Raw genomic sequence first — 43,980 nt, 5'->3', positions numbered from 1 at the left:
TCCCCCTGCCGACGCGCGGCGAAAGCGCGCGGCGCCCCATTTGCCAAAGCGCCGACGAAAAGTTAAAGACATGGATAAGGACGTAAATTAGATTATATCACAGGATTATAAAGTGAAATCTGCCCTGTCGCCCCATCTGCGCCGCCTCGAGGCCGAGGCGATCTTCATCATGCGCGAGGTGGCGGCGTCGTTCGAACGCCCGGTGATGCTCTACTCCGTCGGCAAGGACTCGGGCGTGATGCTGCATGTCGCCCAGAAGGCGTTCTTTCCGTCAAAGCCGCCCTTCCCGCTGCTCCATGTCGACACGACGTGGAAATTCCGCGAGATGATCGCCTTTCGCGACTGGATGGCGGCGCGCGTCGGCATGGAGCTGCTCGTTCATGTGAACGAGGACGGGGCGCGGCGCGGGATTTCTCCGATCGCCTCGGGCTCCGCCGTCCACACCCAGGTCATGAAGACCGAGGGGCTGCGCCAGGCGCTCGACAAATGGAAGTTCGACGCGGCCTTCGGCGGCGCGCGGCGCGACGAGGAGAAGAGCCGCGCCAAGGAGCGGATTTTCTCGCACCGCTCCGCCGCCCACGCCTGGGACCCGCGCAACCAGCGCCCGGAGCTGTGGAGCCTTTACAACACCCGCCTGAAGCCCGGCGAGTCGATGCGCGTCTTTCCGCTCTCGAACTGGACCGAGGCCGACGTGTGGGACTATGTCGCCGCCGAGGAGATCCCGGTCGTTCCGCTCTATTTCGCCAGGGAGCGGCCGGTGGTCGAGCGCGGCGGCTCGCTCATCATGGTCGACGACGAGCGCCTGCCGCTGCGGCCGGGCGAGACGCCGCGCATGGAGAAGGTCCGCTTCCGCACGCTCGGCTGCTACCCGCTGACCGGCGCGATGCGCTCGAACGCCGAGACCCTGCCCGAGATCATCGCCGAAATGCGCGCCTCGACCATGTCCGAGCGCGAGGGCCGGCTGATCGACCACGATGAATCAGGATCCATGGAGAAAAAGAAGCGCGAGGGCTATTTCTGATGCCGCAGTCCGTTTTTGCGCGCGCCGACGCCGCGCCCGCCCCCGGGACCGCCCCGGACACCGTCTCGCGTCCCACGCTGCGGCTCATCACCTGCGGCTCGGTCGACGACGGCAAATCGACCCTGATCGGCCGGCTTCTCTACGAGCAGAACGCCATTTTCGACGACCAGCTCGTCGCGCTCGAGCGCGATTCGAAGCGCCACGGCACCACGGGCGAGGACATCGACTTCGCCCTGCTCGTCGACGGGCTCGAGGCCGAGCGCGAGCAGGGCATCACCATCGACGTCGCCTATCGCTATTTCTCGACGCCGCGGCGCGCTTTCATCATCGCCGACACGCCGGGGCATGAGCAATATACGCGCAACATGGCGACCGCCGCCTCGGGCGCGAGCCTCGCCATTCTGCTCGTCGACGCGCGCAAGGGGCTGCTCGCGCAGACGCGCCGCCACGCCGCCATCGTCTCCCTGCTCGGCGTGCGCCATGTGGCCCTGGCGATCAACAAGATCGACCTCATGGGCCATGACGAAACGGTGTTCCGCCGCATCGTCGCCGATTTTGCCGCCTTCGCCGCGCCGCTCGGCTTTTTGAGCGTGACGCCGATCCCGCTCTCGGCGCGCTTTGGCGACAACGTCAGCGAGAAAAGCGCGGCGACGCCCTGGCACGAGGGGCCGGCGCTGCTGCCCTTCCTCGAAACCGTCGACGTCGAGGAAAGCCATGAAGGAAAGCCGTTCCGCTTTCCGGTCCAGTGGGTCAACCGCCCGCATCTCGACTTTCGCGGCTTTTGCGGCTCGATCGCCTCGGGGCGGATCGCGCAGGGCGACGAGATCGTGGTCTCGGCCTCCGGCCGCAGGTCGAAGGTCGCGCGCATCGTCACGGCCGACGGCGACCTTGCGAGCGCCGGCGCGGGCGAGGCCGTGACCCTGACGCTCGAGGACGAAGTCGACGTCGCGCGCGGCGACGTGCTCGCCGACCCCGCGAGCCGGCCCGACGTCGCGGACCAGTTCGCCGCGCATCTCATCTGGATGAGCGAGGACCGGCTCGCGCCGGGGCGCTCCTATCTCCTGAAATGCGGCGCGAAGACCGTTCCGGCCACGGTGACCGAGATCAAGCACCGGCTCGACGTCGACACGCTCGGCGAGCTCGCGGCGAAAACGCTCGGCCTCAACGAGGTCGGCTTCGTCAATCTGTCGACGACCACGCCGCTCGCCTTCGACCCCTATGCGCAAAACCGCGTGACCGGCGCCTTCATCCTGATCGACCGTGCGACCAACGCCACGGCGGCGGCGGGCGTCATCGCCTTCGGGCTGCGGCGCGCGACCAACATCCACCGCCAGGGGCTCAGCGTCGGCAAGGCCGACCGCGCCCGGCTCAACAACCAGCGCCCCGCCGTGCTGTGGTTCACCGGCCTTTCGGGCTCGGGCAAGTCGACCATCGCCAATCTCGTCGAATCGCGCCTCTATGCGCATGGCGCGCGCACCATCCTGCTCGACGGCGACAATGTCCGCCACGGGCTCAACAGGGACCTCGGCTTCACCGAAGCCGACCGCGTCGAGAACGTCCGCCGCGTCGGCGAGGTGGCGAAGCTGATGACCGAGGCCGGGCTGATCGCGCTCTGCTCGTTCATCTCGCCCTTCGCCGCCGAGCGCCAGCTCGTGCGCGAGCTGCTCGAAGACGGCGAATTCATCGAGATCTTCGTCGACGCGAAGCTTGAAGACTGCGTCGCGCGCGACCCCAAGGGCCTCTACAAGAAAGCCCTCGCCGGCGAGATCAGGAACTTCACCGGCGTCGACCAGCGCTATGAGGCGCCCGACGCGCCGGAGCTGATCGTGGGGCGCGAGGGGCAGAGCGCGGAGGCGGCGGCCGCGCTGATCGTCAGGGAGCTTGCGCGGCGCGGCGTCATCGACCATCCCGCCGACGCGAGCGGCGACTTCTCGATCTGACGCCTGTCATGAAAAAGGGCCGGAGCGCGAGGCTCCGGCCCTTGAGCGGCCGCGTCCTGACGTTGGCTCCGTCTGCCTGGGGGCCGAAGGCGGCGGCTCGCGTCAGGAAGCGGGGCGCGCCGCTCAATCCGAGAAATTGCCAGACCCTTCGGGGTGGATCGGATCGGCGCCAAGGCCGGTGCGGCCGCGAACGCCCGACAGGTCATAGTCGATGCGGTCGGCGCGCGAGGCGGCGACATGTTCGCCGGCGCCCTGATAGAGGCCGTAATAGTCGCGCGGGGTCGGCAGGTTGTGATTGTCCTGCGCGAAGGCCGCGCCGGCCGAAAGGGCCATCATCGCGGCGAGGGCCGCGGATGTCTTGCTGAAGTTGCGCATTGGAAGTCTCCTTGAAATTTCGGGGCGGTCTCAACCGCCGGCGACGCTGATATGCGCCCAGCCAGGCCGAAACTTTAGCCGCCATTTTCGAGAGAGATTGATGGCATCGGCGGAATAATCGGCGCGCGGCTCAGCCGCCGAAGCGCGCGCCGGCAAGCGTCGCGGCCAGAAGGGCGAGGCCGAAGCCCAGCACGCACAGGCTCGCCATGAGCTCGAACGCGCGGCCGGCGAGCGCCCCGCGAAAGCTCTCGCGCCCCAGAAGCTTCTGCGCGAAGCCCTTGGCGAAGACGGCGAGACAGGCGAGCGCGCCCGTGGTCAGGAAGACCCCCGCCGCCATGGCGGCGACGGCCGCGACGCCAGCCGCAAACACATCCTGCGCGGCGGCGAAGACGAGCACGAGGATCGCGCCCGAACAGGGCCGCGCCCCCGCCGCGAGCGTGGTCAAAAGCGCCTTCTTCCACGAAAATCCGCGCGCCGTCTCGCCGGCCTCAGCGGTGAGAAGATGCCCGCAGGCCGCGTCATGGACATGCGCGCCACGGATCAGGGCGTCGCGCAGAGGCGCGCCGGCCGCAGCCGAAAACCGCGAGGCGGAAAAATCCGCCCCGGCGCCCGCCGGCCGCAGCGGCCCGAAGGCCGCGAGCGCGTCGGGCTGCGGCGCCGCGCGCCAGAGCGAAAGAAACGCGCGCAGCTTTGCGGCCGTCAGCGCGGCGCCAAGCGCGGCGACCCCGGCGTAGCTGACAATCTCGACGACCCGCGCCGCCGACGCGACCTGCCGCGTGCCCGCGCCGAGCGCGAACAGCGCGCCGCCGACGAGCGCGACGGCGACCGCGCCCTGCAGCAGCGAGGCGGCGAGCGAAATGGCGAGCCCGCGCGCAAGGCGGCGCTCGTCGGCGAGCATATAGGCGGCGATCACGCCCTTGCCGTGGCCGGGCCCCGCCGCGTGAAACACGCCATAGGCGAAGCTGAGCCAGACCAGCGGAAGGCCGGCCGCCGCCCCCTCCCTGGCGGCGCGCACCGCGCCCGAGAGCAGGCGGTAGAAGCCGCTCTCCTGCGCCAGAACCCAGCCCGCGAGGCCGGTCGCGCTCGCCGCGCCCTCGTTCACGCCGACCGCGAACGGGTGGCGGCCCCCCTGCGCCTGCGCCGCGACCGCGGCGAGGCAGACGGCGGCGCAGAGCCCGGCCAGAAAAAGCCTGCGCGGCGGAATGGTCACGGGCAGGCCACCACGACGGCGGCCGCGAGCTTGACGCCGAAATCGGCGCCGGGCGACAGGCCCGAGAAGAAGGATTCGGTCAGCTTCTTCGACTCGGCCGCGGCGAGCGGCTTCGCGCCGCTGACGTTGCTCGAACAGCCATGCGGCGCGTTGACGAGCTCGACGGACGCGCCCGGCGCAAGCTCGAAGGCCACGAAATAGGTCGGGTCATAGACCTGAAACGAAAAGATCTTTGGCGAAACCGGCGTGTCCAGCGGCATGGTGAAGGAAAGCTCCACGCGCTTGTTCTCGACTTCCTCCAGCGCATAATCCTGCGGCGCGCCGAAGGCGAGCTTCCGGCCGCTGACCTTGGCGTGGGTGAAATAGTCGAATTCGGCCAGATCCTCGACATTGCTTTTGGCGAGCGGGGCGAGCTCCTCTTTGGTCAGCCGCCCCTTCTTCTTGGCCGCGCCCTCGATGACGAAGGCCGAATACATGTCGTCGAACAGCCAGCGGTGGCGCAGCGCGACGATCTCGCCCCTGTCATTGAAGACCACGGCCTCGCGGCCCGAAATCCAGACATGGGGATGGGCGCGCGCCGGCGCGGCGGCGAAAGCGCCAAGCGCGCCGCAGATCAACATGGCCAACCCGTTCAGCCTCATGCGGCGCTCCGCGAAGGGGCCCACGCCCGCAGGCCGCGTTTTTTCCGCCGCAGTTGGGCGCAAGCAAGGCGGGCGCGCGCCGAAACCTTCACGACGCGGAGAGGCGGCGCGCGCGCACGGATTTTTAAGGCCCTTGGCGAGAGCCGCCGGCTGCGGCATGATGGGCGGGATTATTTTATGAAATTTTAAGCCCATGGCGGAAATGCCCCCCGAGGCCGCGAAGAAGGAGCCCGCCGCGCCCGACGACGGCGCGCTCGACGACGCGCGCAAAAGCGTCGAGGACGCGGCGTCCGTCGGCGGCGCGCTCTGGCTCAGCTATCTGTTTTCCCTGTTTTACATCGGCCTCGCCGCGGGCGGGGTGACGCATCGCGACCTGCTGCTCGAAAATCCGGTCAGGCTGCCTTTTCTCAACGTCGACCTGCCGCTGGTCTCGTTCTTTTTTCTGGCGCCGATCATTTTCGTGCTCGCGCACGCCTATGCGCTGACCCATTTCGTGATGCTCGCCGGCAAGATCGGCGCGTTCGACAGGGCGCTGGAAAAGAGCGACGGCGCGGCGGAAGGCCAGCGCCGGCGCCTGCCGAGCAACATCTTCGCGCAATTTCTGGCGGGGCCGGAGGACATCCGCAACGGCGGGCTCGGCCACATCCTGAGAGCCGTCGCCTGGATCAGCCTCGTTTTCGCGCCGGTGGGGCTGCTTTTGTTCCTGCAGGCGCAGTTCCTGCCCTATCACCTTGAATGGGTCACATGGGTTCAGCGCGTCGCCGTGCTGGCGGATGTGATTCTTTTGTGGGCGCTGTGGCCCGCGGTGCTGGCGAAGCGCAGCGCGCTGCGCTGGCCGCCTTTCGGGGCGCATCGGCTTATATGTCTTGTCGCCGGCGTCTTGAGCCTGGGCGCGCTCGCGATCTCCGGGCTGGTCGCGACGTTTCCCGGCGAGCGGATCGACGAGGCCATTCGCGAAAACGCATGGCTTCGCGCGCCCCTTGCGAAGGCGGCGCTGCGCGACGCCGATGAGATAGGGCAAGAAAAAAAAGGAACGATCCGACGTAAGCTTTTCGCCGGCGAGGTCGACCCCATTTCGCGCCGCCCGCAAAGCCTTTTCTATCATTCGCTCGTGCTAATCGGCTTTGACGCGCTCGAGGCGTTCAAGATCGACAGCGACGCGAAGCTTGGGTTCGTCAAGCAGACGGCGAGCTTGCGCGGACGCGACCTGCGCGGCGCGCGTTTCGATTTTGCCGATCTGCGCAAGTCGGATTTGGTCGGCGCAAAACTCTCAGAGGCATCGTTTTCCAGCGCCAGACTTGATCTTACAAAGCTCGATCTGGCTCAGATGCAGGGCGCGTCGCTCAACCAAGCCCATTTAGAGGGCGCGTCTCTAATTCAGGCGCGGTTGCAGGACGCAGCGCTGATCGGCGCTTATTTACAGGGCGCAAAGCTTTATATGGCCCAACTGCAAGGCGCGACGCTCAACTTCGCTCGGTTCCAAGGCGCATCCTTCGATTCGGCGCAGATGCAGGGCGCGTCGCTTTTTGGAGCGGAGCTTCAAGGGGCTTCCCTTAAACAAGCACAGCTTCAAGGCGCATCGCTTGATTCAGCTCACTTACAATGCACATCGCTTGACTTTGACGCGATGGACGCGGCGTCTCTTCAAGCTACGAAAGTCTGGCGTACAATATTTACTGAAAAGACAAAGCAACGGATTCGAATCATTTCACCGGATGCAATCACATCTTTTGGGTGTGAAAAGTGGGATATTCTGTCGGGCCCTGCGCCAAAATGCGCCACCTATGGAAAAAGCTTGTCAACGGCGCTGAAACTTTTAGATTCGATTCCGGAGGGGGATCTTAAGTCGCAGGTGGCTGAACGGCTTACTCAACTAAAAATATTGGTTGACACTCCACTGAGGTTGGGTGTGGAAACGACCCTCGAGGAAACGACCGTGGCCGCCTGGGCGGATCGCTCTGAGTCGCCGTTGCCCGCCTCCACGCTTCTCGACCAATGGCCGGCGATCGCATGCCGCGATAATGAACCGCGCGCGTCGCCCCCCTATTTCGGCGCCCCCTACGCCGCCCGCGCGCTGCTGGGCCGGCTTGACGACGACGCCTTCAAAGCCGAAACCGCCGCCAAGGGCGAATTCGCCGAAGCGCTGCTTGCCGAGGAGACCTGCCCCGGGGCCAAAGATCTGACCGCCACAGAAAAAACCAAGCTCAAGACCCTCGCCGACGCCGCGAAGGCCGCGGGCGGCGCGCCCACGGCCGCGACGCCCACCGGGGCGAGCCCCAGCCCCGCGCCCGCCTCACAAAACCCCTCGCCTCAATAAACATCCGCCTGATAGCGGCCGGCTTTCTTCATCTCCGCCACGATCGCCTGCGCCTCTTTCCGCTCGATTTTTTTGCCCTCTTCAAAAATATCGACGATCGCGCGCTCCACATCCGCCGCCATGCGCTTGGCGTCGCCGCAGATGTAAAAATGCGCGCCGCGCTCGAACCAGGCCAGCAGTTCGTCGGCCTCCTCGCGCATCTTGTCCTGCACATAGGTTTTTTTGTCGCCGTCGCGCGACCAGGCGAGCGAGAGTTTTTTCAGGGCGCCTTTTTTCTGAAACTCCTCGATCTCCTCTTCATAGAAGAAATCGGCCGCGCGGCGCTGGTGGCCGAAGAACAGCCACATGTCGCCCGCAGCCCCGGCCGCGACGCGCTCATGCATGAAGGCGCGGAAGGGCGCGACGCCCGTGCCCGGCCCGCACATGATGATGGGAACGCCCCCATCCGCCGGCAGGGCGAAGTTATGCGCCTTCTGGACATAGGCCCGGAAGCTTGCGCCGGGCGTGATCCGCTCGGCGAGCCACGACGAGGCGACGCCTTTTCGCACGCGATCCTTGATCAGATAGCGCACATGATCGACCGTCAGCGTGAGCCGGCCCGGCGCGGTCTTGGGCGAGGACGAGATGGAGTAGAGCCGCGGCTGCAGCGGCTCCAGCGCCTCGACGAAGGCTTCGGGGTCGGGCCGGACGCCGGGGAATTTTTCGAGCGCGGCGAGCACGTCGAGCGTCGAGGCGTCGCCCTCCGGGTCGTCGCCCTTGGCGAGGCTTTTGGCCAGCTTCTTGCGCTCGCCGCCGACCATATAGGACATGAGCTCGAACAGCGCGTCAGGCGCCGCGCCGAGCGCGATCTCATGCGTCAGGACTTCGCGCAAGGTCTTGCCGCCGATCGGGAAATCGCCCGGCGCATGGACCGCCGCGATCACCGCGTCGACAAGCTCGGGGTCGTTTGCGGGGAAGACGCCAAAGCTGTCGCCGACGACATAGTCGAGGCCCGAGCCCGCAAGGTCGAACTCGATATGGTAGGTGGATTTTTCGGAGTCCGTCTTGTTGAGCCGGCGGCGCGACAAAAATTTCGCCTCGGCCGGGTTTTCGCGGGCGTAGCCCTTGGGCTTGTCGGCCTTTTTCGGCGCGTCGGCGGCGGCCGGCGCGGCGGCGGCGGCCGGAGCGGCGCCACCGGCGCTCTCGACCAGCGTCTTCACCATGCGCGCCGTGGGCTTTTCGCCGGGCGCGCAGAGGTTCAGGCGCTTTTCCTCGCCAGACGCGATGGCGGCGGCGTATTTTTCGCAGTCATAGCCGCATTGCCCGCAATCCTGCTGCGCCATGGCGGCCATCAGCTTCATGGGCAGGGAGCGGCCTTCGGCGAGCTTCATGCGCTCGTCGAGCGGGATCGAGGGATCGTGCCAGGTGACCTCCTCCTCGGCGGCGGGCGCGGCGACGGGGGCCGCGCCGGCGGCGGCGGCGACGTCGGGCGCGATGAGGCCGGCGACGAAGCCGTTCAGCCAGGCGCGCTGCTCGGGCGAAAAGGGCGCGCTCTCGGGGATCAGCGGCGGCGGCGCCGGCGGCGGGGCGTGCAGGGTCATAAGCAGGCCTTTGCGAGGGTTTGCAGCTCTTCGACAGGGCGGCTCAGGGTGAATTGCTGGAAGGTTTCGTCGGGCGAGGCGCGCTGCGCGAGATAGGCTTTCAGGAGCCCCTCGACGAGGCGCGGCGCGTCGCTCGCCTTCACGTCCTTCAGCAATTCGCGGCCGATGGCGCCGTCGGCGCCGAAGCCGCCGCCGACATAGACGTTGAAGCCGTCGACCTTGTCGGAGTCTTCGTTCTGCGGGTCTTCGGCGACGCGCGCGCCGATGAGGCCGATGTCGCCGATATAATGCTGCGCGCAGGAATTGTGGCAGCCGGTGACATGGATGTTGACCGGCTGGTCGAGCGCGACGCGCGGCTCGCACCAGGCCGCGATCTCCTGCGCCGCGCCCTTGGTGTCGGCGGCGGCGAAGCGGCAGCCCTTCGAGCCCGTGCAGGCGACGAGGCCGGCGCGGATCGAGGAGGCGCGCCAGTCGAGCCCGCAGGCTTCGATGCGCGCCTTCGCCTCGGCGAGCTTCTCTTCGGGGACGCCGGGCAGCAGAAGGTTCTGCCACACGGTGAGTCGGATCTCGCCGTCGCCGCAGTCGCGCGCGATTTTGGCGATCTCGCGCATCTGGTCCGAGGTCAGCCGGCCGACCGGCAGCACGAGGCCGATGTAGAACAGCCCCGGCTGGCGCTGCGGGCGCACGTCGACATGGCCGTGGCGGTCATAGGCCGGGCGCGGCGCGACATGCGCCTCGTCGACGCGCTTCAGCGGCGCGCCGAGCTTGTCCTCGACAAGCTTCAGGAAGGCGTCGAAGCCGATCTTGTCGAGCACATATTTGAGGCGCGCCTTGGCCCGGTCGGTGCGGTCGCCGGTGTCGATGAAGACGCGCACGATGGCGTCGGCGATTTTCGTCGCCTCGCCGGGCTCGAGCGCCACGCCCGTCGGGCGGGCGAGGTCGCGATGGCCGGTGATGCCGCCGAGCACGAGCCGGAAATAGACGCCGGGCGGCACGCTCGCGCCGGGCAGAACCTCGATCGCCTGAAAACCGATGTCGTTCGTGTCTTCAAGCGTGGGGATCGGCCCGCCGCCGTCGAAGGCGACGTTGAACTTGCGCGGCAAACCGCTCATCAGGCGTTCGTTCTGCACATGGAAGTGCCATTCGCGCGCATGGGGCCGCGTGTCGAGAATCTCGTTCGGGGCGAAGCCCGCCGTGGCGTCGCCGGTGACGTTGCGGATGTTGTCCGCCCCCGAATGGCGCGCGGAGAGGCCGCAGTCCTGGATCGCCTCGAGCACGTCGGTCGCGTGGCGGGCGGGGATCTCGCGGATCTGCAGATTGGCGCGGGTCGTCACATGGGAATAGCCGCCGGCGAAGCGGTCGGCGATCGAGGCCAGCGCCTCGAACTGCCAGTGCGTCACGACCCCGTTCGGGATGCGCAGGCGGCACATATAGGCGTTCTGGTTCGGCGCGACGTAGAACAGGCCATAGTAGCGCCAGCGGAAATTGTCGGGCGGCTTGGGGAATTCGTCCTTTTTCGCCTGGTCCTTGAGCCGGTCATAGGCGTCGAAGGGATGTTCGTCGCGCTTCCATTTCTCCTGGTCGGCGAGCTTCTTGCCGGCGGCCTCCTGGCGCGCCTGGGCCTCAAGATGCGGCGCGTCCGGCCCGCTCGGGGCGGCGGGCCCGGGGGTTTGCGCGCGCCCCGAGCGGGCGACCGTCAGACCGGAGGCGAAGCCTTCGAGATATCGTTTCTGCTCCGGACTGAAATCGCCGCCCATGCCATGCTCCCTGTTCGCCCGCTCTTTCGGGCGCAGACGGTTGCAAGCTTGGCGCCAGCGGCGGCGCCTGAAGCCTGACCGGACAGGAGAAACAGCCGCGCGGCGAAACATTCCAGATTTGCGCGCGGGCGGGCCGGCGGGCGCGCGGGGCGGGCGCGGGGTTGACCTTGAGCGCGGGATCAGGCAGGAAAGCGCCAATTCACGCCGCCGGCCCTCGGGCCGGTCGTTTTCGTTTGGATCAGGTCGATGAAAGTCCGCAACTCCCTCAAGTCGCTGCTCGCGCGCCACCGCGACAACCAGCTCGTGCGCCGCAAGGGCCGCGTCTACATCATCAACAAGACGCAGAAGCGCTACAAGGCGCGTCAGGGCTGAGCCTTGCGCGGCTTTGGCCGCGCTTTGCGTTTCGGGCGCCGCGGCTTCGGCCGCGCTTTGCGTTTCGGGCGCCGCGCCTTAAGCTCGCGGCATGGCCCGATCGCGTCTTTCTAGCTTCGCCCTCGTCCTGTCCTGCGCCAGCGCGCTGTCCTGCCACGCGTCGCCTGACGCCCTCGCGCAGCCGGCGGGGCCCCCGCCGCGGCAGGACCTGCCCTTTTCGGGCGGGCTGCCGCAGGGCTGGCGCATGCTCGGCGACGACGAGCCGGCGCCGGGCGAGCCTTTCGACTTCGACCGGGACGGCTCGACCGTTCCCGCGCGGCCGCCGGACTCCTTCTTCCGGCCGACGTCGCCCGTCGCCCCGAATTATGATCCCGCCCGCTCAGGCCTTCCCAAGGCCGCCCCGCCCGTCAAGGACGAGGCGGCGCTGAAGGCCGAGCGCGACAGGGCGCGCGCCGAAGCGCTGAAAAAGGCCATGGCGCCCCGCCCCGATCCCGCCGCGCTGCGCCGGCAGGCGCTCGACGCCCTGTTTACGAGGCTCGCCGCCGCGCAAACCCCGCAGGAGGCGCAGCCCGTCGCCGTGGCGATCCAGCGCATCCTGGGCGATCCCCGCTCCGACACCGCGAGCCTTGTCATGCAGCGCGCCCGCGCCGCGGCCGAAGCGGGCGACGCCGCGACTGCGCTCGCGCTGCTCGACCGGCTCGTCGCCATCGAACCGAACTGGGCGCAGGCCTGGACCGAGCGCGCCGCCGCGCGGCTCGCGGCGCAGGACGTCGACGGGGCGATGGCCGACGTCGACAAGGCGCTGCGGCTCGAGCCGCGCGATTTCGGCGCGCTTCTCGCCATGGGCGAGATCCTGCGCCGCGTCGGCCTCGACCGGCGCGCGCTCGAAGCCTATGAGAAGGCGCTGGCGATCTATCCGGCCCAGCCCGAGCTCAGGGCCATGGCCGAAAAACTGTCGCTCTCCGTGCGCGGCCGCGACATCTGAAGGCCGCCCGCCCGCCTCACCAGCCGTCCCATTCGCGGCCCTCGCCGACGCTCCAGTCCCGCTCTCGCCCGTCCCGTTCGCGCCCGTCCGGCCGGCGCGACGCGGCCCGGCCGCCGTCGACGAAGGTCCGGGCGAGCTTTCGCGCGCGCTCCTCGGTCGCGGGCGGCGAGCCGGAAATGACGATGGTCGCGCCCGCCCCCTTGACGAGCGCGTAAAGCTCGGCGGCGTGGCGCGGCGCGAGCCTGACGCAGCCATGCGACGCCGGACGCCCGAGCGCCCCGGTCTCATAGGAGCCGTGGATGGCGTAGCCGCCCGTGAAAAAGATGGCGTGCGGCATGGGGGCGCCGTGATATTTGCGCGAATGATAGGTTTTTCTGAGCCGTTGCGCATGAAACGACCCGCGCGGCGTCGCAAAGCCGCTTCGCCCGGTCGAGACCGGCCAGACCCGCTCCGCGCCCGCGCCGCTGACGCGCAGCGTCTGGGTCGAAAGGTCGACGTCGATGCGGACCTTCGCCGCGGCGGGCGCGACGGCGAGGAGGGCGGCCAGAAAGGCCCCCGCAAGACTCGCGTATTCAGGGCTCGCGCGCCAGAACGCCACGCCGCGCGAAGCAAAAGGGCTCCCCAACCGAATCGGCCGCATCGCCGTCCTCCGCCGCCAGAGTTCGGGGGGCAGCATCGCGGGTCGAAGCCGGCGCCGGCAAGGCCCGTTCGAGATTATGGCCAAAACATGTCGTGAGCTTCGGCCACGCAAACTCATCTGCGCTGCAAAGCAGGCCGATCCTGCCGCGCCATTTCAGCATTCAGGGACATATGATTTTCGCGCCTTTTTGAACGCCCGCCGCAAACGACGGAGTCTGGCCCCGGCTAGCCCCAGAAAAAGATCAGCGTCAGCGCGGCGAACAGCGGCAGAAGGATCGCGCAGGACCAGAGCATGTAGGGAAAGAAGCCCGGCGCCTTGACGCCGGCGTGACGGGCGATGGCGTAGACCATGAAGTTCGGCGCGTTGCCGATATAGGTGAGCGCGCCCATGAACACGGCGCCGAGCGAGATCGCCGCAAGGACATGCGCCTTGGCGCCCATCAGCGTCGCCGCGTCGCCGCCCGCAAGCTCGAAGAAGACGAGATAGGTCGGCGCGTTGTCGAGCATCGAGGACAGCACGCCCGTCGCCCAGAAGAAGGCGGCGGGGTCTGGGGCGCCGCCGGGCTTGTCGAGCAGGGCGACGACGGGCGCGAAAAGCCCGCTCTCGCCCGCCTGCAGCATGGCCATGACCGGAATGATGCAGGAGAAGATCGCCGCGAACAGGATCGCCACCTCGCGGATCGGCTCCCAGTCGAAGGCGTTCGCCCGCCGCGCCGCCTTCGGCGTGAGCAGGATCGAGAGGACCGCGACGGCGATCATGACGCCTTCGCGCATCAGGTTGCGCCACGGGATCGGCGTGCCCATGACCTCGAAGGCCGTCACCGGGGGCAGGAAGCCGCTCGCCGCGACGGTGGCGGCGACGCAGAGGATCAGCGGCAGATTGACGAGGCCAAGGAGGCGGAGGCGCTTCGGCCGCTCCGTGTCGTCGCCGCCGCCGATCTTGACGCCGCGCCGGCGCTCGCGTGCGAAAAAGAAGGCGTCGAGGCAGAAAAACAGCATGAGCAGCGCGACGCAGGCGAGCAGCGTCTGAGGCCAGAGATGGCGCGCCGTCCAGAAGAAATCGACCCCGTGCAGGAAGCCGAGGAACAGCGGCGGATCGCCGAGCGGCGTCAGCGCGCCGCCGATGTTCGACACGAGAAAGATGAAGAACACGAAGACGTGGGCGACGAAGGGCCGTCCGGCGTTGGCGCGCAGCACGGGCCGGATCAGGATCATCGAGGCGCCTGTCGTGCCGATCACGCTGGCGAGCAGGGCGCCAAGGCCGAGAAAGCCGCAGTTGACGAGCGGCGTCGCGCGCGGCTCGCCCTCGACGGCGAGGCCGCCCGCCGCCGTGAACAAAGCAAGGAGCATGAAGATGAAGGGCGCATATTCGAGCGCCGCGGTGTGGACGAAGGCCGCGGCCGCCGCCTCGACCCCCACGGCGGCGGCGAGCCCGCCAAGCCCCAGCGCCGCCCAGAACGCCGCCGCGAGCGTGTAGCGGGCGTGCCACCAGCGCCGCACGAGAAGCGGCGCGAAGGCGATCGACAGCAGGATTCCGGCGAAAGGCAGCGTGAGGCTCCAGTGCAGGCTCGCGCCGTCTAGGCCCTCCGCCGCCGTGGCGGGGCCCGCGACGAAGAACGCCGCCGCAAAACTTTTCGCCGCATGTCCTGAAATCCGCATGTCGTTCTCGCCCTCCGCTTGCGTTCAGGCGGGCCTCGCCCAGGGCCAGGCCGGCGCAAGGCCCGCCTGACTCTTGTCGCCTGGCGGCGCCCATGGCAAGAGGTCAAGCCTGAGGCGGCCGCCGGACGCGCCGCCGGAAAGAGACCGATCATGTCGCAGCCCTGGGCTCTCTTCGTCGGCACCTTCACGACGCTGCTCGCCATCATCAACCCGCTGCAGGCCCTGCCCGTGTTCCTGATGCTGATGGAGGGCCGCGGCGACGCGGAGCGGCGCGCCGTCGCCCTGCGCTCCTGCCTCTACGCCACGCTGCTGCTGTTTTTCTTCCTGGTCTTTGGCGCCATCATCCTGAGCGTGTTCGGCGTGCCGCTCTCCATGGTGCGCATCGTCGGCGGCATCATCCTGACGAAGATCGGCTTCGAGCTGTTCGCGCCGTCGAAGGACAGCTCGATCATCCCGCAGGCGGGCGCGCCCCGGGGAGACGTCGCCTTCGTGCCGCTCGCCCTGCCGATCATGTGCGGCCCGGGCGCGATCGCCACGGTGCTCGGCATGCAGTCGCAGATCCGGCAGTCGCCGACGGAGAGTCTGGCGTTCGCCTCCATCGCCGGGGCGATTCTCGCCGCGATGCTCGTCACGCTCGTCTGCCTCGTCTACGCCGGCAAGCTCGTCGACAGGATCGGCCCGCATGGCATCGACGCCGTGACGCGGATCGTCGGCTTCTTCGTTTCGGCGATCGGCGTCGGCCTCGTCTTCAACGGCGTCGTCGGCGGCCTGCACGACTATGGCGTGCTGCCGCACGCCTGACGGCCCGGCCGGTCGAACGCGCCGGCGCGGCGGGGGGCGGGTCGACGCGCCAGCGGCGCGGGGGATTGACGCGCGCCGGCGCGTCGCGATGCTGGGCGAGGCCTCAGCGAAAGGAGCCCGATGCGCCCCGAGCCGATTCTCGACGTCGCGGAAGACGCGGCCGACCTCGCGGCGCGCGCCGCCGCCTTCATCGCCGCCGCGGCGGCGGCCTCGAAACGCCCCTTCGCGCTGTGCCTGTCGGGCGGCTCGACGCCGCGCGACGTCTATGCGCGCCTCGCCGCGCCGCCGCTCGCCGAAGCGCTCGACTGGGGCAAGGTCCATCTGTTCTGGGGCGACGAGCGCTTCGTGCCGGCGGACGACCCGAAAAGCAATTTTCGCATGGCGCGCGAAGCCCTGATCGACCATGTCCCGATTCCGGCCGGAAACGTCCACCCGGTCGACGTCTGCGCGCCCGACCCCGAGACGGCGGCGCGACGCTATGAACGCGACCTGTTCGGCTTCCATGGCGCGCAGGGGCGCGACGATCCGGACCGGCCGCTGTTCGGCGTGACCCTGCTCGGGCTCGGGACGGACGGCCATACGGCCTCGCTGTTTCCGGGCTCGCCGGCGCTCGACGTCAAGGACCGGCTCGCGGCGGCGGTCGTCGGGGCCATGCCCGAGCCGCGCGTCACGCTCACCTTCAGGGCGCTCGCCGCCTCGGCCGAAACCGCCTTTCTCGTCTCGGGCGCCTCGAAGCAGGAGATGCTGCGCCGCCTGCTCGAAGGCGACGACCGCCTTCCCGCCGCCCGGATCGCGCCCCAGGGAACGTTGCGCATTTTCGCCGACCGCGCCGCCTTTCCGCTCTAACATCTTGTTTTTCCGCATTTTCTTGACGTAAAAGCGTGCAACTTCTACTGAAAATGCTCCAGAACGCGCCGCGGCGCGGCGGCCGCGCCATGTGCGCCAGCGCACGGACCGGCGCCGGCCGGGGCGCGACAGTGACGGTTCGTCCGCGCCGCTCAAGCCGTCGCCTGCAAGGCGTCGCCTCGCACGCCGGCGTCTGCGCCCCGAAGGACCGAAGGAGCAGAATTTGACAGCGGCCCGGACAATCGGACGGCGCCTTGGCGGGCTTGCGGCCTTCTGCGCCGCGACGCTTGCGCTCGCCGGCGCGCCGGCGCGCGCGCTCGATTTTGGCGAGGGCTTTCCGGCGCTGGTGTTTGACGGCGACGCCGAAGTCAGGCTCGCGCGCAAGCCGGCCCCGCCCCGCCGGCGGGCTCCGGCGCCGCGCCGGCTGCGTCAGGCCGACGCCCGCCCGCCCGAGGCGCCCGAGGCGCGCGCGCCCTGCGTCACGTCGCTCGCCTGCCCCGGCGCGATCATTCTCGGCGTCGGATTCTAGAGCGCGCTCGGACGTCATTGGGTCGCGAGCGCGCTCCAACATTTTGGTCTTGCGCGTTTTCTTAACGTAAAAGTCTGCAATTTTTACTGAAAATGCTCTCGCGGCTTCGTCGGCGGCGGCGTGGACAGAACCTTTTGTCGCCTCGCGCGTTCGCCCGAAACAGGACGCGCTTGAACAGAACAAGCCGCCGCGCGGCTATGGCATAGCTCAAGTATTTCCGCCGGCCCAAGTCTTCGCCGGCGCCGCACGGCCTCTTTTCAGTGCTCGCGCCCTGTTTGGGCCGGGATGTTTTGGCGCCGCAACAGACGCGGCGCAATATCGTTATTCTTTTTTTATGACGTGTCTTTGATCGGAAACCGGCAACCTTTACCGGCGCCAGACATTACATCTCCAGTCAGTTCGAATCTGGAAGAGAGACGCCATGAGCGCAGTCGAAACTCCCAAGAAGACCTCCACGCGCGGTTTCGCCTCGATGGACCCCGAAAAGCAGCGCGCCATCGCCCGCAAGGGCGGCGAAAGCGTCCCGCATGAGAAGCGCAGCTTTTCGCAGAACCCCGGGCTTGCGGCCGAAGCCGGACGCAAGGGCGGGCAGAGCGTGAACCCCAACAAGCGCAGCTTCTCGCGCAACCATCCGCTCGCCTCGGAAGCCGGCCGCAAGGGCGGCCACGCCTCCCATGGCGGCGCCAAGAAGCCTGCTGAATAGGCGCGGAGCGGGCTTGCCCCGGACGCGTCCCGGGCGGATCAAAGCGGCGACGGGATCGCCGCTTTCATCTTCGTTCAGCCCGGAGGATCATGACCGCGACTGACGACCCGGCGCTCACGGCCCTGTTCGACGCGGCGTCGGCGGCGCGCGCCCGGGCCTATGCGCCCTATTCCGGCTTCCATGTCGCCGCGGCGCTCAGCACGCCGGACGGCGCGATTTTTTGCGGCGTCAACGTCGAGAACGCGTCCTATCCGGTCGGCACCTGCGCCGAGGCCGGCGCCATCGCGGCGATGGCGCTGTCGGGCGCGCGGCGGATCGCGGCCATTCTCATTCTGGGCGACGGCGAGGGCCTGACCACGCCCTGCGGCGCCTGCCGTCAGCGCATCCTCGAATTTTCGGACGGCGGCGACGTCGAGGTTTTTGTCGCGGGCCCCATGGGCGTGCGGGCGCGCTTTTCGGCGCGGGCGCTGCTGCCCGCGGCCTTCGGGCCGGATTTTGCGGCCCGCAAGACGCCAGCGCAAGACAAGACGTAAGCGCAAGACATGAGCGCGAAACAGAAAGGCCGCCGGAGGGCGGCCTTTTTCATGTGCGGCCGCCCGCCGTCAGGCGAAACGCTCAGGCGGCGGCGTGGCGCAGCGCGGCGCGGTCGAGCACGCGCACGCGCCGCGCGCTCGGCAGGGCGATCGCCTCCTCGCGCTCGAACTGCGACAGGGTGCGCGACACCGTTTCGATGGTCAGGCCGAGATAGTCGGCGATGTCCTGACGCGACATGGCGAGCTCGACCGAATCCTCATAGGGCGACCGCTCGATCATGTCGATCAGGAAGGCCGCGACCTTCTGGAAGGCGCTGCGGCGGCCGAGCAGGAGCGAATGATCCTGGGCGCGGCGCAGTTCATGCAGGGCCGCGGCGAAGAGCTGCTGCGCGGCGCGGTCGTCGACGGGCAGGCTGTCGGCGCCGCGCCAGCGATAGGCGATCACCGAAGCCTCGCTCACCGCCTCGGCGCAGAGCGCATGGCGCGCGCCGGCCTCGAAGCCGAACACGTCGCCCGGAAGATAGAAGGCGTCGATCTGGCGGCGTCCGTCGCTGCGGAACTTGCAGGTGCGCACGACGCCGCTGACGACCCGGTAGAACGAGACGCATTCGTCGCCGTCGGCGAAGATCTCGCTGTCGGCCAGAAAATGCAGCGCCTGGCCGCCGGGCCCCGGCGCGACTTCGGCCGGGCCGCGCGCGGTCTCGGCCCAGGCCTGCCGCGCGCCGCGGCGCGTGTCGAAGGATTGGTCGAGGGCGAGGGAAAAAGAGGCCGACATCGCAGGACTCCAGAGCTTCGATAAGCGCAGCTCCGGTTTACGCCCCCTTGAGATTTCAGCCTATTCGCAATGCCTCTACGGGATTTTACGTATATGAAACGTCAGGCGCCGGCCGCGGCCCCGGCGCGCACGAGGCTCAGGATGTTGTCGACGAGGGCCGTGTCGAGCAGCGGCTTTTCGAGCAGGAGATGCACGCCGGCGGCGCCGGCCCGCGCGCGCACCCCGTCGGTCGCATGGTTCGTCAGCATGATCGCGGGCAGGCGCCGGTTGGCGGCGCGCAGGCGCCGCAGCAGCTCGAAGCCGTCCATCTTCGGCATGCCGTCGTCAAGGATCACACAGGCCGCGCGGCAGAGGTCGGCGTCGGCGAGCAGCTCCTCGCCGGCGCCATGGACATGAACGTCGAGCCCTTCGAGCCCGAGCGCGAATTTGAGGGCGTCGCGCACGCCGAGGTCGTCGTCGGCGATCAGAACAAGGCGCTCCGCTTCGGGCATGGAAGGGCTCCGTTGCGCGGCCCGCGAGCCGCTCCGCACCATGGCGCGACCCTAGTCCCGCGGCGGCGCGGGCGCCTTGATTTCGCGCAACAGCCGCTATTCGCCCGCCGCCTGGCGCGCCGCGAGCGCCATGCGCAGGAGATCGGAGAGGTTCGCCGCGCCCATCTTGGCCATGACGTTGGCGCGATGCGCCTCAACCGTGCGCGGACTGATGTTGAGGTCGTAGGCGATGGTCTTGTTGGGCTGGCCGGCGACGAGGCCGTCGAGCACCTCGCGCTCGCGCGCCGAAAGCGCGTCGAGCCGCAGCTGGATCGCCGCCGCCTCCTCGTCGCGCCGCGCGTCATGCGCCTGGCGGTCGAGCGCGAGCCGCACCGCCGCCAGAAAGCGCTGGTCGTCGAAAGGCTTCTCCAGAAAATCGACCGCGCCGGCCTTCATCGCCTCGACGGCGAGGGCCACGTCGCCATGGCCCGTCATCACCACCACCGGCAGGCGGGCGCGGCGCGCCTTCAGGATGCGCAGCAGCTCGAGCCCGTCGACGCCCGGCATGCGCACGTCGGTGACGACGCAGCCCGCCTGCGCCGAGCCGAGGCGCTCGACGAAGCCCGCCGCGCTCTCATAGGCGCGCACGGCGAAGCCCGAGGCCATCAGCAGAAAGCCCAGCGCCTGGCGCACGGCGTCGTCGTCGTCGATGAGATGCACCACCGCGTCAGACATGGCGCCCTCCCGCGTCTCGCGCCAAATCACGCGTCGGGCCGCGCCCCGCGTCGCGCGGCCCGGCGCCGTCCTGCGCCGCCTCCGGGCCGAGCGCCTTGAGGCTCAGGCGGAACACGGCGCCGCCGTCCGGGTTCGACTCGGCCCAGAGCCGTCCGCCATGCGCCTCGACGATGGTGCGCGAGATGGAGAGGCCGATGCCGAGGCCGTCGGGCTTCGAGGTCACGAAGGGCTGGAACAGCTGCGGCAGGATTTCCGGGGCGACGCCCGGCCCCGTGTCGGCGACGGCGATCTCGATCATGTCGTCGTCGCGCGCGGCCGTCGAGAGCTTCAGCTCGCGGCGCGGACAGCCGATCATGGCGTCGACGGCGTTGCGCATGAGATTGAGGATCACCTGCTCGATCTGGATCTTGTCGGCGTGGACGAAGGCCGCCGCGGGGTCGAAGGCGAAGGAGACGCGCACCCCCGTCTCCTTGACGCCGACGAGGGCCAGCGCCGCCGCCTCCTCGACGAGCTTCGGCAGGCTTTCGGCCTGGCGCTCGCATTCGCCGCGCGCCACGAACTGGCGCAGCCGCTTGATGATCTGGCCGGCGCGCAGCGCCTGGTCGGCGGCGCGCTCGACGCCGTCGCGGACCATCGCCTGGCGCGAGCAGTCGGCCCCGGCGCCGCCTTTCGGGCGCTCCTGGTCAAGGATGCGGCGGCAGCCGTTGAGATAGCTGGCGATGGCGGTCAGCGGCTGGTTCAGCTCATGGGCGAGCGTCGAGGCCATCTCGCCCATGGCGGTGAAACGCGAGATGTGCACGAGCGCGGCCTGCAGGTCCTGGAGGCGCTGCTGCGTCTCCTGGCGCTCGGTGAGGTCGCGCACGAAGCCCGTGAAGAAGCGCTTCTCGCCGAGCCGCATCTCGCCGACGGACAGCTCCATGGGAAGGTCGAGCCGTCCTGCGCAGCCCGACCACCACCCGGCCGAGGCCGATGATGCGCCGCTCGCCGGTGCGCATGTAGCGGCCGAGATAAGAATCGTGCTGGTCGCGGTAGGGCTCCGGCATCAGCAGGCTGACGTTGCGCCCGACGGCCTCCTGCGCGTCATAGCCGAACAGCCGTTCGGCGGCCGCGCTGAAGGACTGCATGACGCCGGCGCTGTCGATCACGATCATGGCGTCGGGCACGGTGTCGAGCACGGAGCGCAGATGCGCCTCGCGCTCGCGCAGGCCGGCCTCGGCGCGCTTGGCCGCGCTGACGTCGCGCGCGACCCGCGCGACGCCGGCGAGCGCGCCGGCCGCGTCCCACACCGGCGAGACCGAGACGGAGAGGTCGATCACCCCGCCGTCGCGGCGCTTGCCGCGGGTTTCGAAATGGTCGATCCGCTCGCCGCGCCGGATGCGCTCGCGGATGGCGAGCGCCTCGTCGCCCGCGCCTTCGGGCTCGAGCGTCGAGACGTCGCGGCCGATGATCTCGCCGGCCGGATAGCCGAACACCGTCTCGGCCCCCGGTTCCAGTCGGTGACGATCCCGTCGAGCGTCTCGCCGATGATGGCGTCGTCGGAAAAGGCGAGGATCGCGGCGAGCCGGCTCGCCGCAGCCTCGAAGGCGCGCCCGTCGCGGGCCGCGAGCAGCAGCCCGGCCGCGCCGCCGCCGGCGGCCGGGCCCGCGCACAGCCGCAGCCGGCGGCCGCGCGCCTCGCCCAGGCCGCGCTTCAGCGCGAATTCGACCTCGGCCGGCCGGCGCCGTCGAGGCCAGCGCCGCGGCGACGCGGGGACGCTCGGCGTCCTCGATCAGGCTCAAGAAGGCGGCGTGGCCGAGCGGCCCGGCGGCGCGCCCCAAAAGGCGCGCGGCGGCGGCGTCGAGCGTGAAGGCGCCCGCGCGCGCGTCAAGGCTCCAGCATCCGGCGCCGACCGCCTCGAGCGCGGCGGGCGCGCCGCAAAATTCCGTCTCCGGCGAAGCGCCGCCCCGACCCTGCATTCCGACCTGATCCTGTCGCCGCTTCCTCGCCGTTCCCCTCGGCGCCGCACGCGAGTGACTGAGGCGCGCTTGCGTCAGATCAAACGCTTCCGCCTTCCCGGTCAAGCCGTCTGCGACAAATCGCCGACGCCGTCAAAACGGCCGGGCGACATGAGCGATGCAATGTGCTATACGGCAAGGCGGCGGCCGCCGCCGCGAGGGCGGCCCTGAAACGCCGCCCATGAAGGACGTCTCATGCGTTTCGGCCTGTTCTGCAGCTTCGACAATCCGCACCGGGATTTTTCCCGCGCCTACGCCGAGCAGACGGCGCTGGTCGAACTCGCCGAGCGGATCGGCTTCGACGAGGCCTGGGTCGTCGAGCATCATTTCAACGCCGACTCGCCCGCCCCCTCGATCCATGCGCTGCTGGCCTTTCTCGCCGCCCGCACGACGCGCCTCGCCATCGGCTCGGCGGCGACGCTGCTGCCGTTCCACAATCCGCTGCGCGTCGCCGAAGACGTCGCCACGCTCGACGTGCTGAGCGGCGGGCGCCTCCTGTTCGGCGTGGCCAAGGGCGGCCCGTTTCCGCTTCAGCGCCGGCTGTTCGGCCTCGAGGCCGACGACACGCGCGCGCATATGCTCGAAAGCCTCGACCTCGTCGAGCGCCTGCTTTACGAGGAGAACGTCAGCTTTTCGGGCGCGCGCTACAGGATCGAGGGCGCGACGATCGCGCCGCGGCCGCTGCAGAAGCCCGTGCCGGTCTATCTCGCGACCTCGACGCCGGAGGTCGTGCGCTTCGCCGGCGCGCGCGGCTACGGCTTCATGTGCGGCCCGCCCTTTCCGCTGAACGTCGTGGCGCGCAATGCGGCGGTCTGGCGCGAGGCGGCGGGCCAAAGCGCGCCAAAGCTCGCGCTGATGCGCTTTTTCCACCCCGGCGCCACCGAGGCCGGCGCGCGCGCCGAAGCGGCCGAGCTGCTCGGCCCGGTCATGGCGAAGATGAAGGCCGGAACGGCGGCGCTGCAGCCCGAATGGAGCGAATGGTTCGACGTCGAACGCGTGCTCGACGATTCGCTCATTGGCCCGCCCGGGCTCCTGCGCGAAAAACTTGCGGCGATCGAGGCCGGGATCGCGCCTCAAAGCGTCGTGCTGAAGCCGGTCACGCCGTCTTTCGAGCGTCGCCGCGCCGGTCTCGAACTGTTCGCCTCGGCCTGCGCCGACGTGGCCCTCCCCGCGGGCTGAGGCCCGGCGCGGCCGTCGTCGAGGGCGCGGCGCGCGACGGCGCGGCGCGGCGCGAGACGCCTGGCGGCGGGCGCGGCCCCGACGGCGCCTTCGGCCTGCTCGACCCGCGCGAGACAGTGGCGATGCGCCGCCTGCACCATGAAATTGACCAGCGTCGGCGAGACGCCGAGGTCGGCGGCGACGGTCTTCTGCGCGACGCCCTCGATGCGCACGCGGCGGAACACGAGCTGGGTGCGCTCCGGCAATTCGTCGAGGGCGCTGAACACGGCGCGCAGCGCCTGGCGCGCCGCGAGGCTCTCGCCGGGGCCGGCGCCCTCGCGCTCGACGGCGTCGAGATTCTCGACCGGCGCCGAAAGCGCGACCTCGCGGCGGCGCTTGCGGGCGCGGTCGATCGAGAGATTGCGCACCATGCAGCGCGCGAACTGGGCCGGACAGTCGACGCCGCCGCCGGCCATGCAGCTCGCCTTGACCGCCACGTCCTGCACCACGTCCTCGGCGAGGCTCGGGCAGCGCAGGATGCGCGTCGCCATGGAGAGGAGCTGGCGCCTTTCGGTCATCACGGCGGCGAGCAGCGCGGCGCCGCTCCCGGCCGCGTCCACAGTGTTCATCATCGCAAGCAACCCTGGACGTCGCCGCAGGCGCGGCGCGTTTCTCACCGGGTTAGACGTGCGATCGGCGGCGCCCCGCACATGGGCGGGTGCGGCATTTGCGCAGGATCAAGATCTGTTGCAGAATTGCCACAGACCGGGCCGCCGCCCCTCAGACGCCTTCGCTCTGGGCGAGCGTCTGGACGATGCGCGTCAGATTTGCGTCGAAGCGGCGCGCGGCCGCCTCAAAAGCGGGGAAATGAGGCGTGATCGTCTCGCCGAGCCGTTCGGCCTTCTCGCGGCCGAGCGCCCGTTCGAGGCTCGCGCAATATTCCGGCACCTCGCCCCATTCGGCGATCGCCGACGGCTCGATCTCGGTGTGGAACTGGAGCCCGTAGGCGTGGCGCCCGACGCGGATCGCCTGCGCCGGGCAGGCCGAATTGCCGGCGAGGATCGCCCCGTCGCGCGGCAGGCCGCAGACTTCCGCGCCGTGCCACTGGAAGGTCGGGAAGCTCGGCGAAAAGCCCGCAAACAGCGGATCCTCCTGGCCCGCCGGAGTGAGGTCGACGTCGGCGAGGCCGACCTCGGGCCGCGCCATCAGCGCCACCTTGCCGCCGAGCGAGGCGGCGAGCAGCTGGTGGCCGAGGCAGACGCCAAGGTAAGGCCGCCCGAGCCCCTCGACCCAATGGCGGATCGCCGCCTTCTCGCGCGCCAGCCAGGGGTGCTGCTTCTCCTGCCAGACGTCCATCGGCCCGCCCATGACCACGAGCAGGTCGTAAGGGTCGAGCGTCGGAATCGGCTCGCCCTCGTCGAGTTCGACGGCGCGCCAGTCATGGCCGCCCTCGGCCCAGAGGCGGCGGAAGAGGCCCGGATGTTCGACGCCGAGATGCTGAAAAACCACAATGCGCATCGTGTCTCCAGAATTTTCTTCCCGGGAAAGATCGCTGTTTTTCAACACAAAGCAAGATGCGAGCCCACATCGCAAGGGCCGCGCGCCGGGAGCCTCCCGCCGGCGCGCCGGCGGGAGGCGCGCGTTTCAGGCGCGGCCTTCGCCGCATTTTTCGGCGCCCCGGCGCGGCGCGGGCGCGCCGACATGACGGCGCGCGCCTATATGTAAAGAGGCGCGCAGGGCCCGCGCCCGCCTTTTGCTTGTCGACGCCGCAGCCGCCGCGCTTTCTGGAGGATTCTTGACCGACCGCCCCGCGTTTTTCTCCAGCGACCGTCCGGCGCGCGGTGCGCCCGCATGATCGGCGTGTTCGACATCTTCAAGCTCGGCGTCGGCCCATCCTCGTCCCACACCGTGGGGCCGATGAAGGCGGCGCACGCCTTCGCGACCGGGCTCGCCGAAGCGGGCCTCGCCGCGCGGACCCGCCGCGTCCGGGTCGATCTTTACGGCTCGCTCGCCTGGACCGGGCGCGGCCACGCCACCGACAAGGCGACGATCCTCGGCCTTGCCGGCTGCGCGCCCGAGACCATCGACCCCGACGCCGCCGAGGCGCTTTACGCGAAAATCTTACGCGAACGGCGGCTGCCGCTCGTCGGCGCGCCCGAGCCCGCGCCCTTCACGCCCGAGACCGACATGGTGTTCGACCGGATGAGCGCGACGCCGCGCCACCCGAACACGCTGCGGCTCGCCGCCTTCGACGCCGAAGGCGCGCTGCTCGCCGAGGAACGCTGGCTCTCGATCGGCGGCGGCTTCGTGCTGCGCGAGGACGAGGCCGGCCGCCCCGCCGCCTGCGACGCGAAGACCACGCCCTATCCATTCGCGAGCGGCGACGACCTGCTTGCGATCGGCGCGCGCACGGGCCTGTCGATTCCCCTGATCGTCGAGGCCAATGAGACGGCGATGCGCCCGCGCGAGGAGGTCGAGCGGCATGTGGCGCTCGTCGTCTCGACCAGGAGGGCGGCGATCGACCGCGGGCTGCGCTTCGCCGGCGAACTGCCGGGCGGCCTCGGCGTGCAGCGGCGCGCGCGCCGCCTCGCCGAGCGGCTCGAGGCCGGCGCCTTCAATAATCTGCGCCCGCCGCATGAGATCATGGACCGGATCGGCCTCTACGCCATCGCCGTCAACGAGGAGAACGCCGCCGGCGGGCGGGTGGTGACGGCGCCGACCAACGGCGCGGCCGGCGTCGTCCCCGCGACGCTGCGCTACTACCGCGAGGCCTGCCCGGGCGCGACGGCCGAAGGCGAGCGCGCCTTCATCTTCACGGCGGCGGCGATCGGCGCGCTGTTCAAGATGAACGCCTCGATCTCGGGCGCCGAGGTCGGCTGCCAGGGCGAGGTCGGCGTCGCCTGCTCGATGGCCGCGGCGGGGCTCGCCGCCGCGCTCGGCGGCTCGAACGCCGAGATCGAGAACGCCGCCGAGATCGGCATGGAGCATCACCTTGGCCTCACCTGCGACCCTGTCGGCGGGCTGGTGCAGATCCCCTGCATCGAGCGCAACGCCTTCGGCGCGGTGAAGGCGGTCGCCGCCGCCTCGCTGGCGCTCGCCGGCGAAGGGGTTCACCGCGTCTCGCTCGACCAGGTGATCGCCACCATGCGCCAGACCGGGGCCGACATGCAGAGCAAATACAAGGAGACCTCGCAGGGCGGGCTCGCGGTCAATTTCACGGAATGCTGAGCGCGCCTGCGTCGAAGACCTCGCCCGGGCGCAGCGCGCGAAACCGCTCCGGCGCGAGGTTTCGCGCCGCCAGCGCCTCGGCGAGCCGCCGCGGCGGCTCGTCATGCGCTTCGTCCGACAGGTTGAACGTGCCCCAGTGGACGCCGAGCGCATGGCCCGCGCCGCACGCCTCGAAGATCGCCACCGCCTCGGCCGGATCGACGTGCTGGGCCTGCATGAACCAGCGCGGCGCATAGGCGCCGATGGGCAGGACCGCGACGTCCGGCGCCCCATGCTCCCGCCTGAGGGCGCGGAAGATCGCGCCGTCGCCATAGCCGGTGTCGCCCGAGGCGTAGATCGCGCCGGCGTCGGCGCGGATGAAGAAGCCGCACCAGAGCGCGCGGTTGCGGTCGAAGGGGGTTCGCGCCGACCAGTGCCGCGCCGGCGTCAGCGCGACCTCTACGCGCGGCGACAGCGCGACGCGGGCGCCCCAGTCTCCGGCCTCGACGCGCAGGCCCGCGCCCGCGCGGCGCAGGATCGCGTCATTGCCGAGCGCGGTCACGAAAGCCGGGTCGAAGCGCCGCAGCCGCCGGATCGTCGGCAGGTCGAGATGGTCGTAATGGGCGTGGGAGACCAGCACCGCGTCGATCGGCGGCAGATCGTCGAAGGCGACGCCCGGCGGATTGAAGCGCCTTGGACCCGCGAAAGCGACCGGGCTGGCGCGCTGCGAAAACACCGGATCGACCAGAATGTTGAGGCCGGCGAGCTGGATCAGCAGCGACGCATGGCCGATGAACGAGACGCGCAGGCTCTCGCTTCGTTCCGGCGGACGGTCGGCGAAGGGCGAGGGCAGCGCCGCCGGCCAGGGCGCCGGGCGGCGCTCGCGGCGCCAGCGCAGAAGGGCGGAAAGCCCGCCCCCGGCGCCGTCGCCGCCCGGATTGAAGAAGCGCGTTCCGTCGCAATGGTCGGACGGCGGGCCGGCGCGGCCTGGCCGGCGCACGGGGGCGCCCGCCTCAGGTCTCGATGATCCCCTCGAGCGCGTAATGCTGCACGCTCCTGCGGTTGGCGATGAGCTGGTCCGCCGTCGGCTCGCCGCGCAGGGCGCGGGTGATCGCCAGCCTGGTCGCCTCGTAATTGGTGCGGTAGAGGTCCTTCTGGTCGAGGTTCGGGTCGGAGGCGCAGCGCCGGTCGAGCCAGATCATGATGATCATGCACAGATCGTCGGCCTGGTCCTTCGGCAGGATCCCCTCGGCCAGAAGGTCGACGATCGCGTCGCCGGTCGCCGCCTGCACCACGCCGCCGAGCAGCTCGACATAGGCCGAGGAATTGACCGTGACCTTGGTGGTCATCATGGTCGCCGGGCGGACCATCTGGTTGAGGTCGCGGATGACCAGCATGCGCGGATGGCCGGCGGCCTGCCCGGCCATGGCGGCGAAGGCCTGGCCGACCGGGCCGCGGACATGGCCGATCATGACCTCGGGCATGGCGTCGGTGAATTGCCCTTCGGCGGCGAGGACCGTCGCCTCGCCGACGCGCAGCCAGATCTCGCTCATGTCGCGTCCTTGTCTTTGGAGAAAATCGCGCCCCGCATAGCATCGCGCGGGGCCGCGGGGAAGGCGCCGGGCGGAAGCAGGGCGCGCGCAGGGGCAGGGCTCAGGCAGGCCGGCGAAGGCGGCTTGAGCGGCGCCTTGCCCAGGCGCCGCGGCGCAGGGCGCTGTTGAAGCATCACGAAGAAAAGGGAGGGCAAAAATTTATAGCGCCGTCTCAAGTTTTTGTCAGCTCGCCAAATTGACGCAGTGGCCTTGCGCTGCGCGCGCGTCGGCTTTATACTGACGGGTGTCGTATGTTCTACCGACGACTTGGCTGGCGACTGGGCTTTCGTAGTTTGCGTCCGCTGACGACTTATTGACGGACGATGCGACACGGGCGTCATCATGCGACGCTCGCCTGTTACGATCTAAGGATGCAGTACATGACTACGGGAACTGTGAAGTGGTTCAATCCGGACAAGGGATACGGCTTCATTCAGCCTGACGACGGCGGCAAGGACGTGTTCGTCCATATCAGCGCCGTGGAGCAATCGGGCCTCCGCCACCTCCAGGAAGGCCAGAAGATCAACTTCGACGTCGTCGCCGACAAGCGGACCGGAAAATCCTCGGCCGGAAATCTCCGCGCCGCCTGATCGCCCCTTCGCGAAGCCCTGGCCTCCCCGCCGGGGCTTTTTTTTTCGCCCGCCCCGCGCTTTTCGCCGGCCCCACCGCGCCGCGCCCACAGGCGGCCCCTTCCGAGACGGGCGGACTGCGCGAAACGTCAATTTCGCGAAGCCTCAATTCCGAAAAACGCCAGCGCCGCCAAACGTCAGATCCGCAAAGCCGCGGCCGGACCTTGCGGCGCCGACGCGCTCAAGCCTTCGCCTTTCGCCTTCTTTCTGCGGCCGGGCGCCCGCCGAAATCATTTGGCCAAATCCCTGGGCCTGCGCCTTGCGCCCCGCCTGTTCGCCGAACCGCATTTCCTGACGCAAAAGCCTGCGGCCTTCGCCGAAAACGCTCTCCGCCCAACTCTCTCCCCCCCAAGCGGCCGGCGGAAGCCCCAGGGCGTCCGCGCCGGCGCCGGCGGGCGCGCCTTATTTCAGGATTTCAGGTGCTGGGCGAGATATTTGTTCATCTCGAACATCGTCACCTTGTCATGGCCGAAGACGGCCTTGAGCTTTTCGTCGGCGACGATCTCGCGCTTGTTCGCCTCGTTCTGAAGCTTGTGCTTCTTGATGTACTCCCACACCTTGCTGACGACCTCGGTGCGCGGCAGCGGCGCGGCGCCGACGATCTCGGCGAGCTGCGGCGAAGGCGTCAGCGGCTTGGCGAACGCGCTCTGCCCGGCCTCCTTGCCGGCGCCCTTGGCGCTCGCGCTCTTGGCTCCGGCCTTGGGGGCGCTCTTCTCCGCCGCTGCGCTCTTGGCCGGAGCGGCTTTCTTGGTTGTGCTCGTCATTGCGTGACCTTCCATCATATTGCGGCGGAGAATGCTCGGCGCGAAGCGTTGCATAAGGCTTAAACAGGGAGCCCGGCCGATCTGCCCTTGACGAGAAACCCAACAGCGCAGCCGCGTCAAGCGAGGAACGCGGCCCGCAGGCTTCTCTTTTTGAGCGCGAAAGCGCGTCCCGCGCCCGCCGGGGCGGCTCGGGCGCGGCTACGCCATTAACGCCGCAGGCGCTTTCGCGCTTTCCTGAAGCGTCTCAAAACTGTGGACATGGGCGCCGGCGGCGACGGACGCAGCCCGCGCGCCGCCAGCGACGCGAAACGCCGCCGCCACACGACGACGCCGCGGCGATTCGCGCAAGGCCCGCGCCCGCTCAATAGGCGCAGGCCACGAAGGCCGGATCGACCGACCCCGCCCAGCGCGTGCGGAACGCCTCGATCAGCCGCTCGGCCTCCGTGCCCTCGTCGAGCACGCGGTCGAGCGGGTCGAGGAAATGCGTCTCGTCGCGGCCCTGCGCGTCGAGGCGCGCCCTGCGCGCAAGGCCGGCGCGGGCGAGCGCGAGCATGTCCCTTGCGACCTCGCGCGCCGTGCGGCCGTGGATCCTGGCGTCGAGCGCGAGACGCGGCGCGTCGCGCCGCAGCGCCTCGCGCTCGGCCGCGCTCCACGGCCTGACCATCTCGCAGGCCTGGTCGAGCGCGGCGCCGTCATAAAGCAGCCCCACGCACAGCGCCGGCAGGGCGAGCAGCATCGGCTTTGGCCCCGCGTCCGCGCCGCGCATCTCGAGATAGCGCTTGAGCCGCACTTCGGGGAAGATGGTCGAAAGATGGTTCGCCCAGTCGGACAGGGTGGCGCGCTCGCCGGGCATCCCCGGCAGGCGGCCGGCGAGCAGGTCGCGGAAGCTCTGGCCCGCGACGTCGACATAGGTCTCGCCGCGCTTGACGAAATACATCGGCGCGTCGAGCGCATAGTCGACATAGCGCTCGAAGCCCATGCCGTCTTCAAAGGCGAAGGGCAGCATGCCGGTGCGGGCCGGGTCGGTGTCGAGCCAGATCTGCGAGCGCGCCGACAGAAGCCCGTTGAGGCGCCCGTCGGTGAAGGGCGAATTGGCGAACAGCGCGGTGACGACCGGCTGCAGCGCGAGCGAGACGCGCAGCTTTTTCACCATGTCGGCCTCGCTCGAAAAATCGAGGTTCGCCTGCACGGTCGAGGTGCGGAACATCATGTCGAGGCCGCGCGTCCCGACCTTCGGCATATAGCGGCGCATGATCGCGTAGCGCTGCTTGGGCATGACGGGGATCTCGTCGAGACGCCATTTGGGGTTCATGCCGAGCGCCAGAAACTTGACGCCGGACGGCTCGGCCACCTTGCGCAGCGCCGCAAAATGCCGGTCGAGCTCGGCGCCCGTCTCGTGAACGGTCTTGAGCGGGGCGCCCGAAAGCTCGAACTGGCCGCCGGGTTCGAGCGAGATCGCCCCGCCGCCGTCGTCGTAAAGGCCGATGATGTTCAAGCCGTCGCAGATCTCGCTCCAGCCGAGCCTGTCGCGCATGCCTTCGAGCAGCGCGCGCACGCCGCCAAGCCCCGACTCGGGCTTGCCCTCATAGGGCACGGCCGAATGGCAGAGCTCATAGAAGGGGATCTTCTCATGCTCGGTGCCGACGGCGAAGGCGTCCTGCGGCTTCGAGCCGGCCTCGAACCAGGCGACAAGCTCGTCGCGCGACGCGACGGGCGTGGAATCGGAGACGTCGCGCGCCATGTGAAGTCAGCTTCCGGATCGGACGATGAGCGCCGGAGGCTCCGGCGCGACGTCGCAGGGCGCGCCGGCCCGGCGCGCCCTTTCATGCGGCGAGGTTCATAGAGGCGCGCGTCGCCAAGCGCAACGCGCGCCGTTCAGGGACGTTTCCTGAAAATGGCGTCGATGTCGTCCCTGAGGGCGCCCGGGGCCGGCGGCAGGTCGGGGTCGCGCGAGACGTCCGCCGCCCGCGGCGCGCTCTGGGCGCCGGGCTGCATCATCTTGATCAGCGCCTCGAGCCCGGCCTGCATCGTGGCCGGATCGAAGCCGCCCGAAGGCTTCGCGCCGGGCTCCGGCGCGCCCGGCGGCGCGGAGGGGTTCGGCTGGGGGGCGGCGGCGTTCTGCGAGGCCGCCGCCGCGCGCTCCCCGCCAAACAGCGAGGCGACGAAATCCGAGCCCTTTTGCATGGCGTCGCGCGAATTGGCGGCGGCGGCGTCGGCGAAGGCGGCGGCGTGCTGCGGGTCGCCCATCGCGCCGAGCACCGAGGCGAAGCCGGCCGGCTGGCCGGCCTGGCTCATGAAGGCCGCCGAGAAATCGGGCGCGACCGCTTTCAGCACGGCGTCGGCCTGCTCGGGGGTGACGTTGAACTGCCGGGCCAGATTGTCGACGGCCCGTCCGTCCTGGGCGTTCTGGAGAATCTCATAGAGATTGAACATCGGCGTCCTTTCCGGCCCGCGCGGCTCCTCGCGCCGTCGCCGCGGCCTGACGTTGCGTTGCATGAACGCGGCGCGCCCGCAAGCGGCTTGCGCTTCGCGCCGCGGCTCAGCTCCGGGAGCGGCTTTCGGCGAGCCGCGCCACGGTCCAGTAGGCCGTCGCCGTCGCGCCGACGCCAAACAGCGCGGCCCCGAGGATGAGCCCGACATAGCCGCCCTTCGGCCCGAACCAGGCCGAGCCCAGCGTCACGAAAGGAATCGTGCCGAGCGTCGCCCGGCCCCAGTTGAACAGGGTCGAGAGCAGCGGAAAGCCGAGATTGTTGAACGAGGCGTTGGCGACGAACACGCCGCCGAGAAAGAACCACAGCGGCCCGCACACGAGACAGAAGAAGCGCACCAGATCGGCCGTCTCGCCATGGGCCGAAAACAGCGCGATGATCAGCGGCGGCGCCTGCGTCAGGAGCAGGCCGACGCAGAGCACGTAGAGCGCGCAGAAGCCGAAGCTGTCGGTCAGCACGCGGCGCAGCCGCCCATAGAGCCGCGCGCCGAGATTCTGGCCGAGAATCGGCCCGACCGCGCTCGACAGGGCGAACAGCGCGCCGAAGGCGACGGGGGCCACCCGGTCCATGATGGCGAGCGCCGCGACCGGCGCCGCCCCAAACCCCGAGAACACGCTCATGGCGTAGGCGCTCGCCACCGGCGCCGCGACATTGGTCGCGATCGCCGGCAGGGCGATGGCGTGGAGCGCGCGCGCGTCGGCGAACGCGGCCGAAAGCCTTGGCCGCGCGACGAGGTCATGGCGCAGCGCCGCGCCGTAGAGCCCGACGATCAGGAACACGCCGCGCGAGATCACGGTGACGATCGCCGCGCCCTCGACGCCAAGGCCGAGCGTGAAGATGAACAGCGGGTCGAGCGCGGCCGTCGTCAGCGCGCCGGCGAGCGTCACATACATGGCGCGCCGCGCGTCGCCGACCGCGCGCAGGATGGCGGCGAGCGCCATGCCGAGCCCGAGGCCGACGGTCGCCGGCAGGGTGAAGGCGAGATAGCGCGCCGCCGTCTCGAGCGTCGCCCCCTTCGCGCCAAGAAGGCCGAGAAGCTCGCGCCGCGCCAGAAAGCCCGCGAGCCCGACGAGCGCGCAGACGACGACGACATGAACGAGCCCCGACGCCGCGAGCCGGCGGGCGCGCGCGACGTCTCCCGCGCCCAGCGCGCGCGACACGAGGGCGCCGATGGCGATGGCGAGGCCGATCGAGACCGACACCGAGAAGAACAGGATCTGGGTCGCGAAGCCGACCGCCGCGGTCAGCGCCGGGTCGCCGAGGCGCGAGACATAGAGCAGCGACAGGAAGTCGACGACGAAGATCGCCATCAGCCCGACCGAGGCCGCGCCGGTCATGACCAGCACATGGCGCAGCGTCGACCCCTGGGTGAAGACGGCGACGGAAGGTTCGCGTTTCGCGTCCAACAAAAATCCTCGCTGCGCCGGCCATTCCGCGCGTCTTTTGATCCCGCCGCCGCCGCGAGGCAAGCGCCACGGCGGCGGCGGGGCTCTGGCGGGCCGGCGCGCGCCGTGCGAAACAGGAACCTTGCGGACAGGAGAGCGGCGCATGGCGGCGGACGACCACGACGCGCATGGTCACGATCACGATCACGATCACGATCACGTTCACGCGCCCGGCCACGCGCCCGGCCACGCGCACGCACACGGCCATGCGCATGTCCCGACCGACTTCGGCCCCCGCTTCATCCTCGGCATCGCGCTCAACGCCGGCTTCGTCGGCGTCGAGGTCGTCGCCGGCCTCCTGTCCGACTCGGTCGCCCTGCTCGCCGACGCCGGGCACAATCTTTCGGACGTGCTCGGCCTCGTCGTCGCCTATGGCGCGACGCGGCTCGCGGCGCGTCCGCCCTCGGGGCGCTTCACCTACGGGCTCAAGGGCTCGTCGATTCTCGCCGCGCTGTTCAACGCCATGTTCCTGCTCGTGGCGGTCGGCGCGCTGAGCTATGAGGCCGTGCGCCGCTTCTTCGATCCGGCGCCGGTCGAGGCCGGCGTGGTCGCGGCGGTGGCGGCGGTCGGCGTCGCGATCAATCTGGCGACCGCCATGCTGTTCTATTCCGGCCGCTCGGACCTCAACATCCGCGGCGCCTTCCTGCACATGGCGGCGGACGCCGCGGTCTCGGTCGGCGTCGGCGTCGCGGGCCTCGCCATCCTGCTGACGGGCCGCATGTGGCTCGACCCGCTGACGAGCCTGCTCGTCAACGCCGTGATCGTCGCCGGAACCTGGAGCCTGCTGCGCGAAAGCGTGTGCATGTCGCTTTCGGCCGCGCCCGAGGGCGTCGACCTCAAGGCGCTGCGCGCCTGGCTCGCGGCGCGCCCGGGCGTCGCCTCGCTGCACGACCTGCATGTCTGGCCGGTGAGCACCAGCGAGACGGCGATGACCGCGCATCTGCTGATGCCCGCGGGCCATCCGGGCGACGCCTTCCTGACGGCGACGGCGGCCGAGCTCGAGCGGCGCTTCGGCGTCGGCCACGCCACCCTGCAGATCGAGACCGACCCCGCGACCGTCTGCGCGCTCGCCCCTGACGAGGTGGTGTGACCGGCCGGGGCGGCGGCGCCGTCGCCTCACCTCCTGAAGGTCAGCACCAGCACGTCGCGGCTCGCGGGCTTTTCGGGGTCGATCGGCGTCACCGGCGTGACGCCGTGGAAGACGCGGGAATCGTCGACGAAGGCGGCGTCGCAGGGCTGCGTCAGGGTGAAGGCGCCGAGCTTCTCGCCGGTCAGGCCATGCGTCGTCGTCTCGCCGCGCGCCACATTGTCGCGGCCGACGAGCAGCACGAACACCCAGTCGACGCCGTCGCGGTGCAGCCCTTCGGGCGTCGGGCGCCCGGCCTCGCGCGCGTTCGCCTCGATGCGGAACTGATGCGCCTCGACATGCCAGACCTCGGGCCGCGCGGCGCGCGGCGTCAGCGGGTCGAACAGGGCGAAGCCGGTCCGGATCGCCGCCAGCATCGCCGGATGCGCGCCGATCTCCTCGGCGACGGGCGAGAACCAGCGCTCGATCCCCCCGTTCAGGGCGTTGTAGTCCATGCTCTGGTAATGCGGCTGGTGCGGCTTGCGCAGCACGCCGCCGCGCGACACGGCGTAGGCGGCGAAGCGGCGCCGGCGGTAGCGCCCGCCGTCGGCCATATAGGCGTCGACGCCGAGATCGTTCCAGCTGTTTGCGAACCCCGCCCAGTCGGCGAGGCCGAAGCCGTCGAGCGCGGCCCGCGTCGCGTCGCCATGGACGAAGGCGAAGCCCTGGCGCGAGAGCGCCTCGGCGATCGGCGAGAGGAGCATGGGCATGGTGGTTTCGTCCCGCGTTCGTCGGGCGCGACGATCCCCGCCGCCTGCGCCCTGCCGCGCCCGCTATACGACCTTCGTCGCATAAAGACGAGCCGAAACGCCCAAAAATGCATCCGCCCGCCGCCGCGCCGCGTTAGGGTGGAGGCGCAGGCCGATTTTTCCAACGGGAGACCCGCATGACCGTCCTGACCTACAAGATCGTCGAGCACGACGGCGGCTTCGCCTACAAGGTCGGCGACGTCTATTCGGAGACTTTTCGCACCCACGACGAAGCCCTCGCCGCGGCGCGGCTCGCCGCCGCCGAGCAGCGCGCCCCGGGCGACCCGGAAGAGATCGAATATGAGACCGAGGCCGGCCAGTGGCGCGTCGAGCACGCGGCCGGCGACGACCGCCCCGACACCGAGGTTCTGGACGGCGACGCCCAAGCCGGAGGCGCTCAAGCCGGCGACGTCCAAGCCGGCGACGCCTGAGCCGGCCGGCGCGGCCCGGCCGGACTGAACCGATCCGGCCGGAGACCGCTCTGGCGCACGCGCGCCGACGTCTTGTTCTTTACGCATTTTCTCAACGTAAAAGTCTGCGCCTTTTACTGAAAATGCTGTCGCGCGCGTTCGGACGTCATCGCGTCGCGCACGCGCGCCGACGTCTTGTTCTTTACGCATTTTCTCAACGTAAAAGTCTGCGCCTTTTACTGAAAATGCTCTAGCGCCGCGCCTCGGACAGATGGTCGAAGCGCCGGCTGTAGCCGCCAAGCCCCATGGTGTCGGAGCGCAGCTGCATGATGAGGTCATGCAGTTCGGCCTCGGGCGCGAGCGCCTCGACGTCGTCCCAGCCGGGCCAGCCGGGCTTTTCATGATAGCCCATGATCTGGCCGCGCCGCCCGCTGAGCAGCCTCTGCGCCGCCGCGGTGAAGGCGTTGGGCACGCTCACCACCACATGGTCGACGGGTTCGAGCAGGGTCGGCTCGGCCTTTTCGAGCGCCTCGGCCATGGCCGCGCGCGCCGCCGAGCGGAACGCCATCTCGGAGCTGTCGACGCTGTGGAAGCCGCCGTCGACGAGGGTCGCGCGCAGGTCCACCACCGGATGGCCGAGCGGGCCCTTGCGCAGCGCCTCCTCGACGCCCTCGCGCACCGCGGGGATGAAATTGCGCGGGATCGCGCCGCCGACGATTTTGTCCACGAATTCGAAGCCCGCGCCGCGCGGCAGCGGCTCGACTTCGATCTTCACGTCGGCGAACTGGCCATGGCCGCCGGTCTGTCGCTTGAGCCGCCCGTGATGCGAAACGGCGCGGCGGATCGTCTCCTTGTAGGCGACGCGCGGCGTGGTCGCCTCGACCTCGACGTTATAGAGCCCGGCGAGCCGCTCGATGGCGGCGGAGAGATGAATCTCGCCCTGCCCCCTGAGCACGGTCTCGGCGGTCTCCGGGCGGCGCTCGACGACGAGGGCGCGGTCCTCCTGCGCGAGCCGGGCGAGGGCCGCCGAGAGCTTCACGTCGTCCTTGCGGTCCTTCGGCGCGACGGCGAGCTCATAGACCGGCGCGGGCGGCTGCGGAAAGGGGCCGGCGGCGGAGGCGCCCTCCTCCGCGCCGAGAAGGTCGCCGGCGCCGACGCCTTCGAGCCGGGCGAGCGCGACGAGCTCGCCCGCCTGCGCCTCGGGCGCCCGGATCTGCTCGGCCCCGGGAAAGCGGAACAGGCCGCCGACGCGCAGGCCATTGAGCGTCGCGCCGTCGCGCAGGACGCCGCGCCAGACGCGCCCGTAACAGAGCTTGCCGGCCTGAACCGTCTTGAAGATCTGCACGGCCGGCGCGTCGGAGGCGTCGTCGAGGCCGCGGCGGCGCGCGGTCTGGCAGGCCGGCGGCGCGTCGTGCCGCAGCGCCTTCCACAGCCGGAACACGCCATGGCCGCGGATCGCCGAGCCGATCAGCGTCTCGACGATCTGGCCCTCGGCCTGCTCTCTGGCGAGGTCGGCGTAAAGCTCGCCCGGGCTCGGCTCGACGTCCTCGAGCAGCTTTTCGAGCAGGGCGTCGTCGTGATCGGCGAGGGCTTCGGCGAGCCCGCCATGGGCCGCCCGCTCGGCCGCGCGCAGGGAGTCGGGGACTTCGATCGGCTGGGCCTCGGCGGCGCCCTCATAGCGCCAGGCGCGCTCGGTGACGAGATCGACATAGCCGATCACGGCGTCGCCCGCGCGCACCGGCAATTGCCGCGGCGCGAGCCTGTGCGGCGAATGCGCCTGCAGCGCCGCGATCAGCTCCTCGAACGAGCCCGAAAGCTGGTCGATCTTGTTGACGAACAGAAGATGCGGCACGCCGCGCGCCTCGAGCGACCTGAACAGCAGCGGCAGGGTCTGCGCGCGCTCGGGCGCCGGCTCGACGACGACCACGGCGAGGTCGACGGCGGCGAGCGCGGCTTCGGTCTCGAAGGCGAATTCGACCGAGCCCGAACAGTCGAGCAGCGACCAGCGCTCGCCCATGAACACGCAATGGCCGAGCCGCGTCTCATGGCGGCCGCCCGCCGCCGCGCGCCGCTTCTGCGGCTCGCCCGCCGCGGCCATCAGCGCGTCGAACAGGGCGGATTTGCCGGCCCCCTGCGGGCCGACGAGGGCTACGGAACGGGGTCCGGCCGGATGCTCCGGAATCATGACGCCTCCTCCCGACGCCCCGTTTTGACGCTCGGCCGCGAGAGGCGTCCGTCGCGGCGGCCTTCTGCTTGGTGTTCGCGCCATATTGTTCGGACGGCGCGGCGGCCGTGTCAATCGCGCCGGTCCTGGGCGCGTCCGTGGCGCCCCGATTGCTTCGCCGCCCGCGAACAGCCAGAATGGCGGGAGCGCCCGGCGCGTCGACGCGCCGCCGGCGCTCGCGCCGCGCCCGCGTTCAGACGGAGGCCGTCCCCCCGCCCGCGCGTCTTTCGTCGACCCTCAAGGCCCCCGGATTCACGCCCCACGGCTCCAAACCCCACAGCTCCAAATCCCACAGCTCCTGGCCCGCAAAGCCCCAAAGCCCCAGGCCCCCAAGCTCCAAGCCCCATGAAAAGGCAGCAATGACGAAAGCTCTCGACTCCACGCCGGCGGCCGCCTCGACCATCGAGCGCCCGCTCATCGAGGACATCCGCTTCCTTGGCCAGATCCTCGGCGAAACCATCCGGGAGCAGGAGGGCGAGGAGACTTTCGAACTCGTCGAGCGCACCCGCCGCCTGTCCGTCGACTTCGCGCGCAGCGCCGATCCCGGCGTCGAGGCCGAGCTCGACCGCACCCTGCACGGCCTGACCCCCGTGCAGGCCATGGCGCTGATCCGGGCCTTCAGCTATTTCGCCCATCTCGCCAACATCGCCGAGGACCGCCACAACATCCGCCGCCGCGCCGAGCGCGCCGCCGAGCGCCCCGACGACTTCGAGGACGCCACGCTCGAAAAGACCTTCGAGCGCCTCAAGGCCGCCGGCGTCGCCCCGAAGACGATCGCCGAGGCGCTCGGCCGCAGCCTCGTCTCGCCGGTGCTCACCGCGCATCCGACCGAGGTCACGCGCAAGGCCCTGCTCGACGCCGAGCGCGCCATCGCCGGGCTTCTCGCCGAGCGCGAGACCCTGAAGGGCGAGCGCGCGCGGGCGCGCAACGAGATGCTGCTGCGCGCCCGCGTCGCCCAGCTCTGGCAGACGCGGCTCCTGCGCTACGCGCGGCTTTCGGTCGGCAACGAGATCTCCAACGCGCTGAGCTTCTACGAGCTCACCTTTTTGCGCCAGACGCCGCAGCTTTACGCGCGGCTCGAGGAGCTTCTGCCCGGCCAGCCGGTCCCGTCCTTCTTCCGCATGGGCTCATGGATCGGCGGCGACCGCGACGGCAATCCCAACGTCAACGCCGAGACGCTGCGCTCGGCGCTGCGCCGGCAGTGCGACGCGGCCCTGCGCTTCTACCTGCGCGAGGTCCATGCCCTCGGCGGCGAGCTTTCGACCTCGGGCACGCTGTTTGGCCGCAGCGAGGCGCTTCAGGCGCTCGCCGACGCTTCGGGCGACGATTACGCCCACCGCGCCGACGAGCCCTACCGCCGCGCGCTGATCGGGCTTTACGCGCGGCTCGCCGGCACGCTGACCCTGCTCACCGGGGGCGAGGCGCTGAAGCACGCCCTGCCGCCGGGCGAGCCCTACGCCTCGGCCGCCGAACTCCAGGCCGATCTCGGCGTGATCGAGGAGTCGCTCAGGGCCAATCACGGCGAGGCGCTGGTTCCGGCCCGCCTCGCGCCGCTGCGCCGCGCCGTCGACGTGTTCGGCTTCCATCTCGCGTCCGTCGACCTGCGCCAGAGCTCCGACCGCCACGAGGAGACGCTGAAGGAGCTGATGGCCGCGGCGCGCGCCTGCCCCGATTATTCGGCGCTGTCGGAAGAAGAGCGCCGCGCCCTGCTCGTCTCGCTGCTGCGCGACCCGCGCCCGCTGCGCGTGCCGGGCGTCGACTATTCCCCGCGCGCCACCGAAGAGCTCGAAATCTTCGAGGCCGCGCGCGAATCGCGCCGCCTCTACGGCCCGCATGCGGTCGTGCATTACATCATCAGCCACACCGAAACCGTCTCCGACCTGCTCGAAGTCCTGCTTTTGCAGAAGGAGTTCGGCATGCTGCACGGGGTTCTGGGCGAGCCCGGGACCCGCGCCGAGCTGATCGTCGCGCCGCTGTTCGAGACCATCGAGGACCTGCGCAACGCGCCGGGCATCATGGACGGCTTCCTGTCGATCCCCGGGATCGCCGACATGATCCGCGCCTCCGGCGGCGAGCAGGAGGTGATGCTCGGCTATTCGGATTCGAACAAGGACGGCGGCTTCTTCACCTCGAACTGGGAGCTTTACCGCGCCTCGACCGCGCTGGCGAAGCTGTTTTCCGGCGTCGAGGGCGTCTCGCTGCGCCTGTTCCACGGGCGCGGCGGCACGGTCGGGCGCGGCGGCGGGCCGAGCTATCAGGCGATTCTCGCCCAGCCGCCCGGCACCGTCGCCGGCCAGATCCGCCTCACCGAGCAGGGCGAGGTGATTTCGTCGAAATACGCCAATCCCGAGATCGGCCTCGCCAATCTCGAGGCGCTGGTCGCGGCGACGCTCGAGGCGACGCTGCTGCCGGCGCAAGGCGCCGTCCCGCCCGAATTCCTCGAAGCCGCCGAGGAGCTGTCGCAGGCCAGCATGAAGGCGTTCCGCGGCCTCATCTACGACAACCCCCGCTTCGTCGATTATTTCTTCACCGCGACGCCGATCGCCGAGATCGCCGAGCTCAACATCGGCTCGCGCCCGGCCTCGCGCAAATCGACACGGCGCATCGAGGATCTGCGGGCCATCCCGTGGTCGTTCTCATGGGGGCAGGCGCGCATCAACCTGCCGGGCTGGTTCGGCTTCGGCTCGGGCGTCGAGGCCTTCGTGGCCAAGGACCCCGAAACGCGCAAGGCGCTGCTGAAGCGCATGGCCGCCGAATGGCCGTTCTTCCGCGCGCTCCTGTCCAACATGGACATGGTTCTGGCCAAGGCCGACATGCGCCTCGCCAAGCGCTACGCCGAGCTGACGCCGGACCGCGAGCTCGCCGCCTCGGTCTTCGGCGCGATCGAGGCCGAATGGGCGCGCGCCGTCAGCACGCTCGACGAGCTGACCGGGGCGAGCGCGCGGCTGTCCGACAACCCGGCCCTCGCCGGCGCGCTGGCGCACCGCTTTCCCTATATCTCGCCGCTCAACCACATGCAGGTCGAGCTGCTGCGGCGCTGGCGCGCCGGCGAGCATGACGACAAGACGCTGCGTTCGATCCTCATCACCATCAACGGCGTCGCGGCGGGCTTGCGCAACACGGGGTGAGGCTTAAGCTCCGGCGGGCCTCATCCGCCCGCAGGACGCGCCCTCGCCGTGACCGACGCCCTCCCCGTCAACGACTATGTGCGAAAAATCCTCGACGCCCGCGTCTATGACGCGGCCGTCGTCACGCCGCTCGATCCGATGCGGCGGCTCTCGCGCCGGCTCGGCTGCGACGCGCTTCTGAAGCGCGAGGACCTGCAGCCGGTCTTCTCGTTCAAGATCAGGGGCGCCTATAACAAGGCCGCGCGGCTCGACGCCCCGGCGCTCGCGCGCGGCCTCATCTGCGCCTCGGCCGGCAATCACGCCCAGGGGGTGGCGCTCTCGGCCCAAAAGCTCGGCGCGCGCGCGGTGATCGTGATGCCGGTCACGACGCCGCAGATCAAGATCGACGCCGTGCGCCATCTCGGCGGCGAGATCGTGCTGAAAGGCGACGCCTTCGACGAAGCCTACGCCCACGCCCGCGCGCTCGAGGCCGAGCAGGGCCTGACCTTTCTGCACCCCTTCGACGACCCGGACGTGATCGCCGGACAGGGCACGATCGGCGTCGAGATCCTGCAGCAGCATCCGGGGCCGGTCGAGGCGATCTTCGTGCCCGTCGGCGGCGGCGGGCTCGCGGCCGGCGTCGCGGCCTATGTCAAGTTCCTGCGGCCCGAAACGAAAGTGATCGGCGTCGAGCCGGTCGAGGCCGCCTGCATGAAGGAGGCGATCGCCGCCGGGCGGCGCGTCGAGCTTCCCCGCGTCGGCCTGTTCGCCGACGGCGTCGCCGTGCGCCAGGCGGGCGAGGAAACCTTTCGCCTCTGCCGCGACCTGCTCGACGACGTGCTTCTGTGCGACACCGACGCGATCTGCGCCGCGGTGAAGGACATTTTTGAAGACACCCGCGTGATCGCCGAGCCCGCCGGCGCGCTCTCGCTCGCCGGGCTCAAGGCCTACGCCGCCGAGCATCCCGCGCGCACGGGCGCGCTGATCGCCATCGCCAGCGGCGCCAACATGAATTTCGACCGGCTGCGCCATGTCGCCGAGCGCGCCGAGATCGGCGAGGCGCATGAGATCCTGCTCGGCGTCGCGATCCCCGAGACGCGCGGCAGCTATCGCGCCTTCATCGAGCGGCTCGGGCGGCGCGTGATCACCGAGTTCAACTATCGCTACGCCGGCCCCGGCGACGCCCATGTGTTCGTCGGCCTGCGCCTGCGCGACGCCCGCGCCGAAAAGCCGAAGCTCGTCGCCGAGCTTAAATCCATGGGCTATGGCGTGCTCGACATGAGCGCCGACGAGACCGCCAAGCTGCATGTGCGCTACATGGTCGGCGGGCGCGCCGGCGCGCTTCTGCCCGAGCGGGTTCTGCGCTGCGAATTTCCCGAGCGGCCGGGCGCGCTCTCCGATTTCCTCGACTGCCTCGGGACCGACTTCAACATCACCCTGTTCCATTACCGCAACCATGGCGCGGATTACGGACGCGTGCTGTTCGGCGTCGAGGCGGGCGAGAAGGACCGCGCCCGGCTCGACGACCGCCTCGCCCGGCTCGGCTACCCTTACGAGGACGAGACGGACAATCCCGCCTATCATATGTTCTTGAAGGGGTGAGGGGCCGCCGCCCGTTCAAAAGAAGCCCCAAGACAAAACAGCAGCATGGGAGGACACATGGCCAAGACGATGAAAGCCGCCGTCGTGCGCGCCTTCGGCCAGCCGCTGGTCATCGAGGAGGTTCCGGTCCCGCAGCCCGGCCCCGGCGAGGTTCTGGTCAGGGTCATGGCCTGCGGCGTCTGCCACACCGACCTCCACGCCGCCGACGGCGACTGGCCGGTCAAGCCCTCGCCGCCCTTCATTCCGGGCCATGAGGCGGCGGGCGTCGTCGCCGCGCTCGGCCCCGGCGTCACGAACCTCAGGGAAGGCGACCGCGTCGGCGTCGCCTGGCTGCATGACGCCTGCCAGGCCTGCGAATATTGCGAGACCGGCTGGGAGACGCTCTGCGAGCATCAGCACAACACCGGCTATGGCGTGAACGGCGGCTTCGCCGAATATGTCATCGCCGCCGCCCCCTTCGCCGCCCGCCTGCCCGAAAACATCGGCTTCGCCGAGATCGCGCCGATCCTGTGCGCCGGCGTCACCACCTACAAGGGGCTGCGCGAGACCGAGGCGCGGCCGGGCGAATGGGTCGCCATCTCGGGCATCGGCGGGCTCGGCCATGTCGGCGTCCAGTACGCCAAAGCCATGGGCCTGCATGTCGCCGCGCTCGACGTCTCGCCCGACAAGCTGGCGCTGGCGCGCGCGGCCGGCGCCGACCTCGCCGTGGACGCGCGCGACCCGGACGCCGCGGCGCAGATCGTCAGGGCGACGGGCGGCGGCGCCCATGGCGTGCTGGTCACCGCCGTCTCGCCGCCGGCCTTCGCCCAGGCGCTGAGCCTCGTGCGCCGCAACGGCACGGTGAGCCTCGTCGGCCTGCCGCCGGGCGATTTCCCGACGCCGATCTTCGACGTGGTGCTGAAGCGCATAACGATCCGCGGCTCGATCGTCGGCACGCGGCGCGACCTCGACGAGGCGATCGCCTTCGCCGCCGAAGGCAAGGTCAGGGCCGAGGTCGCGACCGTGCCGCTCGAAGCGGTCAACGACGTCTTCGACCGGCTCCGCGCCGGGACGGTCGAAGGCCGCATGGCGCTCGACCTTTCGGCCGCTTGACGCGCGCATGAAACTTGAGCGACGGCGGCGTTGCTTTCGCCGCCGCTTGCTTTATAAAGCGCCCCTTCGAACCGACCGGCTCACAAGGGCTGCCGTGGCGGTTCGTTCGCTCGTTCGCACGACGAACGAGGGCGGGTTTTCCCGCCTGACCCCCAAAATCGGGCCGAGCGCCCGCGGAGACGAGCAAAATGCCCAAGCTGAAGACCAAATCCGGCGCGAAGAAGCGCTTCAAGATCACCGCCACCGGCAAGGTGCTTTACGCCCAGGCCGGCAAGCGGCACGGCATGATCAAGCGGACCAACAAGCAGGTGCGCAACCTGCGCGGCACCCGCGTGCTGTTCAAGAGCGACGGCGACAACATCATCAAATATTTTCTGCCGAACGGCTGAGCCGCCTCGCGTCCGAACCTCGATCCCATGCCCACCCGCCCATGCCCGCCCGGAGATTTTGAATGGCCCGCGTCAAAAGGGGCGTGACCTCTCACGCCAAGCACAAGAAGACCCT

The 43,980-nt window shown here is 69.9% G+C and carries 40 protein-coding genes and 1 pseudogene; 19 read left to right on the top strand and 22 right to left on the bottom strand.

What is annotated here, in order from left to right; translation table 11 throughout:
• Positions 1-112: 112 nt before the first annotated feature.
• Both cysD and cysN read left to right on the top strand, forming a co-directional pair.
• Complete coding sequence (gene cysD / locus ACILRB_RS12165) at positions 113-1,021, top strand: sulfate adenylyltransferase subunit CysD (RefSeq protein ID WP_395666557.1); 909 nt, start codon at positions 113-115, stop codon at positions 1,019-1,021.
• Complete coding sequence (cysN, locus tag ACILRB_RS12160; protein WP_395666556.1) at positions 1,021-2,961, top strand: sulfate adenylyltransferase subunit CysN; 1,941 nt, start codon at positions 1,021-1,023, stop codon at positions 2,959-2,961. The genes cysD and cysN overlap by 1 nt, the downstream gene beginning before the upstream one ends.
• A gap of 123 nt (positions 2,962-3,084) precedes the next feature.
• Here the strand turns inward: cysN and ACILRB_RS12155 are convergent, their stop codons facing one another.
• From ACILRB_RS12155 to ACILRB_RS12145, 3 genes are all read right to left on the bottom strand, one after another.
• Entirely contained in the window at positions 3,085-3,336 is a 252-nt protein-coding gene (locus ACILRB_RS12155) for a hypothetical protein (protein WP_395666555.1), read from the bottom strand.
• A 130-nt stretch (positions 3,337-3,466) separates the two neighbouring features.
• On the bottom strand, positions 3,467-4,546 hold the full coding sequence (locus ACILRB_RS12150) for a nickel/cobalt transporter (protein ID WP_395666554.1): 1,080 nt from the start codon (positions 4,544-4,546) through the stop codon (positions 3,467-3,469).
• On the bottom strand, positions 4,543-5,187 hold the full coding sequence (locus ACILRB_RS12145; protein WP_395666553.1) for a DUF1007 family protein: 645 nt from the start codon (positions 5,185-5,187) through the stop codon (positions 4,543-4,545). Before ACILRB_RS12145 ends, ACILRB_RS12150 begins: the two co-directional genes overlap by 4 nt.
• A 193-nt stretch (positions 5,188-5,380) precedes the next feature.
• Between ACILRB_RS12145 and ACILRB_RS12140 the strand changes: the two genes are divergently transcribed.
• Positions 5,381-7,504, top strand: coding sequence for a pentapeptide repeat-containing protein (locus ACILRB_RS12140; protein ID WP_395666552.1), 2,124 nt, complete (start codon positions 5,381-5,383; stop codon positions 7,502-7,504).
• Here the strand turns inward: ACILRB_RS12140 and ACILRB_RS12135 are convergent.
• Both ACILRB_RS12135 and ACILRB_RS12130 read right to left on the bottom strand, forming a co-directional pair.
• Positions 7,498-9,084, bottom strand: a complete 1,587-nt coding sequence (locus tag ACILRB_RS12135; RefSeq protein ID WP_395666551.1) for a sulfite reductase subunit alpha — start codon at positions 9,082-9,084, stop codon at positions 7,498-7,500. The genes ACILRB_RS12140 and ACILRB_RS12135 overlap by 7 nt on opposite strands.
• A complete protein-coding gene (locus ACILRB_RS12130; RefSeq protein WP_395666550.1) occupies positions 9,081-10,841 on the bottom strand; it encodes a NirA family protein in 1,761 nt (586 codons plus the stop codon). Before ACILRB_RS12130 ends, ACILRB_RS12135 begins: the two co-directional genes overlap by 4 nt.
• Positions 10,842-11,087: 246 nt before the next feature.
• Here ACILRB_RS12130 and ykgO point away from each other — a divergent pair, with 246 nt between their 5' ends.
• Together ykgO and ACILRB_RS12120 are read left to right on the top strand one after the other, a co-directional pair.
• Complete coding sequence (ykgO, locus tag ACILRB_RS12125; RefSeq protein ID WP_395666549.1) at positions 11,088-11,213, top strand: type B 50S ribosomal protein L36; 126 nt, start codon at positions 11,088-11,090, stop codon at positions 11,211-11,213.
• A gap of 91 nt (positions 11,214-11,304) precedes the next feature.
• Positions 11,305-12,198, top strand: coding sequence for a hypothetical protein (locus ACILRB_RS12120; RefSeq protein WP_395666548.1), 894 nt, complete (start codon positions 11,305-11,307; stop codon positions 12,196-12,198).
• A 16-nt stretch (positions 12,199-12,214) separates the two neighbouring features.
• Here the strand turns inward: ACILRB_RS12120 and ACILRB_RS12115 are convergent, their stop codons facing one another.
• Positions 12,215-12,796 (bottom strand): L,D-transpeptidase, encoded by a 582-nt coding sequence (locus tag ACILRB_RS12115; protein WP_395666547.1) that lies wholly within the window; start codon positions 12,794-12,796, stop codon positions 12,215-12,217.
• 266 nt (positions 12,797-13,062) lie between these two features.
• Entirely contained in the window at positions 13,063-14,496 is a 1,434-nt protein-coding gene (locus tag ACILRB_RS12110) for a sodium:proton antiporter (RefSeq protein WP_395666546.1), read from the bottom strand.
• Between the two features lie 150 nt (positions 14,497-14,646).
• Here ACILRB_RS12110 and ACILRB_RS12105 point away from each other — a divergent pair, with 150 nt between their 5' ends.
• The 5 genes from ACILRB_RS12105 (at position 14,647) to ACILRB_RS12085 (ending at position 17,908) form a co-directional block, all read left to right on the top strand.
• Positions 14,647-15,297 carry a MarC family protein gene (locus ACILRB_RS12105; RefSeq protein WP_395666545.1) on the top strand — a complete coding sequence of 217 codons (651 nt, stop codon included), beginning with the start codon at positions 14,647-14,649 and terminating at the stop codon, positions 15,295-15,297.
• A gap of 120 nt (positions 15,298-15,417) precedes the next feature.
• The gene (gene pgl / locus ACILRB_RS12100) at positions 15,418-16,143 is read left to right on the top strand and encodes a 6-phosphogluconolactonase (protein ID WP_395666544.1); all 726 of its coding nucleotides are present in this window, start codon (positions 15,418-15,420) and stop codon (positions 16,141-16,143) included.
• 223 nt (positions 16,144-16,366) lie between these two features.
• Complete coding sequence (locus ACILRB_RS12095) at positions 16,367-16,672, top strand: hypothetical protein (protein WP_395666543.1); 306 nt, start codon at positions 16,367-16,369, stop codon at positions 16,670-16,672.
• Positions 16,673-17,093: 421 nt separating this feature from the next.
• A complete protein-coding gene (locus ACILRB_RS12090) occupies positions 17,094-17,375 on the top strand; it encodes a KGG domain-containing protein (RefSeq protein ID WP_395666542.1) in 282 nt (93 codons plus the stop codon).
• Positions 17,372-17,908, top strand: a complete 537-nt coding sequence (locus ACILRB_RS12085) for a cytidine deaminase (RefSeq protein WP_395666558.1) — start codon at positions 17,372-17,374, stop codon at positions 17,906-17,908. Before ACILRB_RS12090 ends, ACILRB_RS12085 begins: the two co-directional genes overlap by 4 nt.
• Before the next feature lie 82 nt (positions 17,909-17,990).
• On the opposite strand, the gene ACILRB_RS12080 is transcribed toward ACILRB_RS12085, so the two are convergent.
• The 5 genes and pseudogenes from ACILRB_RS12080 to ACILRB_RS12060 all read right to left on the bottom strand — a co-directional run.
• Positions 17,991-18,683 carry a helix-turn-helix domain-containing protein gene (locus tag ACILRB_RS12080; protein WP_395666541.1) on the bottom strand — a complete coding sequence of 231 codons (693 nt, stop codon included), beginning with the start codon at positions 18,681-18,683 and terminating at the stop codon, positions 17,991-17,993.
• Between the two features lie 101 nt (positions 18,684-18,784).
• Complete coding sequence (locus ACILRB_RS12075) at positions 18,785-19,174, bottom strand: response regulator (protein WP_395666540.1); 390 nt, start codon at positions 19,172-19,174, stop codon at positions 18,785-18,787.
• Between the two features lie 96 nt (positions 19,175-19,270).
• Positions 19,271-19,888, bottom strand: coding sequence for a response regulator FixJ (gene fixJ / locus ACILRB_RS12070; protein ID WP_395666539.1), 618 nt, complete (start codon positions 19,886-19,888; stop codon positions 19,271-19,273).
• Entirely contained in the window at positions 19,881-20,807 is a 927-nt protein-coding gene (locus ACILRB_RS12065) for an ATP-binding protein (RefSeq protein WP_395666538.1), read from the bottom strand. The genes fixJ and ACILRB_RS12065 overlap by 8 nt, the downstream gene beginning before the upstream one ends.
• 76 nt (positions 20,808-20,883) lie before the next feature.
• Positions 20,884-21,843: pseudogene (locus tag ACILRB_RS12060) on the bottom strand (PAS domain-containing protein); the annotation flags it as partial.
• Positions 21,844-22,077: 234 nt separating this feature from the next.
• Here ACILRB_RS12060 and ACILRB_RS12055 point away from each other — a divergent pair.
• On the top strand, positions 22,078-23,061 hold the full coding sequence (locus ACILRB_RS12055) for an LLM class flavin-dependent oxidoreductase (RefSeq protein WP_395666537.1): 984 nt from the start codon (positions 22,078-22,080) through the stop codon (positions 23,059-23,061).
• On the opposite strand, the gene ACILRB_RS12050 is transcribed toward ACILRB_RS12055, so the two are convergent.
• Together ACILRB_RS12050 and ACILRB_RS12045 are read right to left on the bottom strand one after the other, a co-directional pair.
• Positions 22,956-23,672 (bottom strand): sigma-70 family RNA polymerase sigma factor, encoded by a 717-nt coding sequence (locus ACILRB_RS12050; RefSeq protein WP_395666536.1) that lies wholly within the window; start codon positions 23,670-23,672, stop codon positions 22,956-22,958. The genes ACILRB_RS12055 and ACILRB_RS12050 overlap by 106 nt on opposite strands.
• Before the next feature lie 148 nt (positions 23,673-23,820).
• The gene (locus ACILRB_RS12045) at positions 23,821-24,558 is read right to left on the bottom strand and encodes a type 1 glutamine amidotransferase (RefSeq protein WP_395666535.1); all 738 of its coding nucleotides are present in this window, start codon (positions 24,556-24,558) and stop codon (positions 23,821-23,823) included.
• A 333-nt stretch (positions 24,559-24,891) separates the two neighbouring features.
• Between ACILRB_RS12045 and ACILRB_RS12040 the strand changes: the two genes are divergently transcribed.
• Positions 24,892-26,268: an L-serine ammonia-lyase gene (locus ACILRB_RS12040; RefSeq protein WP_395666534.1), complete on the top strand. Its 1,377-nt coding sequence runs from the start codon at positions 24,892-24,894 to the stop codon at positions 26,266-26,268.
• Here ACILRB_RS12040 and ACILRB_RS12035 read toward each other — a convergent pair.
• Positions 26,255-27,247, bottom strand: a complete 993-nt coding sequence (locus tag ACILRB_RS12035; protein ID WP_395666533.1) for an MBL fold metallo-hydrolase — start codon at positions 27,245-27,247, stop codon at positions 26,255-26,257. The genes ACILRB_RS12040 and ACILRB_RS12035 overlap by 14 nt on opposite strands.
• A gap of 13 nt (positions 27,248-27,260) precedes the next feature.
• Entirely contained in the window at positions 27,261-27,800 is a 540-nt protein-coding gene (locus ACILRB_RS12030; protein WP_395666532.1) for a formaldehyde-activating enzyme, read from the bottom strand.
• 419 nt (positions 27,801-28,219) lie between these two features.
• On the opposite strand from ACILRB_RS12030, the gene ACILRB_RS12025 reads away from it, so the two are divergent.
• On the top strand, positions 28,220-28,429 hold the full coding sequence (locus ACILRB_RS12025; protein WP_395666531.1) for a cold-shock protein: 210 nt from the start codon (positions 28,220-28,222) through the stop codon (positions 28,427-28,429).
• A gap of 446 nt (positions 28,430-28,875) precedes the next feature.
• Here ACILRB_RS12025 and ACILRB_RS12020 read toward each other — a convergent pair whose 3' ends face one another.
• The 4 genes from ACILRB_RS12020 to ACILRB_RS12005 form a co-directional block, all read right to left on the bottom strand.
• Positions 28,876-29,232, bottom strand: coding sequence for an SWIB/MDM2 domain-containing protein (locus ACILRB_RS12020; protein WP_395666530.1), 357 nt, complete (start codon positions 29,230-29,232; stop codon positions 28,876-28,878).
• A gap of 361 nt (positions 29,233-29,593) precedes the next feature.
• Complete coding sequence (locus ACILRB_RS12015) at positions 29,594-30,973, bottom strand: glutamate--cysteine ligase (protein ID WP_395666529.1); 1,380 nt, start codon at positions 30,971-30,973, stop codon at positions 29,594-29,596.
• Between the two features lie 134 nt (positions 30,974-31,107).
• Entirely contained in the window at positions 31,108-31,665 is a 558-nt protein-coding gene (locus tag ACILRB_RS12010; RefSeq protein ID WP_395666528.1) for a DUF937 domain-containing protein, read from the bottom strand.
• A 106-nt stretch (positions 31,666-31,771) separates the two neighbouring features.
• A complete protein-coding gene (locus ACILRB_RS12005) occupies positions 31,772-33,127 on the bottom strand; it encodes an MATE family efflux transporter (protein WP_395666527.1) in 1,356 nt (451 codons plus the stop codon).
• Positions 33,128-33,269: 142 nt separating this feature from the next.
• Here ACILRB_RS12005 and ACILRB_RS12000 point away from each other — a divergent pair, with 142 nt between their 5' ends.
• Complete coding sequence (locus ACILRB_RS12000; RefSeq protein ID WP_395666526.1) at positions 33,270-34,256, top strand: cation diffusion facilitator family transporter; 987 nt, start codon at positions 33,270-33,272, stop codon at positions 34,254-34,256.
• 26 nt (positions 34,257-34,282) lie between these two features.
• On the opposite strand, the gene ACILRB_RS11995 is transcribed toward ACILRB_RS12000, so the two are convergent.
• The gene (locus ACILRB_RS11995; RefSeq protein WP_395666525.1) at positions 34,283-35,002 is read right to left on the bottom strand and encodes a 2OG-Fe dioxygenase family protein; all 720 of its coding nucleotides are present in this window, start codon (positions 35,000-35,002) and stop codon (positions 34,283-34,285) included.
• Between the two features lie 176 nt (positions 35,003-35,178).
• Between ACILRB_RS11995 and ACILRB_RS11990 the strand changes: the two genes are divergently transcribed.
• Positions 35,179-35,472: a hypothetical protein gene (locus tag ACILRB_RS11990; protein ID WP_395666524.1), complete on the top strand. Its 294-nt coding sequence runs from the start codon at positions 35,179-35,181 to the stop codon at positions 35,470-35,472.
• A gap of 229 nt (positions 35,473-35,701) precedes the next feature.
• On the opposite strand, the gene ACILRB_RS11985 is transcribed toward ACILRB_RS11990, so the two are convergent.
• Positions 35,702-37,636 carry an elongation factor G gene (locus ACILRB_RS11985; protein WP_395666523.1) on the bottom strand — a complete coding sequence of 645 codons (1,935 nt, stop codon included), beginning with the start codon at positions 37,634-37,636 and terminating at the stop codon, positions 35,702-35,704.
• Positions 37,637-38,034: 398 nt separating this feature from the next.
• Between ACILRB_RS11985 and ppc the strand changes: the two genes are divergently transcribed.
• The 4 genes from ppc to rpmI all read left to right on the top strand — a co-directional run bounded on the left by ppc (position 38,035) and on the right by rpmI (position 43,865).
• Positions 38,035-40,803, top strand: coding sequence for a phosphoenolpyruvate carboxylase (gene ppc, locus ACILRB_RS11980; RefSeq protein WP_395666522.1), 2,769 nt, complete (start codon positions 38,035-38,037; stop codon positions 40,801-40,803).
• Positions 40,804-40,851: 48 nt separating this feature from the next.
• Positions 40,852-42,384: a threonine ammonia-lyase, biosynthetic gene (ilvA, locus tag ACILRB_RS11975; RefSeq protein ID WP_395666521.1), complete on the top strand. Its 1,533-nt coding sequence runs from the start codon at positions 40,852-40,854 to the stop codon at positions 42,382-42,384.
• Positions 42,385-42,441: 57 nt separating this feature from the next.
• Complete coding sequence (adhP, locus tag ACILRB_RS11970) at positions 42,442-43,476, top strand: alcohol dehydrogenase AdhP (RefSeq protein WP_395666520.1); 1,035 nt, start codon at positions 42,442-42,444, stop codon at positions 43,474-43,476.
• 188 nt (positions 43,477-43,664) lie between these two features.
• On the top strand, positions 43,665-43,865 hold the full coding sequence (gene rpmI, locus ACILRB_RS11965) for a 50S ribosomal protein L35 (RefSeq protein ID WP_395666519.1): 201 nt from the start codon (positions 43,665-43,667) through the stop codon (positions 43,863-43,865).
• Positions 43,866-43,980: the final 115 nt, after the last annotated feature.

It is taken from the genome of Methylocella sp. (assembly GCF_044226135.1).
In the GTDB taxonomy this organism is placed as follows: Bacteria; Pseudomonadota; Alphaproteobacteria; order Rhizobiales; family Beijerinckiaceae; genus Methylocapsa.
The sequence above is the reverse complement of the archived record's forward strand: the minus strand, read 5'-3'. Positions and strand labels throughout refer to the sequence as shown.

Bases quoted from the DNA above. Each gene is read 5' to 3' on its own strand.
- ACILRB_RS12145 (WP_395666553.1), bottom strand. From the start codon at position 5,187: ATGAGGCTGAACGGGTTGGCCATGTTGATCTGCGGCGCGCTTGGCGCT.
- fixJ (WP_395666539.1), bottom strand. From the start codon at position 19,888: ATGTCTGACGCGGTGGTGCATCTCATCGACGACGACGACGCCGTGCGC.
- rpmI (WP_395666519.1), top strand. From the start codon at position 43,665: ATGCCCAAGCTGAAGACCAAATCCGGCGCGAAGAAGCGCTTCAAGATC.
- ACILRB_RS12010 (WP_395666528.1), bottom strand. From the start codon at position 31,665: ATGTTCAATCTCTATGAGATTCTCCAGAACGCCCAGGACGGACGGGCC.
- ykgO (WP_395666549.1), top strand. From the start codon at position 11,088: ATGAAAGTCCGCAACTCCCTCAAGTCGCTGCTCGCGCGCCACCGCGAC.
- ppc (WP_395666522.1), top strand. From the start codon at position 38,035: ATGACGAAAGCTCTCGACTCCACGCCGGCGGCCGCCTCGACCATCGAG.
- ACILRB_RS12020 (WP_395666530.1), bottom strand. From the start codon at position 29,232: ATGACGAGCACAACCAAGAAAGCCGCTCCGGCCAAGAGCGCAGCGGCG.
- ACILRB_RS12065 (WP_395666538.1), bottom strand. From the start codon at position 20,807: ATGGAGCTGTCCGTCGGCGAGATGCGGCTCGGCGAGAAGCGCTTCTTC.
- ACILRB_RS12135 (WP_395666551.1), bottom strand. From the start codon at position 9,084: ATGACCCTGCACGCCCCGCCGCCGGCGCCGCCGCCGCTGATCCCCGAG.
- ACILRB_RS12110 (WP_395666546.1), bottom strand. From the start codon at position 14,496: ATGCGGATTTCAGGACATGCGGCGAAAAGTTTTGCGGCGGCGTTCTTC.
- cysN (WP_395666556.1), top strand. From the start codon at position 1,021: ATGCCGCAGTCCGTTTTTGCGCGCGCCGACGCCGCGCCCGCCCCCGGG.
- ACILRB_RS12000 (WP_395666526.1), top strand. From the start codon at position 33,270: ATGGCGGCGGACGACCACGACGCGCATGGTCACGATCACGATCACGAT.
- ACILRB_RS12050 (WP_395666536.1), bottom strand. From the start codon at position 23,672: ATGATGAACACTGTGGACGCGGCCGGGAGCGGCGCCGCGCTGCTCGCC.
- ACILRB_RS12130 (WP_395666550.1), bottom strand. From the start codon at position 10,841: ATGGGCGGCGATTTCAGTCCGGAGCAGAAACGATATCTCGAAGGCTTC.
- ACILRB_RS12025 (WP_395666531.1), top strand. From the start codon at position 28,220: ATGACTACGGGAACTGTGAAGTGGTTCAATCCGGACAAGGGATACGGC.
- ACILRB_RS12120 (WP_395666548.1), top strand. From the start codon at position 11,305: ATGGCCCGATCGCGTCTTTCTAGCTTCGCCCTCGTCCTGTCCTGCGCC.
- adhP (WP_395666520.1), top strand. From the start codon at position 42,442: ATGGCCAAGACGATGAAAGCCGCCGTCGTGCGCGCCTTCGGCCAGCCG.
- pgl (WP_395666544.1), top strand. From the start codon at position 15,418: ATGCGCCCCGAGCCGATTCTCGACGTCGCGGAAGACGCGGCCGACCTC.
- ACILRB_RS11985 (WP_395666523.1), bottom strand. From the start codon at position 37,636: ATGATTCCGGAGCATCCGGCCGGACCCCGTTCCGTAGCCCTCGTCGGC.
- ACILRB_RS12055 (WP_395666537.1), top strand. From the start codon at position 22,078: ATGCGTTTCGGCCTGTTCTGCAGCTTCGACAATCCGCACCGGGATTTT.
- ACILRB_RS12040 (WP_395666534.1), top strand. From the start codon at position 24,892: ATGATCGGCGTGTTCGACATCTTCAAGCTCGGCGTCGGCCCATCCTCG.
- ACILRB_RS11995 (WP_395666525.1), bottom strand. From the start codon at position 35,002: ATGCCCATGCTCCTCTCGCCGATCGCCGAGGCGCTCTCGCGCCAGGGC.
- ACILRB_RS11990 (WP_395666524.1), top strand. From the start codon at position 35,179: ATGACCGTCCTGACCTACAAGATCGTCGAGCACGACGGCGGCTTCGCC.
- ACILRB_RS12090 (WP_395666542.1), top strand. From the start codon at position 17,094: ATGAGCGCAGTCGAAACTCCCAAGAAGACCTCCACGCGCGGTTTCGCC.
- ACILRB_RS12080 (WP_395666541.1), bottom strand. From the start codon at position 18,683: ATGTCGGCCTCTTTTTCCCTCGCCCTCGACCAATCCTTCGACACGCGC.
- ACILRB_RS12105 (WP_395666545.1), top strand. From the start codon at position 14,647: ATGTCGCAGCCCTGGGCTCTCTTCGTCGGCACCTTCACGACGCTGCTC.
- ACILRB_RS12155 (WP_395666555.1), bottom strand. From the start codon at position 3,336: ATGCGCAACTTCAGCAAGACATCCGCGGCCCTCGCCGCGATGATGGCC.
- ACILRB_RS12015 (WP_395666529.1), bottom strand. From the start codon at position 30,973: ATGGCGCGCGACGTCTCCGATTCCACGCCCGTCGCGTCGCGCGACGAG.
- ACILRB_RS12045 (WP_395666535.1), bottom strand. From the start codon at position 24,558: ATGCGCATTGTGGTTTTTCAGCATCTCGGCGTCGAACATCCGGGCCTC.
- ACILRB_RS12075 (WP_395666540.1), bottom strand. From the start codon at position 19,174: ATGCCCGAAGCGGAGCGCCTTGTTCTGATCGCCGACGACGACCTCGGC.
- ACILRB_RS12140 (WP_395666552.1), top strand. From the start codon at position 5,381: ATGGCGGAAATGCCCCCCGAGGCCGCGAAGAAGGAGCCCGCCGCGCCC.
- ACILRB_RS12030 (WP_395666532.1), bottom strand. From the start codon at position 27,800: ATGAGCGAGATCTGGCTGCGCGTCGGCGAGGCGACGGTCCTCGCCGCC.